Raw genomic sequence first — 56,475 nt, forward strand, 5'->3', positions numbered from 1 at the left:
CGCATCCGACAGGATCAACTCGGCCTTCGGCCGCCCAGTACGCGCCACCAGGCAACCCTACACAACTGAACAGAATTCCTGACTCAGAAGACTAGTAGCCCTGCCAGAATGACGGGGGTCGCCGGGGCTGTATTAGGGCAACAGTGGTCGACGCTGCTCCAGTCCGTCTCCAGGAGGAGTGCCCAGGGATCGATTGCCCCGCTGCCATCGTTGATTGTCACGGCCCAAGTCTGGCCTGCAGGCCTCCCTCCTTTACCCACCACTCACCCCAACGTGCCCGCGGTCGGCGACGGCGCCCCTCTCCATCCCGGTGCCGGCCGATCCCCCGCCGGAGGCATCGTCTTGTGACCGCGCCCCGTTCTACGCGGTGATCGACTCATGGCTACCGGCCCTATCGACATGTGGGCGCGCGTCGGCGCAGCGCGGGCGGAGCGGGCCGAAGGCAGGAGCGGCGCCCGGAGCGGAGTCGGAAAGCGCGCCCGGCGGAGCGGAGCGCAGCCGGGGCTTGAAAACGAGGTAGAGAAACTTGTAACAGCTCAGGCGCGAAGCGGTTCCGGGCTCGGCGTCTCGTCGGTGAAGGTCGGCTCTGCTGGCCGGGTAGGACGCTGGGCAAGCCAACCTGAGAGGCGTGGCCCTCCGTCGACGGCGTTTCCTTCGAGGACGGTCCTTACATGCTGGAAGCCCTGATCGAGGTAGTAGCGCTGCAACCGGGCGTTGGAGGTCCAGGCGTCGAGGCGCAGCCACTTGGCCGCTGCACGGTAGGCCCGGTCTCCGCCCAGTCCAGGAGGGCGCCTCCGAGGTTCTGTCCGGCGTAAATCCCGGGACACTGTCTGCTTGTTGACGAACATCGTCGGTTCGGACAGCTCCTCGTCCGACCACAACCCCTCTTCGGCCTCCGGGGGTGAGTGTGATCGTGGCGGCGGTCTGGTCCCCGTCCCTTGGCCGGTTACGGGCGACTCCACTGGCAGCTGCCGAGTGCGCTGATCCAGGACGCCGCTTCCTTCCGGAAGTCGAGCAACCGTTGGAGGTCGGCCGGGGTGGCGGTCGTGATCTTCACTGGGCTTCGTTCTCGGTCCGGGTGGAGAGATCGCCGACCTCGTAGTTCATGCGGTTCAGGTCGCCTCGGAACGTCGTGACGGTGCAGCGCACTGGGCGCTCGGCCGTGTACCCGGTGCGGGTCCAGAGCATGACCGGAACGCCGGGGCCGATCTCCGGTACGACTCGGCGCGCGAACACGGCATGCACGCCCTCCGGCACTTCTACGCCTCCGCCCTGTTGGACGCGGGCGAGAACGTCAAGGCGGTCAGCGAGTACACGGGGAATGCCGACCCGGCGCTGACACTTCGGGTGTACGCCCACCTGATGCCCGACAGCCGCCAGCGTGCCCGCCGCGCCATCGACGCGGTGTTTCAGCGCGTCTCCATGAGGATCACGGCCCGCAGACGACCCGGTGAGGCACCGACGGCCCGTGAACTGCCTTTCTGTGCAGCTCAGAGGCCGTCAACGCTGCCCTCAGAGGTCAACTCGCCCGACGCGCTCGTCCTGGCTGTCCGCCCGGACTCTTCCCGGCAGTGCCGGGCGCGACGTGGGAGCGGCCGCGGTTCGCTCGGGTCCAGGTCACGGGTTGGTGACACTGCCTTCACTCCGCCTCCGTGTCAGTGGAACATGCGCCAGTCATCCCAGACGACCTGGAGCCTCCGTGAGTCAGCCGCCCAACTGCCAGCCCCAGCACGGCCCCAGCTCGATGTCGGCTCCGCCGCGAAGAGTGAAGGCCCTTCTGACGTGGCTCGTCGTCGCGACTGCGGTTGCGGCTGGCGGAGTCGCGCTGCTTCTCACTCAAGACAGCAGTAGCGCAGGCAAGGCTGAGGCCGCGCCGACCACCAGTAGCCCAGAAGCTACGAAGGCGGAGGTGCCAGCGTGATGCCTCAGTTGGGTGCGGGCGGAGTTGGCGGACACGTCCGCCGGCATGGACTACGACTCGGTCTCGGGCTCCTGCGGATCTTGCCGGGGGAGCAATTCGGTGCCCTCGTAGAGGAGGAAGCCCGCAAGATGATGACCGATCTGGGTGTACTGCCGAGAACGAAGGCCACGGAGGCTGAACGCTTCCGGGACTGCATCGGTCAGTTCGGCACGGTCAGCGAAAAGGCGTCGGTTGAGCACGTCACCAAAGTCGAGGGAGCGATCGGGCCGCGCCGTCTTGCCGATGTCGCGAACGTCTACACCGACTACGGCAGCGATGAGGGCAGTGAAGGTCTGCGGGTCGCGTCTGCATTCACGACGTGCTACAAGTCGATCGACGGCAAGGTGTGGGTCTTCGCCAGGGACGGCAAACCGCTGGCGGACAAAGGGTACTGATGACCCTCAGCCACGGGTAATAAATGGCCTACGGTCGCGCGTCACCGGGTTCGCTGCGCTCGCGCGCCGTCCGTCAGCCCGAGCGCTTTGGGCGCTGTCCCATCGACTGGGTGCTTCAGCGTCTTTCAAGGGAAGACCACGGCCCACAGACGGCCCAACGACATCCGAACTGCCCCTGATGCGTCCTTCTGTGCAGATCAGGGGCCGTTGCCCCGTGAGAAGCCTCTGAACTTCCTCAACTCTGCTTTGGGGTGTGGCGGCGAGGGGCATCTCCCGTTCACGCCGGAGAGCTTCACGGCGTGATCCACAGGCAACCGATACGCGGCGAGGCGTCCGACGGGGGATTGCTTCGGGGGAGTCTCCGGGCTCGGGCCCGGGACGGAAGGACGGTGGAGCCATGCTCACAGGCATCATCCTGTTCGTGGTCGCAGCTTTGCTGATCAGGGGTTTCGTGATGGGCCGACGCGGCTCGGGCCCCGTCCGGACGAGGGGCGGCAGGGGGTCGCGCCGGAGCGGCGGCGGGGGCGACGGCGGCGGCGGCAACAGCTGGTGGGCCGGTGACGGGGGCGGTTCGTCCTCGGACGGACACCACTCGGGCCAGTCCTGCGGTGGCGGCTCGTCCTGCGGAGGCGGGTCGTCCTGCGGGGGAGGGGGCGGCGGATGCGGCGGAGGCAGCTGACACGGGGCAGCTGAGCTCCGGCCCGGGGGAACCGCATCCCCGCCACGGGGCCCGTTCCTGGGACCGGGTCCCACGCCCCGCCCTGAGCGCCCGCCGGGCCACACACCCGGTGGGCGCTCCCACACCCCGGCGCACGCCGTACGGGCGGGGTGTGCGCCCTGGTTGAACAGTTGAGCTGTGGAGCCCCCTGAGGGATGGAAACGCCACGAAGTTGGGTAAAAACGCTGTGGCGGCGCCATCGTTCATGATTCGCTCTCCCTCATCAACGCAGCTCCTCGGACGACCTGTTGACCCCCCTCCTGACCGGCCGACTGGGCTGAGCGGGCCGCATCCCCGGCAGTGCCACGGATGCGCATGCCCCACACCTTCCTCTTCCTTGTGTGCTTGCGGAGCCGATCCATGCTCACGACCCTGAAAACCGCCTACACCGACACCCGCGCCGCCGACCTGGCCTGGGCCCTGGGACGCGAGCCGCTGCCCGCGCTCGCCTGCCTCGACATCGAACTGAAGGGCGCGAAACTGCAATTGAGGCTGCTCGGCGCCTCCCACCAAGTCCTGCTCGAAGAGGAGCGGGGCAGCTGCTCGGAGACGGTGGCGTGCATCCCCGGCAGCAGCACCCCCCTCCCGCTGGGCGTCGCCAAGCGGGTGGGCGACTGGGAGTACGAGTTCGCCGCCCGCGTCGAGGTGCTGACCCCGGGCTCCTTCGCCGGCCGCGCCCAGGAACTGCTGGCCCTGGTCTCCGGCCACCCGCACGGCCTGGCCGGCGTCTTCCCCGGCAGCCCGCACGCCTTCACGGCGCTGCTGGCCCAGCGGCACGAGGGGCAGGTGCACTGGCGGACCTGGCACGCCTACCCGCAGGACGGCCAGTTGGTGGCGACCCGCACCCGGGTGGGCGTGCGGGTGCCGACGGCCGGGCTCAGCCCGTCCGCGGTGTGAGCGGGCGGGGGCCGGGGCGCGAGCGGGTGGGGTCCGAATAAACCTGTGGTGCCGGACAAGCCCCGAGTTTCACACGTGTGGGTGACGAAGCGCAGTGCTGGAGTGACGTAACGTCACTCCGTGATCGAACCGCACGCGCCCGCCCCGCCCGGCTCTCCGCCGTCCTGGGGCGGCCCCTGCGGCCCCGAAGCGCCCGCGCGGCTGCCCGTACGGCCCGCCGTCGGACGGTTCCTGGTGCTGGCGGGCGTCTTCGTGTGCGCGGCCTGCGGGCTCGTGTACGAACTCGAACTCGTCGCGCTCGCCTCGTATCTGATCGGCGACTCGGTCACCCAGGCGTCCGTCGTCCTGTCCGTCATGGTCTTCGCCATGGGCCTCGGCTCGCTCGCCGCCAAACGGCTGCGCGGCCTCGCGGCGGCGGGCTTCGGCGCGCTGGAGGCCGCCCTCGCCCTCGTCGGCGGCTCCAGCGCGATGCTCCTGTACGCCGTCTTCGCCTGGACCGGCGGCTGGGGCGGCCTGTGGGCCGACGGCCCCCGTGTCCTGCTGGTCGCCTTCTCCCTCGCCATCGGCGTGCTGATCGGCGCCGAGGTGCCGCTGCTCATGGAGCTGATCCAGCGGGTGCGCAGACAGGACCCGGGCGGTGCCGTCGCCGACCTGTTCGCCGCGGACTACGTCGGCGCGCTCGTCGGCGGCCTCGCCTTCCCGTTCGTCCTGCTGCCCTTCCTCGGCCAGCTCACCGGCGCGCTGCTCACCGGCACCGTCAACGCGGTCGTCGGCGCCGCCCTGGTCCTCGGCCTGTTCCGGCGCGACCTGTCCCGCCGGGCCCGCTGGCTGCTGCTGACCGCCAACGCGCTGGTCCTCGCCCTGCTCGGCACGGCGACCGTCCTCGCCGACGACTTCGAACGCGCCGCCCGGCACGCCGTGTACGGCCAGGACGTCCGGGTGGCCGTGCACACCGACGTGCAGGAGGTCGTCCTCACCGGCGACACCGACGGGCGGCCCCTCGACCTGTTCCTCGACGGGCGGCTGCGGGTGCGCGCCGGCGAGGAGCGGCGCTACCACGAGGCACTGGTGCACCCCGCGATGAACGGCCCGCACGCGCGGGTGCTGATCCTCGGCGGCGGCGACGGCCTCGCCGCCCGGGAGGTGCTGCGCCACCGGGGCGTCCGCCGCGTCGACGTCGTCGAACTCGACCCGGCGCTCGCCCGGCTGGCCCGGCACGACCCGGGCCTGTCCGCCCTCAACGAGCACGTCTACGGCGACCCGCGCGTCCGGCTCGTCACCGGGGACGCCTTCCACCGGCTGCGCTCGACGCCCTCCGCGACGTACGACGTGGTGATCTCGGACCTGCCCGACCCGGGTCTCACGGCCAGCACGAAGCTGTACTCACAGGAGTTCTACGGCCTGCTGCGGCGGGTGCTCGCGCCCGACGGGCGGCTGGCGGTCCACGCGGGCCCGGTCGCCGCGCGCCCCCGGGCCTTCTGGACGGTGGACGCCACCCTCCGCGCGGCCGGCCTGCCGGCCGTCGCCTACCGCGTCGGCGCCCGCGACCCCGGCTCCGCACCCGGCACCGACCGCGCGGCCGCCGGCCTCCGCGCCCCCCGGGACTGGGGCTTCCTCCTGGCCGCGCGCACCGCCCCCGCACCGCGCCTGGACCCGGCGGCACCCCGCCCGCGCACCCTCACACCCGGATCGCTGGCCCGGGACGCCCGCGACGCGGCCCGCACCCGGGTCCCCGGGCTGCCGCCGTCGACGCTGGTGCATCCGCGGTACTGATCCCCGAGGGTGCCGCGACCGCGACCGCTGTCGCGATCCCTCACGTCCCCGTGCGGCGGACCGCCCCTCCCCCGGGTGCGGGACGGACCGCCGCATCCCCCTGCGGATCGCTCGCACCGAGAACCTACGGCCGCGCCGCGGGTCCCGGAATCCCGCGCTGGGTGGAGAACGGGGCCAACCCGGCGTGGTAGCCGCCCGGTTCCTGCGACTTCCGCGGTACCGCGGAAGGATGACGCCGACGCCGGGCGGGCGGACCTACGCTGCGGGAATGCGCCTGCACCCCCTGGTGGCCGACGGCCTGATCGCCGCGGCGCTGACGACCGTGGCGGTCCTGCTCGGCACCGAGGCCGTTGCCCAGGGGTGGCCCGCGCTCGACCCGCTCGCCTGGACGCTCGTCGCCCTCCTGACCCTCCCCCTCGTCCTGCGCACCCGTGCCCCCGTCACCGTCTGTCTCGCCGTCCACGCCTGCTGGGCGGTCTACGTCACCCTCGGCTACTGGCCCGTCGTCGGCTCCTTCGGCCCCATGCTCGCCGTCTACACCGTCGCCTCCCTGCGCCCCGACCGCACCGCCGCAGCCTGCGCCGCCCTGCTCGCCGGGGTCTGGATCTACGCGGGGCTGCGCAGCGACGCCGGGTCGATGGCCTCGGTGGCGGGGCAGGCCGTGGGCTTCCCGCTGGTGCTGTGGCGGTTCGGATACGTGGCCCGCCGGACCGGCGAGCTGACGCTCCGGCTCCGGGCCGAACAGGCCGACCGGGCCCGGCGCGAGGTCGCCGAGGAACGCGTGCGGATCGCCCGCGAACTGCACGACGTGGTCGCCCACCACATCGCCGTCATCAACGTCCAGGCCGGACTGGCCCGCTTCGTGTTCCACTCCGACGCCCGCACCGCGCGCGACGCCCTGGACGCCATCGAGGGCGCCAGCGGCGAGGCCCTGGCCGAACTGCGCCGCATGCTCGGCCTGTTGCGCGCCGACGGCGTGCAGGGCGCGGACGGCGCCCCCGCTCCCGGCCTCGGCCAGCTCGGCGAGATGGTCACCCGGGTGCGTGCCGGCGGCGTCGGAGTGGAGCTGCGGGTCACGGGCACCCCGCGCCCGCTGCCGCCCGGCGTCCAGCTGTGCGTCTACCGGGTGGTGCAGGAGGCCCTCACCAACGTGCTCAAGCACGCGCCCGGCGCGGACGCCACCGTCGAACTGGCGTACCGCGCGGGCGAGGTGACGGTGTCGGTGACCGACGGCGGACCCGCCGAGGGGCTGGTTCCGGACACACCTGCCCAACGGGGCGGACACGGCTTGATCGGGATGCGGGAGAGGGCCAAGCTCTACGGCGGGACGATCGCCGTCGGCCCGCGCAGCGAGGGGGGTTTCGGCGTGCGCCTGACCCTGTCGACGCCGGTACAAGCCGCACGCCGGGGAGGCACCATCCGGGAATGACCGACGCAGACAGCCCGACGGACGGGCCGATACGCCTGCTCGTCGTAGATGACCAGTACCTCGTCCGCAGCGGCCTCGCCACCCTGCTGCGCGCCGCCCCCGGCATGGAGGTCGTCGGCGAGGCGGCCGACGGTGCCGAGGCGGTGCGCCTGGCCGCGCGGACCCGGCCGGACGTGGTCCTGATGGACATCCGCATGCCCGGCCTCACCGGCATCCAGGCCACCGAGCGGATCCTCGCCGAGGCGGTGGACCCCGCGCCCCGCATCCTCGTCCTGACCACCTTCGACCTCGACGAGTACGTGTACGGCGCCCTGCGGGCCGGCGCCGCCGGCTTCCTGCTCAAGGACGCGGGACCCGAGCGGCTGCTGGCCGCCGTCAGCGCGGTGCACGGCGGTGACGCGCTGTTCGCCCCCGCGGTCACCCGGCGCCTGGTGGAGGCGTTCACGCGGATGACGGACACGGGGCGTGCGGTCCCGGGGCGCGGGGAATCGCCGGACGCCGCTCCGCCACCCGCGCTGACGGCGCTGACCGGCCGCGAGGCCGAGGTCCTCGAACTGGTGGCCCGCGGTCTGAGCAACGCCGAGGCCGCCGACCGGCTGTTCATCAGCGAGGCCACCGTGAAGACCCACCTCAACCGCACCATGACCAAGCTGGGCTTGACCAGCAGGGCCCAGGCGGTGGTCGTGGCGTACGAGACGGGACTGGTGACGCCGGGGAGCGCGGGCGCCGGGTGACTTCGTGCCGACGGGGGGTGCACCGGGCGCCCGCTGGGTAAGCTGCGCTGACATGGAGCATGAGGTGTTCGTTCCGGTTCCGGCCGAGCGGCTCAGGGACGTGCTGGCCGACCCCGTCCGGGTCGCCCGGGCGGTTCCCGGGCTCCAGCAGGACGCCGGTGCCGAGCCCGTCGCGGGCCGGCTGAAGGTGCGCATCGGCAGTCACTCCATCACCTACCGCGGCTCCCTGCGCCTGTCCGCGCGCGAGGACGGCACGTACGCCGTCGAGGGCGACGCCACCGAGTCGCGCGGCACCGGCACGGTCACCCTCGCGCTGACCGTTCGCGCGGACGGTGCCGACGGCGGCGCCACCCTCATCTTCACCGGAACGGCCACCGCCGACGGGCGGGTCACGGAGCTGCCGCCGGAGTCGGTGACGTCGGCCGCCACCCGGCTGCTGACCCGGTTCGCGGAGAACCTGGGCACGGCGGCCCAGGCACCCCCCGCGGCGGAACCGGAGGCGGAGGCAGAGGCGGAGACAGAAGCGGCGCCGGGTCCGGAGCCCGAGCCCCGCCCCGCCTCCGTCTTCGACACCGAGATCCCCCCGCCCTCCCTCATGAACACGGACGAGGACGAGGACGCGCAGAGAGACAGGGACGAGCACCCGCACGACGAGCCGGCCGCCCCACCCCCCGCCGAGGCCGCGCACGCGCGCCGCACGATGATCGGCCGCAGCGCCGAGGAGGTGGACCACGCCCCGCCGCGCGGCCGGTACGCCCCCGTGCCCGCTCCCCAGGCGAGCGCGGTCGGCGCCCCCCTGCGCTGGGCCGCCCCCGCCGCGGCGCTGGCCGTGGCGGGGGCGATCGTGCTGGGCCGCGCGCTGCGCAGACGCCGCTGACCCACCCCGGACCCGCCGCGGGACCACCGCCGGGTGGGGCGGTCTTGATCGCCCCAGTAGGGTCGTGGCGTGAGTAACGAACCCATCACGCTGACCGCGGGTGACGCGGAGGCGACCGTGCTGCCGGGCAACGGCGGCCGGATCGGCGGACTCCGCGTCGGCGGCACCGAACTGCTCCGTCAGGGCGAGCGCTACGGCTGCTTCCCGATGGTCCCCTGGTGCGGACGCATCCGCGACGGCCGCTTCAGCGACGGCGCCGTGGTCCACCAGATGCCCCTCAACTCCCCGCCGCACGCCATCCACGGCACCGCCCGCGACGCCGCCTGGCACACCGCCCGCGTCACCGCGGACGAGGCCGTCATCACCTATGACCTCACCGACCCCTGGCCGTACTCCGGACGCGTCACCCAGGTGATCGCGCTGGCCGAGGACGGTCTCACGCTGTCGATGTCCGTGGAGACGTACGACTCGTCCTTTCCGGCGCAGATCGGCTGGCACCCCTGGTTCAACCGGACCCTCGACGGCACCGGTGTGGAGATCGCCTTCGACCCCGCCTGGCAGGAGGAGCGCGGCGACGACCACCTGCCCACCGGCAACCGCGTCGAGCCGAAGCCGGGCCCCTGGGACGACTGCTTCGGCATGCCCGACGGCGTCGACGTCACGCTGACCTGGCCGGGGCGGCTGGAGCTGAAGGTGACCAGCCCGGAGCAGTGGGCCGTGGTGTACGACGAGCAGGAGGCCGCCGTCTGCGTGGAGCCGCAGACCGGCCCGCCCAACGGCCTGAACACCCTCCCCCGCCTGGTCACGCCCCTGGAGCCGCTGGAGGCCACGACGACCTGGGCCTGGCGCCGCCTTTAAGCTGGCGTACATGACGGACGTACGCGGCGAGCTGCTGCAGCAGATCAAGGACAAGGCCGTGGTGCACGGCAAGGTGACCCTCTCCTCGGGCCTGGAGGCCGACTACTACGTCGACCTGCGCCGCATCACCCTGGACGGCGAGGCCGCGCCGCTGGTCGGGCAGGTGCTGCTCGACCTCACCGCCGACCTGGAGTTCGACGCGGTGGGCGGTCTGACCATGGGCGCCGACCCGGTCGCCGCGAGCATGCTGCACGCCGCCGCCGCACGCGGCCGCAGGCTCGACGCGTTCGTCGTCCGCAAGGCCGCCAAGGCGCACGGGCTTCAGCGCCGTGTCGAGGGCCCGGAGATCAGGGGCCGCCGCGTCCTGGTCGTCGAGGACACCTCCACGACCGGCGGTTCCCCGCTCACCGCCGTCGAGGCCGTGCGCGAGGCCGGGGCCGAGGTGGTGGCCGTCGCCACGATCGTGGACCGGGCGACCGGCGCCGCCGAGAAGATCCAGGACGGCGCGGGGGTGCCGTACCTGTACGCGTACGACAAGGACGAGCTGGATCTGGACTGAGACCAGGGGGCGAGACGGGATCGGGGCCCACTCGGGCATTCCCGTTTCGTCTGGAAGGATGGGGCCGACGATGACGTCGCCCCCCAGTCCTAGGTCAGGGCCATAAGCACCGACACGCCCACCCGCACATACAAGGAGCGGACAGATGCCCATCGCAACTCCCGAGGTCTACAACGAGATGCTGGACCGGGCGAAGGCAGGAAAGTTCGCCTACCCCGCCATCAACGTGACCTCTTCCCAGACGCTGCACGCCGCCCTGCGCGGTTTCGCGGAGGCGGAGAGCGACGGCATCGTCCAGATCTCCACCGGCGGCGCCGAGTTCCTGGGCGGCCAGCACAACAAGGACATGGTGACCGGCGCCGTCGCCCTCGCCGAGTTCGCGCACATCGTCGCCGAGAAGTACGACGTCACCGTCGCCCTGCACACGGACCACTGCCCCAAGGACAAGCTCGACGGGTACGTCCGCCCGCTGCTGGCGGTCTCCGAGGAGCGCGTGAAGGCCGGCCGCAACCCGCTCTTCCAGTCGCACATGTGGGACGGTTCGGCCGAGACCCTCTCCGACAACCTCGCCATCGCGCAGGAGCTGCTGGAGCGCGCCCGCGCCGCCAAGATCATCCTCGAGGTCGAGATCACCCCGACCGGCGGCGAGGAGGACGGCGTCTCGCACGAGATCAACGACTCCCTCTACACCACGGTCGACGACGCGGTCCGCACCGTCGAGGCCCTGGGCCTGGGGGAGAAGGGCCGCTACCTGCTCGCCGCGTCCTTCGGCAACGTGCACGGCGTCTACAAGCCGGGCAACGTCGTGCTCCGCCCCGAGCTGCTCAAGGAGCTGAACGAGGGCATCGCGTCGAAGTACGGCCAGCCGGCCGGCAGCAAGCCGTTCAACTTCGTCTTCCACGGCGGCTCCGGCTCCACCGCCGAGGAGATCGCGACCGCCCTGGAGAACGGCGTGGTCAAGATGAACATCGACACGGACACCCAGTACGCCTTCACGCGTCCCGTCGTCGACCACATGTTCCGCAACTACGACGGCGTCCTCAAGGTCGACGGCGAGGTCGGCAACAAGAAGACGTACGACCCGCGCACCTGGGGCAAGCTGGCCGAGGCCGGCATGGCCGCGCGCGTCGTGGAGGCCTGCGGGCACCTGCGCTCGGCGGGCCAGAAGATCAAGTAACACCCGGTCGACACGACCGTACGCACGAGTCCGGCGCCCCGCGCGCCGGGCTCGCTGTATACCTGGGGGCATGCCCGACGTCCGGCTGGCCTCACCGCAAGGCAAGTGGATCCTGCTCACCACCGTCCTCGGATCCAGCATGGCCCTGCTCGACTCGACCGTCGTCAACGTCGCGCTGCCGCACATCGGACGTGACCTCGGCGCGGACCTCGCCGCCCTCCAGTGGACCGTCAACGCCTACATGGTCACGCTGGCCGGTCTGATCCTGCTCGGCGGCGCCCTCGGCGACCGGTTCGGCCGCCGCCGGATCTTCGTCCTCGGCGTGCTGTGGTTCGCCGCCGCCTCCCTGCTGTGCGGCCTCGCGCCGAACACCGGCGTGCTGATCGCCGCCCGCGCCCTGCAAGGCGTCGGCGGGGCGCTGCTCACCCCGGGCTCCCTCGCCCTGATCCAGGCCTCCTTCCACGCCGACGACCGGGGCCGGGCGGTGGGCCTGTGGTCGGGGTTCGGGGGCGTCGGCGCGGCGGTGGGGCCGTTCGTCGGGGGCTGGCTGGTGGACGGCGCGGGCTGGCGCTGGGTGTTCCTGCTCAACGTCCCGCTGGCGCTGCTGTGCGCGCCGGTCGCGCTGCGGCACGTACCGGAGTCCTCGGACGAGCGCGCCCACACGCGGTTCGACGTGCTCGGCGCCGCCCTGTGCGCGGCGGCCCTGGCGCTGCTCACCTACGCGCTGATCGAGGCCCGTACGGCGTCCTGGGCGGTGGCGCTCAGCGCGGTGGCCGGGGCGGTGGCCGCCGTGGCCTTCGGCGTCGTCGAGCGGCGCGGCAAGGATCCGATGATGCCGCTGGACGTCTTCTCCTCCCGCCAGTTCACGGCGGTCAACGTGGTCACGCTGTGCGTGTACGCGGCCTTCGGCGGCTTCTTCTTCCTCGCCGCGCTCCAGCTCCAGGTCGTCGTCGGCTGGTCCGCGCTGGCCGCCGGTACGGCCCTGCTGCCGACCACCGTCCTGATGCTGCTGCTCTCCGCCCGCTCCGGGGAACTCGCCGAGCGGTTCGGCCCGCGGCTCCAGCTCACCGTCGGCCCGCTGCTGTGCGCGGCCGGGATGCTGCTGATGCTGCGGGTAGGTCCCGGCGCCTCGTACCTCGCGGACGTGCTGCCCGCCCTGCTGGTGCTCGGCCTCGGCATGGTCACGCTGGTCGCGCCGCTGACGGCGAGCGTGCTGGCCGCCCTGGACACCGCGCGCGCCGGTCTGGCCAGCGGCATCAACAACGCGGCGGCCCGTGCGGCGGGGCTCGTCGCGGTCGCCGCGCTGCCCCTGCTCACCGGCATGGGGGAGGAGGCGTACCGGTCGGCACCGGCGTTCGACGACGCGTTCGGACCGGCGATGCTCATCTGCGCGGGGGTCCTGGTCGCGGGCTCCGTGATCGCCTTCACCACGGTGCGCCGCCCGGCCCCGGACTGCCCCCGGCCCGAGTGCCGCACACACGCCTCGGTACTGACACCCCCACTGGAGGGCGAGCACACCACCTGACCGCCCCCGCTCCCCAAGGGCCGCGGCGAACCGCGCGCGGAACGGGTATGCGGGGTGCCCTCTGGGGCCGACGTCCCGGTCCCGCCCTCAAGGGCCGCGGGGAACCGCGCGCGGAACGGGTATGCGGGGTGCCCTCTGGGGCCGACGTCCCGGTCCCGCCCTCAAGGGGCGCGGGGAACCGCGCGCGGAACGGGTACGCGGGGTGCCCTCTGGGGCCGACGTCCCGGTCCCGCCTCCAAGGGGCGCGGGGAACCGCGCGCCCAGCCACAGCTCACCCGCACCCGACAACGCACCGCCCTCCGTCACCCCGTCGCACCCGACAACGCACCGCCCCCCCGTCACCCCGTCGCACCCGTCCGGCCGACCCCCGCGCATGCCGCAGACTTGTCCCATGGCCATTCACGAGAACCTCCTCGGGGGACCGCCCCCGACCCACCTCCCCGACGACCCCGGCCCGCGCGAACTGCTGGCGGGCGGCACCTCCCCCGCCGACGTCGCCGCGAAGTACCCGACGTCCTCGCTCGCCTGGGCCCGGCTGGCCGACGAGGCGTTCGAGCGGGGCAGCGTCGTGGAGTCGTACGCGTACGCCCGTACGGGCTACCACCGCGGCCTCGACGCCCTGCGCCGCAGCGGCTGGAAGGGGCACGGCCCGGTGCCCTGGGAGCACGAGCCGAACCGCGGCTTCCTGCGCGCCCTGCACGCCCTCGCCCGCGCCGCCCAGGCGATCGGCGAGAAGGAGGAGTACGAGCGCTGCAGCCAGTTCCTGAAGGACTCCTCGCCGAGCGCGGCCGAGGTGCTGGGCTGACCTGCCCCCGACGCGTCCGGGCCCGTCCGCCGTGCGCGGGCGGGCCTTGCGGTTTCCTGCGACGATTGCGGAGGATGCCGTTGGGGACCGGGGCCCCGTGCCGGTAACGGCAGGGCGGACCGCTACCCGTGCACATCAGGAGACAGCGATGTCCCACGACGCCCCGAATCTCGACTTCGAGGGCAGCACGCCGTACGAGGACTACGTCAAGGCGGACGTGCTCACCCACCTCCAGCACACCCTCTCCGACGATCCCGGAGAGATGGTCTTCCTGGTCACGACCCAGGTCATGGAGCTGTGGTTCACCGTCATCGTCCACGAGTGGGAGACCGCCGCCCGCGCCCTGCGCGAGGACCGGATCCCGGTGGCGACCGACGCGCTCAAGCGCTCGGTGCGGGAGCTGGAGGCGCTGAACGCCTCCTGGACCCCTCTGGGGCAGCTCACCCCGGCCCAGTTCAACTCCTACCGGTCCGCCCTCGGCGAGGGCTCCGGCTTCCAGTCGGCGATGTACCGCCGTATGGAGTTCCTGCTCGGCGACAAGTCCGCGTCCATGCTCGTCCCGCACCGCGGCGCCCCGCGCGTCCACGCGGAACTGGAGAAGGCGCTGCACGAGCCGAGCCTGTACGACGAGGTGGTCCGGCTGCTGGCCCGGTGCGGGTACGACATCCCCGACGCCGTGCTCCGGCGCGACCTCACCCAGAAGTACGAGGCCGCGCCCGAGGTGGAGGCCGCCTGGACGGCCGTCTACTCCGGCGACCAGAACGGCGAGCTGGCCCGGCTCGGCGAGGCCCTCACCGACGTCGCGGAGCTGGTCTGGCGCTGGCGCAACGACCACCTGGTCGCCACCCGGCGCGCGATGGGCTCCAAGACCGGCACGGGCGGCTCCGCCGGGGTGGCCTGGCTGGAGAAGCGGGCCCGCAACAACGTGTTCCCCGAGCTGTGGACGGCGCGGTCCTATGTCTGAGCCGACCGGCCTCGCGGGCGAGGCGGAGAAGCTGGACGCCGCCGACCGTCTGGCGGCGGTGCGTGCGCGTTTCGTCCTCGACGACGTCACGTACCTCGACGGCAACTCCCTCGGCGCGCTCCCCGCGCACGTCCCCGCGCGCGTGGAGGACGTCGTACGGCGCCAGTGGGGCGAGCTGCGCATCCGCTCCTGGGAGGAGAGCGGCTGGTGGACCGCGCCCGAGCGGATCGGCGACCGGATCGCCCCCCTGGTCGGCGCGGCCGCCGGGCAGGTCGTCGTCGGTGACTCGACGAGCGTCAACGTCTTCAAGGCGCTTGTCGCCGCGGTGCGCATGGCGCAGGCGGACGGCGGCGACGGTGGGGGCGGCCCGGTCCGGGACGAGATCCTGGTCGACGCCACCACCTTTCCCACGGACGGGTACATCGCCGAGTCGGCGGCCCGGATGACGGGGTGCGGCCTGCGGCCCGTGGCCCCGGCCGAGGTGCCGAAGGTGCTGGCCGACCGGGGGGAGCGCACCGCCGCCGTGCTGCTCAACCACGTCGACTACCGCACCGGCCGGCTGCACGACCTGCCGGCGCTCACGGCCGCGGTGCACGTGGCGGGGGCGTACGCGGTCTGGGACCTGTGCCACAGCGCGGGCGCGCTGCCGGTCGGGCTCGACGAGCACGGCGTGGACCTGGCGGTCGGCTGCACCTACAAGTACCTCAACGGCGGCCCCGGCTCGCCCGCGTACCTGTACGTCCGGCGCGACCTCCAGCCCCGTTTCGACTCCCCGCTGCCGGGCTGGAACTCGCACGCCGAGCCGTTCGGCATGCGGTCCGACTACGCGCCGGGCTCGGGCGCGGTGCGCGGGCGGGTCGGTACGCCGGACATCCTCTCCCTGCTCGCCCTGGAGGCGGCGCTGGACGTGTGGGACGAGGACGGGGTCTCGGTGGCGGCGGTGCGGGCCAAGTCGCTGGCGCTGACGGACTTCTTCCTGCGCTGCGTCGCGGCGTACGTCCCGGACGGCCGCGTGGAGTCCGTGACCCCGGCGGCGCACGCCGAGCGGGGCAGCCAGGTCGCGCTGCGCTGCGACGACGCGGGCGAGGTCATGAAACGCCTCGTCGAGCGCGGGGTGGTCGGCGACTACCGCGCCCCCGACGTGCTGCGCTTCGGCTTCACCCCGCTGTACGTCGGCTTCGCGGACGTGGAGCGGGCGGCGCGGGTGCTGGCCCGGACGCTGGCCGGCTGAGCCGCCCGCGGGGTGGGGTCCGGACGCGCCGTTTCGGTCCTCACCCAGCGTCACATCCCCGTGTCCGCGCACGTCACCGGCCTGATAACGTCCCGCCAACGGCCGAATTCCTTCCTCCGGTCCGCCAACACCGTTCCGTCGCTGAGAGGTTGACCATGCCGGACGCCGCCGCAGAACCGGGCACCGCTGCCGCGAGGGACGCCGCGGAGGAGAAATCGGCCCTCTCCCACCCGGCGGTCGAACCCGACAGCACCGCCGGCTACGGCGACCACCCCGACCAGGTGATCGACTTCTACGTGCCGCGCGGCGGGACGGGCCCGGGCGAGGCCGCTCCCGTCGTGGTGGTCCTGCACGGAGGCTCGTGGCGCGCCCCGTACGACCGGCGCCACATCAGCCCGTTCGCCGGCTTCCTGGCCCGGCGGGGCTTCGGGGTGGCCAGTGTGGAGTACCGGCGCGGGGCGGAGGGTGCCGCCGGTGAGAGTGCCGGTGACCCCGTCGCGGGGCGCTGGCCCGACACGTTCGACGACGTGGCCGCCGCGCTGGACGCACTGCCGGAGCTGGTCCGGCGGCATCTGCCGCGGGCGGACGCGCGGCGCGTGGTGCTCACCGGCCACTCCGCCGGCGGCCACCTCGCCCTGTGGGCGGCCGCCCGGCATCTGCTGCCCGCGGACGCCCCGTGGCGGACCGAGCGCCCGGCGCCCCTGCGCGGCGTGGTCGCGCTCGCGCCGATCGCCGACTTCGAGGTCGCCGACAAGCTCGACGTGTGCGGTGGCGCGACGCGGCAACTCCTGGGCGACGGTGAGCTGTTCACCGAACGCCGCCCGTATGCCGACCCCGCCCTGCTGCTGCCCACCGGGATCGCGACGACCCTCGTGCAGGGCCGCGCCGACGTGGACGTCCCGCAGGCGGTCGCCGAGGCGTACGCCGACGCGGCGGCGAAGGCCGGGGAGGTGGTGGGGGTGACGCTGCTGGAGGACGTCGGCCACTACCCGCTGATCGACCCGGCGGCCGACGCGTGCGCGGTGGTGGCGGAGGAGATCGCCCAGCTGGCCTGGTGAGCGGACGGCCGGTGCCGTCGTACCCGTAGTACCTGAGAGCTACCCCGCAGGTGAGTTCCCCGGCGGGACGCGGGTTACCCGGCCCGGTCCATAACTTCCCTTGCAGACGCGCCCGGTGGGCGGGCGTGCTGGAGGGGGGCGGCCATGAGGCCCGGAACGACGGTACGTTGGCGGCGGCGCGTGGGCGGATGGCGCCGCGCCGGTAGTGCCGCGCTCATCGCGGGTGCCGTGGCGCTTCCCCTCTCCGGGGCCGCGCGGCCCGAGATCCCCGCCCCGGTCCCCGCCGCGCTCGCGGCCCCGACGGCCGCCACGCTGGACGACGCGTACGCCGCCAACCGGGCCAACGCGGCTCAGGCGTCCCGGATGGCCGCCCGACACGGCGACGATCACCGGGCGGCGGCGGACCGGGCGATGGCCGACCGGTCCCGCCACCTCCTCGCCTTCGACGGCCGGGGCGCCGGACGGGCCACCGAGGTCTTCGGTGACCTGGCGCACGCCGACCGCGTCGCCGTCCTGGTCCCGGGCTCCGACACCGGCCTCGACACCTACGGCCGGTTCCGCGCCGCCGCCCTCGCCCTGCACCGGCAGCTCCACGCCGAGGCGCCCGCGGGGACCCGCACCGCGGTCGTGGCCTGGCTGGGCTACGAGACGCCGGGCACCGTCAGCACCACCGTCGCCACGACCGACCGCGCCGACCGGGCCGCCCCCGGGCTGCGCGGCCTGGTCACCGACCTGCGCGGGATCACCGGCCCCGGCAGCCGCCTCGCCCTCTTCTGCCACTCCTACGGCTCGGTGGTCTGCGCCCGTGCCGCCGACGGCCTGGACGTGTCCGACATCGCCCTGGTCGGCAGCCCCGGCACCGGGTCCGACACCGCCGCCGGGCTGCACTCCGACGCCCGGATATGGGCGGGGCGGGGCGCCGACGACTGGGTGGAGCACGTTCCGCACGTCAGCGCCGACCTGTTCGGCACCACCGTCGGCTTCGGCACGGACCCGGTCTCCCCGGACTTCGGCGCCCGGGTCTTCGACGCCGGCGAGGGCGGCCACAGCGACTACTTCGACCCCGGCTCCCTCTCCCTGACGAACCTGGCCCGGATCGCCCTGGGCGAGACCACGGAGGTGACCCATGGCTGACCCGACCCCGGCACACCCGCGCGGCACCCTGCGCGCGGCCGCCGACCGCGTCGACTCGGCCACACCCGAGAACCGGGACCGGGCCGTGGACGCCCTGCGCGCCTTCGCCATCCTCGGGGTGGTCCTCGGGCACTGGCTGGTGACGGCGCTGGTCGCCGACGGCAGCAGCCTGCACGCGGCCAGCCCGCTCCAGGACATGCCCTGGTTCGCCCCGGTCTCCTGGGCCTTCCAGACCCTCGCCGTGTTCTTCCTGGTCGGCGGTCATGTCGCCACGCGTGGCTACGCGTCGGCCCGGGCCCGCGGCGAGTCCTACGGCCGCTGGCTGACCGCCCGGCTGTCCCGGCTCTTCCGGCCGGTCCTGGCCGTCCTCGGGCTGTGGGCGGTGACGGCGGCGCTGCTGCTCCTGACGGGCGCGGACTTCGTGACCGTCCACACGCTGGTGAAGCTGGCGTTGTCCCCGATGTGGTTCCTGCTGGTCTTCGCCGCGCTGACCGCGGCGACGCCGTTGCTGACCCGTCTGCATCCGCTGTGGCCGCTGGTCGTCGTTCTCCACACAGACCTGCTGCGCTTCGGGTTCGGCGCCCCGGCCTGGCTCGGCTGGGTCAACCTCGCCGCCGGCTGGCTGGTTCCCTACACCCTGGGCGCCGCCTGGACCCGCGGTGAACTGGACCGGCGCCGATCCGGCTGGTTCCTGCTGATCGGCGGCACGGCGGCGACCGCGGCGCTCGTCGCCTGGGCGGTCTACCCGGCGTCGATGGTCGGTGTCCCGGGCGCGTCGGTGTCGAACCTCAACCCGCCGACCCTGGCCGCCGTCACCTTCGGCCTGGCCCAGTGCGGGCTCGCCCTGCTGCTGCGCGAGCGGCTGCGCGGTGCGATGCGGCGTCCGATGGCCTGGGCAGGGGTCGCGCTGGTCAACCTCTCCGCGATGACGATCTTCCTCTGGCACCAGACGGCGCTGATGGCGACCACGGCCACCGGTCTCCTCGCGGGCCGTCTGCCCGGCCTGCACACGGCCCCCGACGGCCTGGACTGGGTCGCGGCCCGGCTCGCCTGGCTTCCGGTGTTCGCGCTGGTCCTGGCGGGCTGCTGGGCCACGTTCCGCTCCTGCGAGCAGCGCGGCCGAGGACGGCGACGCTCCCGGGTCGTGCGGGCGCACCGCCCGCGGCGCCGCGCGACCACGGCGGGTGCACGCCATGTCTAGGGTGGAGCCCGTGAGGCGATGGGGGAAGCGGCTGCGGATCTGGTTCCGGGCCCGGGCCGAGCGCGTGCTGCGCGTGCTCCACGAGGACCTGTGGACCTGGCGGGCCGATCCGCTGCCGCCGTCGGTGTGGCTGCGCTGGTTCCCGCACGGGATCGTGTGTCTGGCCGCCTTCGGAGTCCTGCTCGGTGACGCCGCCCAGCTCGGGGACAACGGCGGGGTCGAACCGGGCTTCGCCTTCCTCATCGGTGTCGCCCAGGCCGGGGCGATGGTGCTCGCGCTGTGGCGGCCGGTCGCGGCGTGGTGGCTGTCGATGGCGGGCATGCTGGTCGGGGCCTTCGCCGTGCGGGCCCAGATGGTCCCGGGCGGTGACGAGTTCACGTGGCCCTGGACGGCCGCCGGGCTCATCGGGCACCTGTTCGTGATGCTGCTGCTCGCCCTGCGGGTGCGCACCCGGGTGTCCGTGGAAGCGTTGATCCTCACCGCGCTCCCCACCTACGCCGTCCAGGGCATGGTGGGTGCCCCGAACTACCAGCCGACCGGTCAGCTCGCCGTCATCCTGTTCACGGTCGTCGTCGTCCTCGGCATCGCCCTGCGGGGCCGCCGCGAGGCGCGCTCGGAACTGGCCCAGCAGACCTCCCTCACCGCCGAGGAGCGGGCCCGGCGCACGCTGCTGGAGGAGCGCGGCCGCATCGCGCGCGAGCTGCACGACGTGGTCGCGCACCACATGTCGGTGATCTCCATCCAGGCCCAGGTCGCGCCCCTCCTCGTCAAGGACCCGCCGGACGAGCTGAAGGAGAACCTCGCCGGCATCCGGCAGAACGCGCTGGAGGCGCTCACCGAGCTGCGCCGCGTCCTGGGCGTGCTGCGCTCCGAGCACCCGGACGCGCCGGAGGCCGTCGAGGGCGGTGACGGCACCGTCCCGCACGCCCCGCAGCCCACCCTCGACCGGCTCGACGCGCTGGTGGAGAACACCCGGGCCACCGGACTGACCGTCACCACCGAGACGGGCGGGACGCGCAGACCGCTGCCGCCCGGCGTGGAGCTGTCGGCGTACCGGATCGTGCAGGAGGCGCTCAGCAACGTGCTGCGGCACGCGCCGGGCGCGAGTGCCCGGGTCCACCTCACGCACCTTCCGATCGGGCTGCGTGTGGTGGTCTCCAACACCCGGCCGACGCGCGCGCCGGCGCCGTCGCAGGGGGCCGGGCACGGGCTGCTCGGCATGCGGGAGCGGGTGGCGATGCTCGACGGCACGCTGACGGCGCACCCGATGCCGGACGGCGGCTACCAGGTGGCGGCGTTCCTGCCGGCCGACGGCCCCGACCTGCCCACCGACCCCTCCACCGGGCCCGCTCCCGACCCTTCCCCCGAAACCACCCCCGACCCATCCACCGAGGACGACACTCCATGACGACCAGCAGCAACGGCCGCGTGATCCGCGTGCTGATCGCCGACGACCAGCAGATGGTCCGGCAGGGTTTCACCGTGCTGCTCAACACCCAGCCCGACATCGAGGTGATCGGGCAGGCGGTCGACGGCCTGGACGCGGTGGCCAAGGTCGCCGAGCTTCACCCGGAGGTCGTCCTGATGGACATCCGGATGCCCGAGCTGGGCGGTATCGAGGCCACTCGGCGCATCACCGGGGCGGCCCCGGAGATCAGGGTGCTGGTGCTGACCACCTTCGACCTCGACGAGTACGTGTACGAGGCACTGCGGGCGGGGGCCTCCGGGTTCCTGCTGAAGGACGCGTCCGCCGACCAGCTCGCCGAGGCGGTCCGGGTGGTGGCCGCCGGCGACGCCCTGCTCGCGCCGGGGATCACGCGACGGCTGATCACGGAGTTCTCCCGGCTGGACGACCGCCCGCGCGCCCCGCTCAAGGCCCGCGTCGGCGAGCTGACCGAGCGGGAGACGGAGGTGCTCGCCCTCATCGCGCAGGGCCTGTCGAACGCGGAGATCGCCGGGCGTCTGGTGGTCGCCGAGCAGACGGTGAAGACCCATGTGGGCAGGATCCTGGTCAAGTTGGGCCTCAGGGACCGCACACAGGCGGCGGTGTTCGCGTACGAGTCGGGGCTGGTGCGCCCCGCGGGCTACTGAGGAGCGACGCGCAGTACCCCCGTAGTACTTGAGACGGATGCCCGAGAACCCCTCTCCACGGGGACGACCGGTCACTCCCGGTCGGCCTACCGTGTGAGCGTGACCGAGACGACTCACCAGCAGCACGAGGGCGGGATCCGCAGCCAGGAGTACCGGCTGGCCCGGACCTCCCTGCGGGGACTGCGCCAGGACCTGTTCCACGACCCTTTCGCCTACCATCGCCTGCCGCCCCGGCAGACGGACGGTCCGTTCGTCCGCCGGCTGCCCGGCCGGCTGCGGTCGGACGCGCAGTACCTCCCGCATGCGGTGGTGGGGGCGGTCGCGTTCATCGCCTTCGTCGTCGGTGCGGTGTCGGGCGACCTGCCCGGCGGTGACGTGCCGGCCCTGCTGACCGGCATCCTGTGCGCCCTCCCGGTGCTCCTCACCCTCTTGCGGCCGATCGGCGCGTTCTGGCTGTCCTTCGCGGTGACGCCGCTGGTCGCACTGATCAACGGCGCCGGGTGGGACTGGCCCTGGATGCCTGGCGCCTTCATCTGCCACCTTGCGGTGCTGATCATCGTGGCCCTGCGCACCCGCCCCCGCACCGCTGTCTGGATGTGGGTCCTGACGTGTGTGTACGCCTTCCTCGCGGACGCCTTTTTCGGCGGGTCGTACTACTACACGAACAGCGGACCCATGATGGTGACGTCCGCGTTCGCCCTGCTCGTGGTCTGTCTCTGGCACATACGCCAGACCGCCCGCAAGGAGGTGACCGCCCAGCAGACGGTCACCGCGCACGAGCGGTCCCGGCGGACCCTGCTGGAGGAGCGCACCACCATCGCCCGCGAGCTGCACGACGTGGTCGCGCACCACATGTCGGTGGTGGCGATCCAGGCGGAGGCCGCGCCCTACCGGGTGGAGAATCCGCCGGAGGAGCTGGAGCGGGCCTTCGCCACCATCCGGGAGAACGCGGTGGCGGCCCTCACCGAGCTGCGCCGCGTCCTGGGAGTCGTCCGCGCCGAGGACTACGAGGCCCCGGACGCCCCGCAGCCGACGCTCGCCGATCTGGACGCCCTGCTCGCCAACGTGCGCGAGGCGGGCCTGGCCGTGGACAAGGCGGTGACCGGCGCGGTGCGCGAGCTGCCGCCCGGGGTGGAGCTGTCGGCGTACCGGATCGTGCAGGAGGCGCTGAGCAACAGCCTGCGCCACGCGCCCGGCGCGACGGCCCGCGTCGAGGTCTCCTACGTCCTGGGCGGCCTGGGGCTGCGCGTGGTCAACACCGCCGTCCCACCGAACACCCTGGTCAAGCCGTCGCCCGGCGCCGGACACGGCATCACCGGCATGCGCGAGCGCGTCTCGATGCTGAACGGCGAGATGACGGCGGGGCCGACGGACGACGGCGGGTACGAGGTGGCGGTGTTCCTGCCGGTCACCGTGCGGACCGAGGGTGAAGCATGACGATCCGCGTACTGATCGCCGACGACCAGATGATGGTGCGCGAGGGCTTCTCGGTCCTGCTGAACGCGATGCCGGACATCGAGGTCGCCGGCGAGGCGGTCAACGGCCGGGAGGCGGTGGCGAAGGTCCGCGAGCTGGCCCCGGACGTCGTCCTGATGGACATCCGCATGCCCGAGCTGAACGGCATCGAGGCGACCCGGGAGATCGTGGCGGCGGACGGCACCTCGAAGGTGCTGGTCCTCACCACCTTCGACCTGGACGAGTACGTCTACCAGGCGCTGCGGGCGGGCGCGTCCGGCTTCCTCCTCAAGGACGCCTCGGCCCGCCAGCTCGCGGACGGCGTCCGGGTGGTGGCGTCCGGCGAGGCCCTCCTCGCGCCCTCGGTCACCAGGCGCCTGATCACCGAGTTCTCCAAGCTCTCCGACGCCCCGCGCCTGCTGCCCTCGGCCCAGGCGGCCTACGGCGACCTGACCGAACGCGAGACGGAGGTCCTGGTCCTGATCGCGCAGGGCCTGTCCAACTCGGAGATCGCCGAGCGCCTGGTGGTCGCCGAGTCGACGATCAAGACCCATGTCAGTCGCATCCTGGTGAAGCTGGGCCTGCGCGACCGCACCCAGGCGGCGGTCTTCGCCTACGAGGCCCGCCTGGTGACCCCGGGTTAGGTCCGAGGGCAGGGCCCGGCGCCCGGAACCCGGCGTTCGGTACGCCTTCGGCGGGGCCCGGCCCCTTCCGCGGACGCCCGTCGTTTCCTATCGTCCGTCCATGACGGCTGCATCCGAAGAACCCGCCCTGGCGTTCGACCCGTGGGACCCCGCCTTCGTCGACGACCCGTACCCCGCCTTCGCCGAGCTGCGGGCCCGGGGGCGCGTGCTCTACTACGAGCCGAGCGACCAGTGGCTGGTCCCGCACCACGCGGACGTCTCGGCGCTGCTGCGCGACCGCCGGCTCGGCCGGACCTACCGGCACCGTTTCACGCACGAGGACTTCGGCCGCACTCCGCCCCCGCCGGAGCAGGAGCCCTTCCACACGCTCAACGACCACGGCATGCTCGACCTGGAGCCGCCGGACCACACCCGTATCCGGCGCCTGGTGTCGAAGGCGTTCACGCCGCGCACGGTGGAGCGGCTGAAGCCGTACGTGCACGGGCTGGCGGACGAGCTGGTGTCCCGGCTGGTCGTGGCGGGCGGCGGCGACCTGCTCACGGACGTGGCCGAGCCGCTGCCGGTCGCCGTGATCGCCGAGATGCTCGGCATCCCGGAGTCCGACCGGGCCCCGCTGCGCCCCTGGTCGGCGGACATCTGCGGGATGTACGAGCTGAACCCGTCCGAGGAGACGGCGGCGAGGGCGGTCCGCGCCTCGCTCGACTTCTCGGACTATCTGCGCGCACTGATCGCCGCCCGCCGCAAGGAGCCCGGCGACGACCTGATCTCCGGTCTGATCGCGGCCCACGACGAGGACGACGACCGCCTCACCGAGCAGGAGATGATCTCGACCTGCGTCCTGCTCCTGAACGCCGGTCACGAGGCCACGGTGAACGCGACCACCAACGGCTGGCTGGCGCTCTTCCGCCACCCGGACCAACTGGCGGCCCTGCGCGCCGACCACTCCCTGGTCCCGTCCGCCGTGGAGGAGCTGATGCGCTACGACACCCCGCTCCAGCTCTTCGAACGCTGGGTCCTCGACGAGATCGAGATCGACGGGACGACCCTCCCGCGCGGCGCGGAGGTGGCGATGCTGTTCGGCTCGGCCAACCACGACCCGGCGGTCTTCACCGACCCGGACCGCCTCGACCTCGCCCGCCGGGACAACCCGCACATCTCCTTCAGCGCCGGGATCCACTACTGCATCGGCGCACCGCTGGCCCGCATCGAGCTGGCGGCGTCCATGACGTCCCTGCTGGAGCGGGCCCCCCGCCTGCGCCTGGCGGCGGAACCGGAACGCAGGCCGAACTTCGTGATGCGCGGGCTGACGGGACTACGCGTGGAACTCTGAGGACCCCGAGGACGCCGAGCCCCTCGACGGCTCCGAGCCGCCCGACGGCTCCGGCGATCCCGTCGTCTCCGGGCGCCGTCGCCGCCCCAGCAGCCAGGCGCCGAGCCCGTAGACCACGGCGGGCACGACGGCCCCGGCGAGGAAGACCAACGGCAGCTCGGTGAGCACGGCGCCGAAGTCCTGCCCGTTGTTCTCGAACTCGTTGCCCAGGTGCCGCTGGGTCCGGGCGGTCTGCCACCAGACCACCACCGCACCCACGGCCCCGGCCAACGAGACCGCACAGCCACCACCCGTCACCGCGTCCCGACTCATACCTGCCCTGACGCAATCGCCCGCACGGCCGGTTTCACCTCAGGCCGTCAGGTCCCGCCGCCGCAGTCCCGCCAGCCCCGCCCCGGCCAGCACCGCCGCGATCAGGACCAGCACCAGAACCGGGGGCCAGCTCATCCCCCCGCCGGGCAGCTTCGGCAGGTGCCCGTACGGGGACGCGTCCAGGACGGACCGCGGCACGTCCAGCGCCGGTCCGACCCACCCGAGCAACAGCACCGCGCCCGCGACGGCCCACGCGGCCACCGCCGCCCGGGGCAGCAGCCCGTGCAGCAGCACCGCCGCCCCGCCGATCACCCACACCGCCGGCAACTGCACCAGACACGCGCCCAGGATCGGCCCGAGGTCCCGCCCGTACCCGGCCGCGAAACCGAGCCCGGCGAGCAGCATGATGAGCGCCGCACCGCCGAAGGCGATCACCAGATGGCCCGCGGCCCACCGCAGTCGGCCCACCGCGCCCGCGAGCACCGGTTCCGCCCGCCCGGAGGTCTCCTCGCCGCTGAGCCGCAGTACCGACGCCACGACGTACAGCGCGGCGATCAGCCCGAGCATCCCGATCATCGCCGAGACGAACGCGTCGGTGAGTCCGGCCTGTCCGCCCATCCGCTCGATGATCCCGCGTGCCTGCTCGTTGTCCCCGACCAGATCGGCCGCGCCCTCCGTCATCCCGCCGTAGACGACGCCGGCGAGGAAGAAGCCGATGCTCCAGCCGAGGACGCTGCCGCGCTGGAGGCGCCAGGCCAGCGCACCGGACGTCCGCAGGCGTCCGGCGGCCGGTCCCGGCCGGGTCGGCAGGAAGCTCATGCCGAGGTCCCGGCGCCCGGCCAGGGCGTAGGCCACCGCCCCCTGCGCCACCGTCGCGCCCGCGATCAGCACGAGTACCCACCAGCGTTCACCGGCGAAGGCCCGCACGTTCTCCAGCCAGCCCAGCGGCGACACCCAGGTCAGGACCGAGGAGCCGTCGTCCGTCGCCGAGTCGCCCGCCGCCCGCAGCACGAAGGCCCCGCCCAGCACCGCCGCCGTCAGCCCCCGGGCCAGCCGCGCGCTCTCGGTGAGCTGGGCGACGATCGCCGCCATGGTCGCGAAGAGCATCCCGACGGCCGCGACCCCGAGTCCGAGGGCCAGTGCGCCGGCCGCCCCCTGCCCGGCCAGTCCGACGGCGATCAGCAGGGCCAGGACGGCGTTGGCGACCGCCGCCGCCAGCAGCGCCGCCGTCAGCGGGGCCCGGCGGCCGACCATCCCGGAGGCGACGACCTCCTGCCGTCCGCTCTCCTCCTCGTCCCGGGTGTGCCGTACGACGATCAGCAGGCTCGTCACGGCGGCGAGCGCACCGGCGTACAGGCCGACGCGCCAGGCGGTGAGCGCGCCGAGACCGTCGTCGAAGACGGGGCCGACCAGCGCGCGCAGCGATGAGTTGGTCTCCATCTGCCGCATCAGGTCGGCGCGTTCGGCGGCGGTGCCGTACAGGCCCTTGATGGTGCCCGGCATCGACAGCACCATGAGCGCGTTCACGGCGACCCAGACGGGGATCAGCACGCGGTCGCGGCGCAGGGCGAAGCGCAGCAGCGTGCCGGTGCCGGCCAGCCGGCGCGCGCCGCCGGGCCTGGCCGCGAAGGCCGTGGCGGTGGCGTCGGCGGTGGTGGTCATCGTGCCGTCACCGCCGTCCCGGTCTCCGCGTCCCCGGTCTGGTAGTGCCGCAGGAACAGCTCCTCCAGCGTCGGCGGCGTCGACGTCAGCGACCGCACCCCCGTCTCGCTCAGCGACCTGAGGACGGCGTCCAGCTTGTCGGTGTCGACCTGGAGCCGGACCCGGTGGCCCTGGACGTCGAGGTCGTGGACGCCGGGCAGGTGGGCGAGGCCGTTCGGGGCGCCCGCGAGTTCGGCGGTGACGCTGGTCCGGGTCAGGTGGCGCAGGTCGGCGAGCGAGCCGCTCTCGACGGTCCGCCCCTTGCGGATGATGCTGACCCGGTCGCACAGCTCCTCGACCTCGCTGAGGATGTGGGAGGAGAGCAGCACCGTCCGGCCGCGCTCGCGCTCCTCCTCCACGCACTGCTGGAAGACCTCCTCCATCAGCGGGTCGAGGCCGGAGGTGGGTTCGTCGAGGATCAGCAGGTCGACGTCCGAGGCGAACGCGGCCACCAGGGCCACCTTCTGCCGGTTGCCCTTGGAGTACGTGCGGCCCTTCTTGGTCGGGTCGAGTTCGAACCGTTCGACCAGCTCCGCGCGCCGCCGGGTGTCCAGTCCGCCGCGCAGCCGGCCGTAGAGGTCGATGACCTCGCCGCCGGAGAGGTTGCGCCACAGCGTCACGTCTCCGGGGACGTACGCGATCCGCCGGTGCGCCTCCACCGCGTCCGCCCACGGGTCGCGGCCGAGGACCTGCGCGGCGCCGGAGTCGGCGCGCAGCAGGCCGAGCAGGACGCGGATGGTGGTGGACTTGCCGGCCCCGTTGGGGCCCAGGAACCCGTGGACCTCGCCGGTCTCGACCTCCAGGTCGAGCCCGTCCAGGGCATGCGTGCGGCCGAACGACTTGTGGAGTCCGGAGACGCTGATTGCCTTCGTCATGATGTGGAAAGTACGCTTCTTTCAGAAACTTGTGAAGTTAAGAAACCATCAGGATGATGAGCGGGGTGAGAGATGATCGACGGATGACGAAGGAACCAGCGGGAGCCGCCGGGGCGGCGGCGGAGACGGCGGGACCCGGGCGCGACCCGGAGGCGGTGTCGAAGTTCGTGGAGGGTTTCGCGGCCCAGCTGGTCGAGGCCGGGATGCAGCGGATGCCGGCCCGGGTCTTCGCCGCGCTGCTGGCCTCCGACTCGGGTTCGCTGACCTCCGCGGAACTCGGCGAGACCCTCCAGGTCAGCCCGGCCGCCGTCTCCGGCGCCGTGCGCTACCTCTCGCAGCAGCACATGGTCTCCCGCGAGCGGCAGCCCGGCTCGCGCCGGGAGCGCTACCGGGTGCACAGCAACCAGTGGTACGAGGCGCTCACCAACCGCGAGACCGTCCTCAAGCGCTGGGAGAGCGCGCTGAGCGAGGGCGTCGCCAGCCTCGGCGCCGACACCCCCGCGGGCCGCCGCATGGCCGAGACGCTGGCCTTCTTCGAGTTCGTCGACGGGGAGATCGCGGCCATGATGGAACGCTGGCGCGTGCACCGGGAGGAGCGGTTCGGCCAGGGCTGAACCACCGACGCCGACGCCTACCCCGCCGGCAGCGTCAGCCCCCACGCCCCCTCGCGCGCCACCCACGTCCGCGTCCCCACCGGCCCGCACACCACCGCGTCGGCGCGGTAGCGGAAGTGCGCCCCCGACACGGTCACCGTCCGCCCGCTCGCCGTCAGCGGCGCCGCCTGCGCGCCCACCGACAGGGGCCGCACCTCCACCAGGGCCACTCCTCCGGCGCCCGGCATCACCGTCACCGCCTCCACGGGCTGGTCCAGGTCCACCAGCGTCACTCCGTCGACCTCCAGCCGCAGCCGGACCGGACCGGCCGCTCCCGGCGCGAGGGCGGTCCGGGCCGGACGCGAGGTTGCCAGCGTCCGGACCAGCGACTGACAGGTCCGCAGCCAGGGGCGGACCGGCCCCGGCCCGCCCGGCGCCGGCTCCGGGCCCGCGCCGCCCTCCGTCCCCGTGTCCTCCCGCACCGGTACCGGCACGGGAGCGGGCGGGATCCCCACCGCCCCCAACACCACCCCGTCGCTGTCGTCGACGAGCAGGTCCAGGCGCCGTTCCACCCCGTCGAGCACGGCCCGCGCCGCCGCCACCGCCCCCGTCGGCAGCCCCAGGGACCGGGCGAGGCCGAGCGCCGACCCCACCGGCACCACGGACAGCGCACAGCCCGCCAGCTCCCGCCGCCGGTGCAGCAGGGCCACGGTCCGCAGCAGCGCGCCGTCGTCACCGATCACCACCGGGCGCCGCGAACCGCGCCGCCCGAGCGCCCGCGCGAACTCCTCCGGGCCGTCCGGCAGACACACCTTCGTATGCGCCGCGCCCGCGCTGAGCACGTCCTTCGCGATTCTGACCGACTCCCCGTCCAGCCGTCGGGCGGCCGGATCGACGACCACCAGAAGCTGATCGGACCTCGCGGAAGGGTTCGCGGAAGAGCTCGCGGAAGTCGCCACCTCGGCCATGCCTCGCTTCCTCGGGTAGCATCTTTGTGCAAGAGCCCCTTGCGCTGTTGCGCCAGGGGCTTCGTCTATTCCGGGGCACCCGGTCCGACGGTTGGCGGCCAACGACGGTCGCGGTGTACGTGGCGGAAACCCACCGCATACGCCCTCGACCATGGACATGCCCCGCCCGGAAGGGGTGTACGCGCGTGCCCGCACTTGTGCTGCTCGGTGCTCAGTGGGGTGACGAAGGCAAGGGAAAGGCGACGGACCTGCTCGGTGGCTCCGTCGACTATGTGGTGCGCTACCAGGGCGGCAACAACGCCGGCCACACGGTAGTCGTGGGCGACCAGAAGTACGCCCTCCACCTGCTCCCTTCCGGGATTCTCTCCCCCGGCTGCACGCCGGTCATCGGCAACGGCGTCGTCGTCGACCCGTCGGTCCTGTTCTCCGAGCTGAGCGGGCTGAACGAGCGCGGCGTCGACACGTCCAAGCTCCTGATCAGCGGCAACGCTCACATCATCACGCCGTACAACGTCACCGTCGACAAGGTGACGGAACGCTTCCTCGGCAAGCGCAAGATCGGCACCACCGGGCGCGGCATCGGCCCGACCTACGCCGACAAGATCAACCGCGTGGGCATCCGGGTCCAGGACCTCTACGACGAGTCGATCCTCACCCAGAAGGTCGAGGCGGCGCTCGACGTCAAGAACCAGATGCTCACCAAGCTCTACAACCGCCGCGCCATCGCCACCGGCCAGGTCGTCGAGGAGCTGCTGGGCTACGCGGACAAGCTCGCGCCGTACGTCGCCGACACCGTCCTGGTCCTCAACCAGGCCCTCGACGACGACAAGGTGGTCCTCTTCGAGGGCGGCCAGGGCACGCTCCTGGACATCGACCACGGCACGTATCCCTTCGTCACCTCGTCGAACCCGACCGCGGGCGGCGCCTGCACCGGCGCCGGCGTGGGTCCGACGAAGATCAGCCGGGTCATCGGCATCCTCAAGGCGTACACGACCCGCGTCGGCGCAGGACCCTTCCCGACCGAGCTGTTCGACGAGGACGGCGAGGCCCTGCGCCGCATCGGCGGCGAGCGCGGTGTCACCACCGGCCGCGACCGGCGCTGCGGCTGGTTCGACGCGGTGATCGCCCGCTACGCCACCCGCGTCAACGGCCTCACCGACTTCTTCCTCACCAAGCTCGACGTCCTCACCGGCTGGGAGCAGATCCCGGTCTGCGTGGCCTACGAGATCGACGGCAAGCGCGTCGAGGAGCTGCCGTACTCGCAGTCCGACTTCCACCACGCGAAGCCGGTCTACGAGACGCTGCCCGGCTGGAGCGAGGACATCACCAAGGCGAAGTCCTTCTCCGACCTGCCGAAGAACGCCCAGGCGTACGTCAAGGCCCTGGAGGAGATGTCCGGCGCCCCGATCTCCGCGATCGGCGTCGGCCCGGGCCGGGACGAGACGATCGAGATCAACTCGTTCCTGTAGGAGCCGCCCGCGCACCGCGCACGCTCTCCGACGGCCGGGACCCCGCACGGGGCCCCGGCCGTCGCCGTCCGGACGGCGGATACGCTGGCCGCAGCCGCGGAGCCGCACAGCCTTCCGGCGGACGTACAGCGACGGACAGCACGGAGCGAGCGAACATGCGGAAGCCCACCACCCGGACGTGGATCTGGCTGACCGTGGCGGTCGTCGCCGTGACCGGCGGCCTCTTCTACGTCGACGGCCACCGGGTCTCCGCCGCCCCGCACGCCGACGACCCCAAGTGCGACAAGGTCGTCTCCCGCCTCCCGGACGACATACCCGGCGCCTCGCGCGACTGGGCCCTCGGGGACGGGGTCGCCTCCTGGGGCGGCCAGAAGGCGGTGTTCCGCTGCGGCGCCGAGGAGCTGCAGCCCAACGTCAACCTCTGCGTCACCGCGGACGGCGTCGACTGGGTCCTGGACGAGGCACGGCTCAAGCGCGACGGCGTGAGCGTCCTGCGGACCTACGGCCGCTCACCGGCCGTGGAGTTCACGTACTCCGGTCCGCGCGAGGAGGTGGGCGGCATCCTCGCCACGCTGGACCCGGCCGTGAAGTGGCTCCCGCAGCAGCGCAAGTGCATCGGCCTCGACGACGCCGCCACCGCCCTGTAGCCCTTCGTTCGGCCCCCTCCGCCGGGCGGCGGCGTGCTCCGTGGTGTCGGATCGGGGGCATGACCGACCGCTACGCCGCTTCCTGCCGGGGGCCGTACGGCGGCGGGGCCGGGCCCGGTGAGTGCGGGGACCCGGCGCGCTTCGAGGTCGCCCGGCACCTGCGTCCGCCGCTGCGGGTGTGCCCCGTCCACCTGGGACCGGCGCTGCTGCTGGCCGACGGGGTGCTGTGGCCGCCGGGGATCACGCTGATCCGGTGAGAGGCCCTTGCCGGGACGCGTGGGCCGGATGGTTGACTTGGGGGCCCGCCCTCCAGGGCCGGTGGACGCGGAAGGAAGCCGTAGGGTGCCCGGACGACGCGATGACATGGCCCGGCAGTTCGAGCGGGACCGGCCCCGGCTGCGGGCGGTCGCGTACCGGATCCTCGGTTCGCTCAGTGAGGCGGACGACGCGCTCCAGGAGGCCTGGCTGCGGGCCGACCGGGCGGACACCTCCGAGGTGGACAATCCCTCGGGCTGGCTCACCACGGTCGTGGCCCGGGTCTGCCTCAACCTGCTCCGCGCCCGGGACACCCGCCGCGAGGATCCGCTGGACGACGGGGTCCGCAGGCAGCCGGCCGTGACCGGCACCGCCGCGGACCCGGCCGAGGAGGTGCAGCTCGCCGACGAGGTCGGCATCGCGCTGCTGATCGTCCTGGACACCCTCGGCCCCGCCGAGCGGCTCGCGTTCGTGCTGCACGACATGTTCGACGTGCCCTTCGACGACATCGCCGCGATGCTCGACAAGACCCCCGCCGCCACCCGCCAGCTGGCCAGCCGCGCCCGCCGCCGGGTCCGGGGCGTCCCCGCGCCCGACGCCGATCCGCCGCGCAGGCGCCGCGCGGTCGACGCCTACCTGGCGGCCACCCGCGGCGGCGACTTCGACGCGCTGGTGGCCCTGCTCCACCCGGACGTCGTGCTGCACGCCGACGCGGCGGTCGTCCCGACGCCCGAGCCCTTCGCCGTCAGCGGTGTGGAGCAGGTGGCCAGGGGCGCGATGGCCTCGATGGGCCGGGCCAGGGCCACCGCCGTCGTCCTCGTGGACGGCCGGGCGGGCCTGGCGATGGCCGAGAACGGCAGGCTGCGCGTCGTGCTCCGGTTCGACTTCGCCGCGGACGGCCGCATCACCGGCATCGACGTGATCGCGGAACCGGCTCGCCTGAACGAACTGGACATCACGGGCATAGGCTGAAGGGGTACACGGCGCGTCGACAGGAGAAGGTGAGTGCGATGCGCGTGCTGCTCAAGGCGACGCTGGACACGGACAAGGCGAACGAGGCGATCCGCAGCGGGAAGCTGCCCGAGCTGATCAGCCGCACCCTCGACCACCTCAAGCCGGAGGCCGCCTACTTCGGCCCCCTCGGCGGCCGGCGGACGGCGCTGATGGTCTTCGACATGCAGGACAGCTCCGAACTGCCGCCCACCGGTGAGCCGTTCTTCACCGAGCTGAACGCCGAGGTCGAGGTCTCCCCGATCATGAACGCGGACGATCTGCGCAAGGGCCTGTCCCAGCTCGGCTGACCGGCGCCGGTCAGCTGAAGACGATCATCGACCCCTGGGCCAGGCTCCGGGTGGCCGCCGCGTGCAGCCCCAGCCACACATGGCGCTCCCGGGCGAACGGACTGGAGTCGTACGGCGCGGGCACCGCCGGCTCCTCCAGCTCCGTCGGGGCCGACGGCGGACGCGGCGGGGCCGGGGGGTTGGCCGGGTCGATGCCGAGGGCCGGGGCGACGGCCTCCAGCTCCCGCAGCAGGGTGTGCGAGGAGCCCAAGGGGCCGCCGCCCGCCAGGAGTTCGTCACTGGAGAGCGGGTGCGGGAAGTCGACCGGGACGTAGGCGCCCGCGTGGTCGTAGTGCCAGACCAGGTGGGACTGCTGCGCCGTCGACTCGAACATCTCCAGCAACTGCTCGTAGTCACCGCCCAGTTCGTCCACCGGCGTCACCGGGAGGCCGCACACCTGGAGGAGGTGTGCCCGGCGCAGGAAGTGCAGCGCGTCGTAGTCGAAACCGGCCACCGGGGCGACCTCGCCGGACAGACCCGGCATGTACTGGTACACCGGCACCGGCGGCAGCCCCGCCTCGGCCAGCACCTTGTCGTACTGCGCGAGTTCCTCGGCGAACGGGTTGTCCGGCGTGTGGCACAAGACGTCGACGAGCGGTACCAGCCACAGGTCACAGGCCAAAAGAGGGCTCCTCACACAGCACGGTGGTCACGGCAGCGTAGTCGGTGGGCGCAGGTGCGCGCCTGCGTGCAGGTCCCATACCCATCTGGGGCCGGGCCACGACACGTCCGGCGTTGGTCATCCGGCGGCGAGCCCCTCGATGAGGGCCAGCGAGTGGGCGTTGTAGGCGTCGACGAGGGCACGCGCGCCCGGGACGTCGCGCCGGGCCAGGGCGTCGACCAGTTCGGTGTGCCCGCACCACAGCGCGCCGCGCAGTTCGCTGAGCCGGCGCAGGTGCTGCACGGTGCACACCCAGCTCTGCACGCGCAGCCGGTGCAGGAAGTCGCAGAGGTAGGGGTTGCCGAAGAGGGTGGCCAGCTCGCGCCAGTAGCGCAGGTCGTAGCCGATCAGGACGGTCAGGTCCCCGGCGGCGGCCGCGCGCTGGGCCTCCTCGCCGCGGCGGCGGACCCCGGCGAGGGCGGCGGCGATGCGCGGGTCGGCCGGGTCGGGTCCGCCCGGCAGGTCCGCGGCGAGGGAGAGGAACATCCCGTCGGTCACCAGGCTGCGCGCCTCGATCATGCCGCGGAAGTCGTCGACCGAGTACTCGTGGACGCGGAAGCCGCGGTGGTGGTCGGCGTCCAGGAGCCCCTGCGCGGACAGGTCGACCAGGGCCTCGCGCACCGGGGTCGCGGAGACGCCGTACTGCTCGGCGATCTCCTTGACCGTGAACTCCTGCCCCGGCTGGAGCCGCCCGGCCAGCACCTCGTCGCGGAGCGCGTCGGCGATCTGCTGCCGCAGGGTGCTGCGCGTGACGGCACCGGTACCGCTGGGGCCGGGCATGGGCGGGCGTCTCCTCGTCGCGTTCGGGGCGTCGCCCGGGGGCGCCGCTCGGGGGCGTGCTCGTACACATGTCTACCGCGTACGAGCACGCAACCCTACGCGCTCCGGCCCCTGCCCCGCCCCGGCCGGTCCCGGTCCTACTCCGTGTACTCGTCCGCCACGGACAGTGCCCTGTCCAGGGCCGCCAGGCCCTCCTTCAGCTCCGCCTCGGAGACGTTGCACGGCGGGACCACATGGGTGCGGTTCATGTTCACGAACGGCCACAGGCCGTGCGCCTTGGCGGAGGCGGCGAACGCGGACATGGGCGTGGCCGCCTGCCCGGTCGCGTTGTAGGGCACCAGCGGTTCCCGGGTCTCCCGGTTCCTCACCAGCTCCAGGGCCCAGAACATGCCGGTGCCGCGCACCTCGCCCACGCTCGGGTGGCGCTCGGCCAGCTCCCGCAGCGCCGGTTCGACGACCTGGGAACCGAGCCGCGCGGCGTGCTCGACGACGCCCTCCTCGGCCATGACGTTGATGGTGGCGACGGCGGCGGCGCAGGCCAGCGGGTGCCCGGAGTAGGTCAGTCCGCCGGGGTAGGGGCGCTCGGCGAAGGTCGCGGCGATCTCGGCGGAGATCGCGACGCCGCCCAGCGGCACGTAGCCCGAGTTCACGCCCTTGGCGAAGGTCATCAGGTCGGGTACGACGTCGTACAGTCCGGCGGCGAACCAGGTGCCGGTCCGGCCGAATCCGGCCATGACCTCGTCGAGCACGAACACGATGCCGTACTTGTCGCAGATCTCGCGCACCCCGGCCAGGTAACCGGCCGGCGGCATCATGATCCCCGCGGTGCCGGGGATCGTCTCCAGGACGATCGCGGCGACCGTCCCCGGGCCCTCGAAGGCGATCGTCGTCTCCAGGTGCTCCAGCGCCCGCGCGCACTCCTGCTCCTCGGTCTCGGCGTAGAAGCGCGAGCGGTAGAGGAACGGCGCCCAGAAGTGCACCACCCCGGCCGTGCCGCTGTCGGAGGCCCAGCGGCGCGGGTCGCCGGTGACGTTGACCGCCTGCTGGGTGCCGCCGTGGTACGAGCGGTAGGCGGAGAGCACCTTGGGGCGGCCGGTGTGCAGCCGGGCCATGCGCAGGGCGTGCTCGACGGCGTCGGCGCCGCCGTTGGTGAAGAAGATCTTGTCCAGGTCGCCGGGCGTGCGCTCGGCGATGAGCCGGGCGGCCTCCGAGCGCGCCTCGACGGCGAACGCGGGCGCGAACGTCGTCATCCTCGCCGCCTGCTCCTGGATCGCGGCGACGACCTTGGGGTGCTGGTAGCCGATGTTGGTGTAGACGAGTCCGCTGGAGAAGTCGAGGTAGCGCTTGCCTTCGTAGTCCCAGAAGTAGGACCCCTCGGCGCCGGCGACGGCGAGCGGGTCGATCAGCTCTTGTGCTGACCAGGAGTGGAAGACGTGCGCGCGGTCCGCGGCCTTCACGGCTGCGCCGGCCTGAGGGGAGGGCTGAGGGGTCATGCGGCCGAGGGTAGATGTCCGCGATGCGGAAACGGAATCGGCGTCTTGTCTGCGGTCGGCGGCTTTCCACGACAGGTTGTCGACGCGTTGCCGACGCGGCGCGGTCGCTCCGTTACGGAACCGTGGACAACGCCCGCCCTCCACGCGCCCGCCCCCGCACTATCCTCGCTCTGTTGCACACGTGCGGGGGGAAGGCGGCGCAGCATGCGGGAACTGGGGGACGGGGACCCACAGCACATCGGTGCCTACCGGCTGCTGGGGAGGCTGGGCGCGGGCGGCATGGGCCACGTCTATCTGGCCCGTTCGGACCGCGGGCGCACGGTCGCCGTGAAGCTGGTGCGCGAGGAACTCGCCGCGCTGGAGGAGTTCCGCGAGCGGTTCCGGCAGGAGGTCGAGTCCGCGCGCCGGGTGGGCGGGTACTGGACTGCGCCCGTACTGGACGCCGACACCGAGGCCGCCGTGCCGTGGGTGGCCACCGGATACGTCGCGGGGCCCAGCCTCCAGCAGGTCGTCGGGCACGACCACGGCGCGCTGCCGGAACGCTCGGTCCGCACGCTGGGCGCCGGTCTGGCGCACGCGCTCCAGGACATCCACGCCGCCGGGATCATCCACCGCGACCTCAAGCCGTCCAACGTCCTGGTCACCATCGACGGCCCCCGCGTCATCGACTTCGGCATCGCCCGCGCCCTTGAGACGGTGGCCGACGGCGGCCTCACCCGCACCGGCGCGCTCGTCGGCTCGCCCGGCTTCATGGCGCCCGAGCAGGTGCGGGGCGACCGGGTCACGCCCGCGTGCGACGTCTTCTGCCTCGGCTCGGTCCTCGCCTACGCCGCCACGGGCCGGCTGCCCTTCGGCGCCGCGAACAGCGGTGTGCACGCCCTGATGTTCCGCATCGCGCAGGAGGCGCCCGACCTGGAGGGCGTGCCCGAGGGCATCGCCGACCTCGTCCGCGACTGCCTGAAGAAGGACCCCGCCGCGCGGCCGGGCCTCGCCGAGGTCCTGGAGCGCACGGGCGCGCAGGACACGGTCACCGGCGGCCGCTCCCGCGACCCGTGGCTGCCCAGCGCCCTGGTGGCCCAGCTGGGCCGCCACGCGGTCCGCCTGCTGGACACGGAGAACCCGCAAACCCCCGGCCCGGCGGGGCGCCCGGCGTCGGCCGGTGGCGCGGTGTCCGGTGGTGCGGTGGTGGGGCCTGGCGGCGCGGTGTCCGGTGGTGCGGTGGTGGGGCCTGGCGGCGCGGTGTCCGGTGGTGCGGTGGTGGGGCCCGGCGGCGCGGGGCCCGGTGGTGCGGGGGCCGACGGTGCGGGGCCAGGTGATGCGCGGTCCGGTGGTGCGCGGTCCGGTGGTGCGGTGTCTGCCGCTGCGGGTGGAGTCGCCGGGGCGGAATCCGCTGGCGTGGTGCCCGGTGGTGCGGGGCCAGCCGGCGTGGGGTCGGACGGTGTGGGTCCCGGTGGTTCGGGCCCTGGCGGTGCGGGCCCTGGCGGTGCGGGCTCCCGTGGTGTGGGGTCCGCTGGTGCGGGGTCGGACGGTGCGTGGGCCGGTGGTGCGGGTTCCGGTGGTGCGGGGTCGGACGGTGCGGGGTCCGGTGGTCCGGGTTCCGGTGGTGCGGGGTCGGACGGTGCGTGGGCCGGTGGTGCGGGGTCCGGTGGTCCGGGTTCCGGTGGTGCGGGGTCGGACGGTGCGTGGGCCGGTGGTGCGGGGTCCGGTGGTCCGGGTTCCGGCGGTGCAGGGTCGGACGGTGCGTGGCCCGGTGGTGCGGGGTCCGGTGGCCCGGGTGGTGATCCGGGGTCCGATGGTCCGCCGCCGCCGCGTGAGCCCGGCAGCGGCGACGGCGCACCGCTGAATCACCTCCCCACCCTGGTCGCGGGCCAGCACCCGCCGACGCCCCCACCCACCGCCCACGGCCACCCCGGATACGCCCCGGCCCCGGCATGGCACGCCTCGCAGCCCGGATACCAGCACCCGTACGGCGGCGGTCTCGGCCCCACCCCGCCGCAAGGGCCCCCGGCCCCGTACGGACCGCCGTACGGGCCCCTGCACGAGCCGGCCCGGACCGGCCGCTCCACCGCGCTGCTGATCGTCGTCGCCCTGGTCGTCGCGCTGGGCGCGGGAGGCGCGGTCTACGCCCTGATGCGCGGCGACGGCGACGACCGGGCGGGCGGTGACCCCACGCCCGCGCAGTCCACCGGCGCACCGCAGGACCCGGGGTCGGGCTCGCCCGGACCCTCCGATCCGACGGCGGGCCGGTCGCCCTCGGCCGGTTCGACCGCTCCGGCCGCCGACGAGGGCACCGTCCCGACCGGGTACGTGGGTGACTGGACGACCGCCATCGACAACGCCTCCGGCACGCACCCGCGGAAGCTGACCATCGCGCAGGGCGAGGTCGGCGACACGGTGATGACCCTCGTGGCGGACGGCCCGACGGACACCGGCACCTACCACTGCGTGTTCGACGCCGCCCTCACCGCCGAGCCGAGCGCCGACGGGCCGCTGCGGCTCGGTCCGTCCCAGGTCAGGACCGGTCCCTCCAGCAACTGCGCCCCGGGCGGGTCCACCACGGTCACCCTGCTCCCGGACGGCAGCCTGGAACGCACCAACGACGACACCGGCGAGGCCCTGGTCTACACCCGCCAGTGAGGGGACGTGATCCCGCCGCCCGGGGTCAGCGCGGCTCCGGCGGGCGCTGGCGGGGCATGTTCGGGCGGGTGCCGTTCTGCGGAGGGACCGGGAAGCGGCCGGTGGCACCCGTGCCTCCGCCGTCCGGCCGGGGCCCGTCGGCCGCCGCCGAGTGCGGCCCCAGCGGTGCAGGCCCGGGGCGGAAGCACACCATCCAGTCCGCCGTCTCCGCCCGCACCAGCTCCGTCACGTCCTCCGAGAACCGCCGCAGCACCAGCAGGCACCGCTCCGCCGCCTCGCTCGCCGTCCCGTCCGCGGGACCCAGCACCTCCCGCACACTCTCCGACGCCCAGTCGAACTGGAGCGCCTGGAGCCGCCGCTGCACCGCCTGAGCCGTGGCCACGTTCCGCATCCACCCGGCCGTGACCCCGAAATACCGGTCACCCGCCACGCACGCCACCGCCCACAGCAGCGCCAGATACCCCCAGGGCGCGACCCCGCCCACCGCCCCGGACAGGTCCAGCAGCGGCAGCGCCGCCCCGGCCGCCGCCCCCACCGCGGCCCCGCACCGCAGCAGCACGGCACCGCGCCGCTTCCACACCCGGTCCGCGAGATACCAGGCCGCCGTGTCCAGCGCACCCCGCTCCACCCACCGGTACAGCTCGTCCAGCCGCTCTGCGGGCAGTGCCCAGTCCCCGAGGGGAAACGCCCGCCCGGTCAGGTCGCCCGGCCGCGTCCCGGCCGCCCCTTCACCACCGCCCGCTCCGTGCTGGGGCGGCCCCTCGGGCTGCATCTCCGGCTGACCCACCCGGCACTCCCTACTGCTCGCCACTGCTCGCCGTACCGCTCGCCGTCCGCGAGGACTCATACGCCGGAACCCTGCGCCGGAACCCTTCCTACCGCCCAATGGGTGGCGAAGAGCCGGGTTCCGCCGCTTTTCCGCTCGGAAGAGGGCGTTGATCAGGTATAGGGATCCCGTGGCATCACTCGAAAGAGTGCTGGAGCGAGGGCCGCCCGGACCACGTAGGCTCGTGCCGAACGGCAAAACCGTCGTGACCGGACGTGATGGGAGCTGAACGTGATCCCCGGTGGTGGCCAGCCCAACATGCAGCAGCTGCTCCAGCAGGCCCAGAAGATGCAGCAGGACCTGGCGAAGGCCCAGGAGGAACTGGCGCAGACCGAGGTCGACGGCCAGGCGGGCGGTGGCCTGGTGAAGGCCACGGTCACCGGCTCCGGCGAGCTGCGCGGCCTCGTCATCGACCCGAAGGCGGTGGACCCGGAGGACACCGAGACCCTCGCCGACCTGGTCGTCGCCGCCGTCCAGGCGGCCCACGAGAACGCGCAGAACCTCCAGCAGCAGAAGCTCGGCCCGCTCGCCCAGGGGCTGGGCGGTGGCGGCAGCGGCATCCCCGGCCTGCCGTTCTGATCCAGGAGGATCGATCCGGCCCTTTCCCGGTTCGCCTTCCTCAGACCGGCCGGAGCCCTCTACCGTACGTAGTGCACGAACCTCAGGAAGGACGGCAGTCCGTTGTACGAAGGCGTGGTCCAGGACCTCATCGACGAACTGGGGCGGCTGCCCGGCGTCGGTCCCAAGAGCGCGCAGCGGATCGCCTTCCACATCCTCCAGGCGGAGCCGACCGACGTACGGCGGCTCGCCCAGGCCCTCATGGAAGTGAAGGCCAAGGTCCGCTTCTGCGCGACCTGCGGGAACGTCGCGCAGGAAGAGCAGTGCAACATCTGCCGCGACACCCGGCGCGACCCTTCCGTCATCTGCGTGGTGGAGGAACCGAAGGACGTCGTCGCCATCGAGCGCACCCGCGAGTTCCGCGGGCGCTACCACGTGCTCGGCGGCGCGATCAGCCCGATCGACGGAGTCGGCCCCGACGACCTCCGCATCCGTGAGCTGCTGGCCCGCCTGGCGGACGGCACGGTCACGGAACTGATCCTGGCCACGGACCCGAATCTGGAGGGCGAGGCCACGGCCACGTACCTCGCCCGCATGATCAAGCCCATGGGCCTCAAGGTCACCCGCCTGGCCAGCGGCCTCCCTGTGGGCGGCGACCTGGAATACGCGGACGAGGTGACCCTCGGCCGCGCCTTCGAGGGGAGACGACTCCTAGATGTCTGACGCCACGCTGCACGCGACCGACCAGAACCCGGACGACTTCGCGGTCCAGATCGCCGACCAGATCGAGAGCTTCCTGGTGGCCGTCACCGAGGTGGCGAAGGGCGACGAGCCCGACTCGGCCGTCCCCTTCCTCCTCCTGGAGGTCTCCCAGCTGATGCTGGCCGGCGGCCGGCTGGGCGCCCATGAGGACATCGTCCCGGACGAGCGCTACGAGCCCGACCCGGGCCCGGAGCAGGACGTGGACCTGCTCCGCGAGAACCTGGCGCGCATCCTCGACCCGATCGACGTCTACTCCGAGGTCTTCGACCCCTACGAACCGCGCAAGGCCCCGGTCCCGGCCCGGATCTCCGACGACCTCACCGACGTCATCACCGACCTCCGCCACGGCATGGTCCACTACAAGGCCGGCCGCACCACGGAGGCCCTGTGGTGGTGGCAGTTCTCCTACTTCTCCAACTGGGGCTCCACCGCCTCCGCGACCCTGCGCGCCCTCCAGTCGGTCGTCGCCCACGTCCGCCTGAACCAGCCCCTGGAGGAGCTGGACGGCCTCGACACCGACCAGGACCTCGGCGACGACGCCCTGGAATCGGAGGCCGGCCGCGTCATGGTCCAGGAGATCGCGGGCCCGCTGGGGCTGCGCCCGGTGAAGTAGGTCCGACTACGCCCCCGGGACGTGGCGCGACACCTGCCTTCCAGGGGCACGGTGAGTGGTCGCCGCCCGACGGCGCACTGATGGCCGTGGAGGTCACCTCGTGGGACGCGGAAGCACGAGGAGAGGCTGCCCTTCGGTGCGACCGTGTACCTCCCCGCCCCCGTCGACCTCACCCTCGACACCGAGCCCCTCAAGGAGCTGGCGGACTGAGCCCGGCCGGGGACGGTGTCCCGGGCCGGTAAGCGCCGGCGGTCAGGAAACCGCCGTGTGTTCCGGGTACGTGTCCAGGACGGCGTCGGTCTTCCGGCTGCCGAAGGGCGCGCGCCAGTTGCCGGTGCCGGGGTAGTAGTACGTGCGGTCGGTGCCGTAGGCGTACAGGTCGGGGTGTCCGTCGCGGTCGGCGTCGCCGATGCCGACGGTGTACCGGTAGCCGTTCCAGCCGCCGCCGATCCGCGTGCGGGGCGCGAAGGTGCCGTCGCCCTTGCCGAGGTAGAGCCAGAGGACGCCCGCCTTGTCGCGGGCGACCAGGTCGCCCGTCGCGGCGCCGCCGATGTCGCCCGTGGCGGTCAGGTCGTTGTAGGCGCCCCACCCGCCGCCGACCCGGGTGCGCTGGGCGAAGGGGGCCCGCCAGTCGCCGGTGCCCTTGTACAGCCACAGGACGCCGCTCTTGTCGGTGGCCAGGAGGTCGGCCCTGCCGTCGTCGGTGAGGTCGCTGCCCGCGGCGATCTCGTCGTAGCCGTTCCAGCCGCCGCCGATCCGCGTGCGGGGCGCGAAGGTGCCGTCGCCCTTGCTCAGGTAGAGCCAGAGGACGCCGGCCTTGTCGCGGGAGACCAGGTCCCCGTGCGCGGCCCCGCCCAGGTTGCCGCCCGCCTCGATCCGGTCGTAGGTGTTCCAGCCGCCGCCGACGAGCTTCCGCTCCGACGCCCGGGTCAGTTGGTTGTCCAGCGTGCGGAGGTGGGAGTCGGTGCGCCACAGGCGGCCCGACGGGTCCCGGGCCAGGAGGTCCGGGCTGCCGTTGTCCGTGTAGTCGTGCGGCGCGGCCTCGCGGACGACCTTGAAGGTGCCGGACGCGGTCAGGGACGGGCCGATGCCGTTGCGCGGGACGGCCGAGATCTCCCACGTGTAGTCGCCGTTGGGTGCGCCGGCCGCCCCCTGGACGACGTCGCCGCGCCAGTCGAAGGTGAAGTCGGTCGGCTCGGGCCCGTAGAAGACATCCTGCGCGAACTCCCCGGTGCGCTTGTTCCGCAGTGTCACCCGCAGTTCCGCGTTGTCCCGCGACAGCGTCCAGCGCAGCTTGACCCGGCCGCCGTCGCGGTCCAGGTCGATCACGGCGGGGACATCGTGGCCGACGAGGGCGAGCCCGGTCGGTTCGCCGGTGCTCGCGACCATGGCCGCGGTCGGGGCGCCGTCGGCGTCGGAGGTGATGCGGTAGAGGCCCTCGCCCTGGGCGACGGTGCCGCCGCGCACGTGCAGGACGCCGTCGGGGGAGGTCGCGGCGGAGGTGAGGTGGTCCAGCAGCTTCGTCGTGGACCCGGTCTTCAGGTTTCGGGCGGTCAGCGGGTGCAGGGAGCCCTTGTAGGTGTCGGTGAGACCGCCGGGGTCGCCGTAGACCAGGTGGTCGCCCTGGAGGCCCACCTCGATGTCGCGGACCCTCGTTCCGCGCACGAGCGCGACGGTCTGGTCCTCGCCCGTGGCGCGCGTGCGGACCACGATGCGGGGCCCTTCGGAGCGGTACTCGACCCACGCGACGTACTCCGGGGAGACGGCGATGTCACCGTTGCCCTCGGTATCCTCCCGCAGGCCGGTCTCCGTCACGGCGCCGGTGGCCAGGTCGATCAGCCCCCAGTACTTCCTGCCGCCGCTGGTGTACGTGACCAGACCGTGTGCGGACGTGCCCGTCGAGACCATGGGGATCTTCGCGTCGGCCGGGAGACCGGTGACCGGGACCGGCCCGCCGTCCTTGGTGTGCATGACCAGGACGGTCTCCGCGGGAGTGCTCCGGTCCCTGACGAACAGGGCCCGGCCCGCCGCTCCCGCGTAGTCGAGCCCGGCGGCGGGCGGGATGGACACCTCGAAGACCTTGTGTCCGGTGGCCAGGTCCCGCAGTTCGGCCGTGTCGCGCCGGGGGAGCACGGCCGCGAGGTCGCCGTACCCGGTGCCCTGCATGGCAGGACCGTCGGCCAGATCGGTCACCGCGCCGTCCGAGGCCCGGACCCAGGCACGGTCGCTCTTCATGTTGTTCCAGGTCAGGTACCCGGACGCGGTCACCGCCACGATCTTGTGGCCGGCCGGGAAGGCGGGTGCGGCGGCCACGGCCGCCGGACGGGCCGGTGGGGCGGCCGCAGCCGGAAGCGCCGGAAGGGCGGCGCCGACGGTGGCGGCGAGGGCGACGGCGGCGGCGACGGCGAGCCGTCCGCGCACTGGGCGTGCGTGTGACAAGGCGGTGATCCTCCCCGGGGTGCGGCGCACCACGCGCCGCGGATGACCAGACTCGCCGCCGTCCCACGAGGTTGTGGCCGAAAGACCTTGTGAACGTGTGACACACCGCACTTTCCCGAGTGACCCGCCCCGCGATGGGCATGAGCCACCCGGAACAGTGGGCGGTCCGGAAGTCTCACCATGCGATACCGCAGGGGGGAAATCCGGACCCTCGGTAAAATGAGCCGACCGCAGTACATATACGTACGTGCGGAAAGAGACGGATTGAGCGAGGAGCGCACGTGGGCCTTGTCGTGCAGAAGTACGGAGGCTCCTCCGTAGCCGATGCCGAGGGCATCAAGCGCGTCGCCAAGCGGATCGTGGAAGCGAAGAAGAACGGCAACCAGGTGGTCGCCGTCGTTTCCGCGATGGGCGACACGACGGACGAGCTGATCGATCTCGCCGAGCAGGTATCCCCGATCCCTGCCGGGCGTGAACTCGACATGCTGCTGACCGCCGGAGAGCGCATCTCCATGGCGCTGCTGGCCATGGCGATCAAAAACCTGGGTCACGAGGCCCAGTCGTTCACCGGCAGCCAGGCCGGAGTCATCACCGACTCGGTCCACAACAAGGCCCGGATCATCGACGTCACGCCGGGGCGCATCCGCACCTCGGTCGACGAGGGCAACGTCGCCATCGTGGCCGGCTTCCAGGGCGTCAGCCAGGACAGCAAGGACATCACCACGCTGGGCCGCGGCGGCTCCGACACCACGGCCGTCGCCCTCGCCGCCGCGCTCGACGCGGACGTCTGCGAGATCTACACGGACGTCGACGGCGTGTTCACCGCCGACCCGCGCGTGGTGCCGAAGGCGAAGAAGATCGACTGGATCTCCTTCGAGGACATGCTGGAGCTCGCTGCCTCCGGCTCCAAGGTGCTGCTCCACCGTTGCGTGGAGTACGCCCGCCGGTACAACATCCCGATCCACGTGCGGTCCAGCTTCAGCGGACTGCAGGGCACGTGGGTCAGCAGCGAGCCGATCAAGCAAGGGGAAAAGCACGTGGAGCAGGCCCTCATCTCCGGAGTCGCACACGACACCTCCGAGGCCAAGGTCACGGTTGTCGGCGTGCCCGACAAGCCGGGCGAGGCGGCCGCGATCTTCCGCGCCATCGCCGACGCCCAGGTCAACATCGACATGGTCGTGCAGAACGTGTCCGCCGCCTCCACGGGCCTGACGGACATCTCGTTCACGCTTCCCAAGAGCGAGGGCCGCAAGGCCATCGACGCGCTGGAGAAGAACCGCCCGGGCATCGGCTTCGACTCGCTGCGCTACGACGACCAGATCGGCAAGATCTCCCTGGTCGGCGCGGGGATGAAGAGCAACCCGGGCGTCACCGCCGACTTCTTCACCGCGCTCTCCGACGCGGGGGTGAACATCGAGCTGATCTCGACCTCCGAGATCCGCATCTCGGTCGTCACCCGCAAGGACGACGTGAACGAGGCCGTGCGCGCCGTGCACACCGCCTTCGGGCTCGACTCCGATCGTGACGAGGCGGTCGTCTACGGGGGCACCGGACGCTGATGTCCGCCGCGCAGGACACCGGCCGGGACGGCCGTACCGGCAGGCCCACGCTCGCCGTCGTGGGCGCGACCGGTGCCGTCGGCTCGGTCATGCTCCAGATCCTGTCCCAGCACGCGGACGTCTGGGGCGACATCCGCCTCGTCGCCTCCCCGCGCTCGGCCGGCCGCAAGCTGACCGTGCGCGGGGAGGAGGTCGAGGTCGTCGCGCTGAGCGAGGAGGCCTTCGACGGGGTCGACGTCGCCATGTTCGACGTCCCCGACGAGGTCGCCGCCCAGTGGGCGCCGGTCGCCGCCGCCAAGGGCGTGGTGGTGGTCGACAACTCCGGCGCGTTCCGGATGGACCCGGACGTGCCGCTCGTCGTGCCCGAGGTCAATCCGCACGCGGTGCGGATGCGGCCGCGCGGGATCGTCGCCAACCCGAACTGCACGACGCTGTCCATGATCGTGGCGCTGGGCGCGCTGCACGCCGAGTTCGGGCTGCGCGAGCTGGTCGTCTCCTCGTACCAGGCGGTCAGCGGGGCCGGGCGGGACGGCGTGGACACGCTGCGCCGGCAGCTGTCGCTGGTGGCCGGCACCGAGCTGGGGACCCACCCCGGTGACGTACGGCGTGTCGTCGGCGACGACACCGGGCCGTTCCCGGAGCCGGTCGCGCTGAACGTCGTACCGTGGGCCGGATCGCTGCGCGAGGACGGCTGGTCCTCGGAGGAGATGAAGGTGCGGGACGAGTCCCGCAAGATCCTCGGACTGCCCCGGCTGCCGGTCGCCGTGACCTGTGTACGGGTCCCCGTGGTGACCACCCACTCCCTGACCGTGCACGCGCGCTTCGAGAGCGACGTCACCGTCGAGGGGGCCCGGGAGATCCTGGCCACCGCACCGGGCGTCGTCCTCTTCGACAACCCGGCGGCGGGGGAGTTCCCGACGCCCGCCGACGTGGTCGGCACCGATCCCACCTGGGTCGGCCGGGTGCGCCGGGCCCTGGACGATCCGACCGCGCTCGAACTCTTCGTGTGCGGGGACAATCTGCGCAAGGGCGCCGCTCTGAACACCGCGCAGATCGCGGAACTGGTGGCGGCCGAGTTCGCCTGAACCGGGACCAGTACGGCAAAAGCCTCCGGACGCTGTGGGTTTGGTTTGTAGAATCCATGGACCAGATGTGATCCGGAAGTTGGTCCGGACTACTTGTACCGGGCACCCGTGCCGTCAGAGGATTTCCTCCCCGCCCTCCGCAACCGCGCGAGCGGCGGGGAGCGTCTTTGCGGTCACCCATTCGGGGCGCGCGGGGCGTGGGTCGGCGCGGGGGCGCCGAGGACGGGCGTGGGGACGCCCGTTCACACGGACACAGGGGAAGAGCGGACGATGAGGGCCTATGACGCACCGTCAGCCGGGTGGCCGCCCAGACGGCTGTCCGACGGACTCGGGAACGTGACGCCCGGCACGTACAACCCTCACGGGGTCGGGCGTGTCCAACTGGCGTGGCAGAGGTTCTCGAATTCACCGCAGGCACGCGGGGCGCGGCTCTGCGTCCCCCCGCCCGGTCCGTCCGTCCCCGTGTGGCCGGTCCGGCCGGTGGCATGCCGGTGATCGCGCCGATGCCCGCAGCGCGGCCGGCCCGCATATCGAACCAGCGCGACGGCGCCGAGGACGTGGCGGCGGGCACCACCGTCGACCACCTCACCGAGACCTACCGGGCGCACTACCGCTCGCTGCTCGGCCTCGCCGCCCTCCTCCTCGACGACACGGCCTCCTGCGAGGACGTGGTCCAAGAGGCCTTCATCCGGGTGCACTCGGCCCGCAAACGCGTCCGTGACCCGGAGAAGACCCTGGCGTACCTGCGTCAGACGGTCGTCAACCTCTCGCGCTCGGCGCTGCGCCGCCGCATCCTCGGCCTCAAGCTCCTCTCCAAGCCCATGCCGGACATGGCGAGCGCGGAGGAGGGCGCCTACGACCAGCTGGAGCGCGACTCCCTGATCAAGGCGATGAAGGGGCTCCAGCGCCGTCAGCGCGAGGTGCTGGTCCTGCGCTACTTCGCCGACATGACGGAGGCCCAGGTCGCCGAGACGCTCGGCATATCCCTGGGCTCGGTCAAGGCGTACGGCTCACGCGGGATCGCGGCGCTCAGGGTGGCCATGGAGGCCCCGGCATGAGCGACGGCAACGACGCGCGCCGGGACGCCCGGGAGGGCGACGACGCACGCCGGGACGCCCGCGAGAGGCACGACCCGCGGCCGGACGCCGGGGACGGGCACGATCCGCGCCCGGACGCCGGGGACGGGCACGGCGCGCGACCGGACGCCCGCGAGGGCGACGACGCGCGCCGGGACGCCCACGAGAGGCACGGGTCCCGACCGGACGCCGGGGACGGGCACGATCCGCGACCGGACGCCCGGGAGGGCGACGACGCGCGCCGGGACGCCCACGAGAGGCACGGGTCCCGACCGGACGCCGGGGACGGGCACGATCCGCGACCGGACGCCCGGGAAGGACACGATCCGCGGCCGGACGCCCGCGATAGGCGCGGGCCGCGACCGGATGCCCGGGAAGGGGACGGCGCGCGACCGGACGTCCGTCAAGGGCAGGATGGCGCGCCCGCCGGTTCTGCCGGGCGAGAGCAGCAGAAGTACACGCACGCTGGGAACGGAACTGTGAACCACGGCCCCACCTCGCAGGGCCCCGACGCCCCGGGGCCCAACGGGCCCGCCACCGACGAACCCGCCGCCGGCGGGTCGGCCACCGGCGGGTCGGCCACGGACGGGTTGATCACCGGCGGGTCGGTCACCGGCGGATCGGCCACCGAGCCCGCCGCCGGTGGGTCGGCCACCGACGAGGTCGTCCTGCGGGCGATGCTGCACCGGGCGGTCGGCGAGCTGGAGCCGAGCGACGGCACCCTGGAGCACCTGCGGCGCGCGGTCCCCGCCCGGCGGGCCCGCAAGCGCCAGGCGGTCGTCGGCGTCGCGGCCGCCGCCCTCTTCCTCGGCACGGCGGTCCCGGCCCTCGTGCACGTCTCCAACTCCACCGGCGCGAGCGCCGACCCGTCCGTCGCGGGCAACGCCTCACAGGCCCACGGCGGCGCGTCCCAGGGCAAGGACCCGGCCGGCGGCCAGAGCGGCATCGCCGGTTCCGGGGACACCGCCGAGGGCAAGGACAAGGCCGACCCCAAGGAGACGCCCGGCGGCAAGGAGTCCGGCGCCGCGACGGGCTCGGCCCCCTCGGGCGTCCCCAGCGCCAGCAGCCCCGCCGACATCCCGGCGTGCGCCCCCGGGTCGCTCGGCCCGGCCGTCGCGAGCAGCGCGGCCCCCGACTCCACGGGCGTGGTCTACGGCTCCTTCCGGGTCACCAACGTCTCCTCGGACGGCTGTACCGTCACGGGCCCCGGCAGCGTGACCACCGCCTCGCTGGGCGCGGCGGACGCCACCCGGATCGGCACCGCGCGGCACGCCGCCGGGGACGCCGCGGCCGGACTGCCCGACCCCTCGTTGGAGGCCGCCTCGCTGACCCTGGCGCCGGGCGCCGCGTACGAGGTGCAGTTCGCCTGGGTGCCCTCCGAGACCTGCCCCACCACCGGCGGCACCACGGGGGGCAGCACCGGCGGGCCCTCGCCCGACCCCTCGCCCACCGGGGACACGACCGCCGCCGGCGGTACCTCCGCGGGCGGCGGAGGCGGTGGCGGTGGCGAGGCCGGGCCCACCACCCAGCTGATCACCGAGGACGGTCCGGCCGAGGGGAGCGTGTCGGTGACCTACACCCCGCAGAGCGGTTCCGGCTCGGCGACGGCCACGGTGTCCAACGCGTGTGTGGGGACCGTGTACTGGACGGGCCTGCTGGCGGACTCGGGCTCGGGAGCGTAGCCCCGGGGGAGCGGCCCCGCGGCGATCAGGAGACGAGCCCCGCCCTGGCCCCGTCGGCCCGGTCCCCGGACTCGCCGCCCTCCCCGTCGGCGTCGTTCGCGTCGTCCCGCGTGTCCAGGCCCAGCTCGGCGTCGCGGGCGAGTTCGACCTCGCGGCGCAGCAGACGGAACCACATGAAGATCACGAAGCCGACGAAGGCGAACCACTCCGCGGTGTAGCCGAGGTTCTGGAAGGCCTTCAGGTCGAGGCCCGAGTTCTGCGGCGCGCTCACGGGCACGGCCCGCATCCCGGAGTCGCCCTCGTTCAGCGTGACCCACGCGTCGTACACGTCGTACGGCACCAGGTTCAGCAGTGTCGCCGCGCTGATCGCGCCGGTCTGCCCGGCGGGCCAGCCGGAGCGGCCGCTGACGCCGTTGCTGCCGGGGGACTCGGCGGCCTGGAGCGCCCCGGTGACGGTGACCTCGCCGGTGGGCGGGGCCGGGGCCTTCGCCGGGTCCGGCTCGCCGGGCAGCCAGCCGCGCACGACCGGCAGGGCCTCGCCACCGTCGGTGCGCAGCAGGGTGAGGACGTAGAAGCCCTCCCGGTCGTCCAGCTTCCGCTCCGGGACCAGCAGCTGATCCTCGTACCGGCCGGTCACGGTGGTCTGCTTGCCGACCGTCGCCTTGTCCACGGGCAGCAGCTCGGTCAGCGGGCGCGCCGCTTCCCGGCGGGCCGACTCGTGCTGTGTGGAGGCGGTCTCGTGGTCCTGCACCCGGTCCTCGAACCGGCCGAGCTGCCAGGAACCCATGAAGATGCAGAACGGGATGGCCAGGACGACGAAGACGTTGATCCCCCACCATCGGGGCGTCAGCAGAAACCGGTACACGCCCTCCACGGTACGGTGCGCGCCGGACGGTCCCGCAGCGGGGCTGTGGAAAACATGGCGGCGAGGGAGCGACCCGGGGGAGGTTGTCCACAGGCTGGGGATCTCTTCTGCGCGCTGTCGCCCGGTCGGGGCAGTATGGGGCCATGACTGAGAGCAACGGGTCCGTTCCGCCGGACAGGGATGCGGCCGTGGACGGGGACATGGGTGTGGACGAGCGGGCCGAGGACGGGCGGCAGACGCGGGGCGGGCAGGTGCCCGACTGGGAGAAGCGGTTCCGGGCGCCGAGGGTGTCGCTGCCCGACTGGGCCGAGGACGCCCCGGACCGCTCCCTGTTCGTGTCGAACGCGACGGGGACGTACGAGCTGTACGCCTGGGACCGGTCGAGCGGCGAGCAGCGCCAGGTCACCGACCGGCCCAACGGCACGACGGACGGCGTGCTCGCGCCGGACGGCGACTGGATCTGGTGGTTCGACGACAAGGACGGCGACGAGTTCGGCGTCTGGCGCCGCCAGCCCTTCGCGGGCGGTGCGGACGAGGAGGCCGTGCCCGGCCTCGACCCCTCCTACCCGGCGGGCCTCGCCCTCGGCCGCGACGGCCGCACGGCGGTGATCGGCCGCTCCACCGACGAGGACGGTACGACGATCCACCTCGCGCGCGGTGACGGCGGCGCCGTGGAGATCTACCGGCACCGCGAGTCCGCGGGCGTCGGCGACCTCTCGCACGACGGGTCCCTGATCGCGATCGAGCACACCGAGCACGGCGACGCCATGCACTCGGCGCTGCGCGTCCTGCGCCCCGACGGCAGCACGGTCGCCGAGCTGGACGACACCGAGGGCGGCGAGAAGGAGCTGGGCCTGGAGGTGCTGGGCTTCGCGCCGGTCGACGGCGACACCCGCCTGCTCATCGGCCACCAGCGCCGGGGCCGCTGGGAGCCCCTGGTGTGGGACGTGGCGACGGGGGAGCAGACCGACCTCGCGCTGGAGCTGCCGGGCGACGTGAGCGCGGAGTGGTATCCGGACGGGTCCGCCCTGCTGATCGTGCACGGCTTCGAGGCCCGCAGCGAGCTGTTCCGCTACGACTTCGCCGAGCGCGGCCTGACGGAGATCGACACCCCCGCCGGCACCGTCTCCGGGGCCACGGCCCGCCCGGACGGCAGTGTGGAGTACCTGTGGTCCTCGGCCGCCGAGCCGTCGGCCGTCCGCTCCACCACCGGCCGCGTCGTCCTGGACCCGCCCGGCCCGAAGTCGCCGGGCTCGGTCCCGGTGGAGGACGTGTGGGTGGAGGGGCCGGGAGGCCGCATCCACGCCCTGGTCCAGAAGCCGGCCGGGGCGGCCGGTCCGCTCCCGACGGTCTTCGACATCCACGGCGGCCCGACCTGGCACGACAGCGACTCCTTCGCCGCGGGCCCCGCCGCCTGGGTCGACCACGGGTACGCGGTGGTCCGCGTCAACTACCGGGGCTCCACCGGGTACGGCCGCGCGTGGACCGACGCCCTCAAGCACCGGGTGGGCCTCATCGAGCTGGAGGACATCGCGGCGGTGCGGGAATGGGCGGTCACCTCGGGCCTCGCGGACCCCGAGCGCCTGATCCTCACCGGCGGTTCCTGGGGCGGCTACCTCACCCTCCTCGGCATCGGCACCCAGCCCGAGGCGTGGGCGCTGGGCATCGCGGCCGTGCCGGTCGCCGACTACGTCACCGCGTACCACGACGAGATGGAGGGCCTGAAGGCCCTGGACCGCACCCTGCTGGGTGGTACCCCCGAGGAGGTCCCCGAGCGCTTCGAGGCGTCCTCCCCGCTGACCTACGTCGACCAGGTCAAGGCCCCGGTGTACATCTCGGCGGGCGTCAACGACCCGCGCTGCCCGATCCGCCAGGTCGAGAACTACGTCAAGCGCCTGGAGGCCAGAGGCGCCGTCCACGAGGTCTACCGCTACGACGCGGGCCACGGCTCCCTGGTCGTCGACGAACGCATCAAGCAGGTGGCGCTGGAACTGGACTTCGCGAGAAGGCACCTGCCGGAGAGCTAGCTTCTCGGCCCACCGAGTCGGGTGGCGGGTGGGCACAGGCCGGGGGCCCAGAGGGCGGAGCCCCCGGCGGGGTGGTAGGGGCGGCGCCCCTACACGTCCGACCCCTGCCGCGCCCGCCGCCCGAGCAACTCCGCGAGCCCCCGCCGCGTGGCCGCCAGCACCACCCGGTCCGACCCCCGCAGGACATACGTCTCGGGCAGCTCCCACACCAACCGCGCACCGCGCCCCGACGACATCCCGTCCTCCGGATCGACGCGCCCCGCCCGCTCACCGTCGACGACCCCCTCGGAGACCTCGAGCGCCAGCACCCGCCAGGCCCCCGCCCGGAACGCCTCGCCGACCGTCTTCCCCTCCAGCTGCGGATGCCCCGCCACCTCCACCGCCGCGAACAGCAGCACCCGCCGTTCCACGGGGATCGCCCCCAGGATCTGGCGGCCCATCATCGCCCCGGCGAAGGACGGTGCCGCCAGGTGCGTCACGCTCCGGCTCCGGGTGAGCGCGTGGGGGTGCGCGGCACGCAGCGTGCGGTACACGGCGGTCGCGAAGTCGTCGTCGTACAGGCGCAGCACCACCCGCAGCCGCGACCGCACGGACCGGGCGTACAGCACCGCCTCCAGGTTCGTCGTGTCCACACTGGTCAGCGCGAGCAGCGAGTGCGCCCGGTGGATCTTGGCGGCCTCCAGGACGCCTTCCTGGGTGACGTCCCCGAGCACCACCGGCACCCGCAGCCGCCGCGCGGTCGCCATGCCGCGCGCCTCGGGGTCGGCCTCGACGCACACCACGGGGATGTCCATCTCCCGCAGCCGGGTCAGGACCCGCGTGCCGATCTTGCCGAGGCCCAGCAGGACGACGTGCCCGCCGAGCCCGCGCGGCGGCTTCCGCAGTGCGGACGCGCTGCGGAAGGTCCCGAGGGCCTCCAGGACGGCCGCCAGCAGGACGGGCAGCAGCAGCAGTCCGACGAAGCCGGACAGCAGCTGGAGGATCTGCCGCCCGACGTCGTCGTTGTGGGCGGGCTCGTTGATGGAGAACAGGTCGAGCAGCGTCACGTACGTGGCGTGCAGCGGATGATCGCCGGTGACGACCATCAGCGCCACGGCGAGGGCGACCACGCAGGCCGCCAGACCGGCCAGCGACCACCGCAGCCGCCGCGAGAACAGCTCCCCGAAGGCGGGCACCCCGGCCCGCCCGGCGGGCAGCGGCGGCCCGGAGTACGACACGTGCTCCAGGGCCACGGTCCCGCGTCCGGTGGCCGCCCGCACCGCCGCCGCGTCCGGCAGCAGTTGCGGCCCTTGTTCGCCGCTGCCCTCCGAACCGTCCGCACCGGCCGGGTCGTTGCTCGTCGCCGACAGCAGCGCGAGGGTGCACAGACCCGGGTCGGCCACCTCACCGGGCCGGGGCGGTTGGCGTTCCACGGCGCGCAGCATCAGGCCGTCCGTCTCGACGACCTTGCTGGTGCCGACGAGCGCGGTGGCCGCGAGCGCGGGCGCGGCGGTGTCGGCGTCGGACAGCACGGTCGTGGACCCGGATCCGGAGCCGGGACCGCCACCGGTCGCCAGCGCGGCGCTCTGGTCGAGGAGTTCCTCGATGTGCTGGCCCAGACGCCGGTTGTACAGGCGCAGGACCAGCCGCAGACGGGGGTTGAGCCGGCGCGCGGTCAGGGCGGCGCGGATGTTCGTCTCGTCGTCGTCGTACACCAGCGCCAGCGCGGTGGCCCGCTCGACACCGGCGTCCGCGAGCACGTCCTCGGTCGGCTCGGTGGCCTCCAGTTCGCGGCCGGTGCCTGCGGAGTCGCCGTTGCCCGCCCGGTTGACCGCCGCGTTGACCATGTCCAGCAGGGCCGCCGAGGCCGCCCGGGCCCGTCCGACCACCGGTTGACGCACCCTGCGCCCGGAGGGCGGGACGACGAGTGTGACCTGTTCGCGGTAGACACCGCGCAGTTCGGCGGCCAGCCGGTGGGCCAGCCCGTCGTCGCCGCACACCACCATGTGCGCGTACCCGTCGCCCTGCGGAACCTGGTTCGGAACGCTCCCCGTATGAGTCCCCATTTGGAGAAGGACAGTACAGGCACCGTGGTCGGTTGCAGCAGCGCCGGAACGGACCGGGGGCGGCATCAAAGGAGCGTAAAGATTGCCGGAACACGGCAATGACCTGCCGTCCCGCCCCGTGTGACCATTCCTCTCACCGAAGCTCAGCGACGGGCGAGAGGGGGACGGCACGCATGGCCTGGTTTCTCGGGCTGGGTATCACGGGGGTCGTGCTGCTCGCCCTGTCGCTGGTCTTCGACGGAGTGCTGGAAGGCGTGTTCGGGGGAGCGCTGGACGGGCTCCTGGAGGGGTGGCTGTCGCTGCCGGTCGTCGCCGGGTTCACGGCGATGACCGGCTTCGCCGGCGCCATCGCCCTCGGCACCGGCTGGACCGGTCCCGCGGGCGCCGCCGGGGTCGGCGCGGTCGCCGGAGTGGGGGCCGGCTGGCTGACGTACCGGTTCAGCCGCGCCCTGATGCGCGACCAGACGGCCGTCACGCCCCGTACCGACGACCTCCTCGGCACGTCCGGCAGGGTCGTGACCGCCATCCCGGCGGACGGCTACGGCGAGGTCATGCTCCGGCTCGCCGGCCAGCCGCAGAAGTGCGCGGCGCGCAGCGCGGTGCCGGTGGCGCGGGGTGCCGAGGTGTGGGTCGAGGCGGCGCCGACCGGGACGTCGGTCGTGGTCCGCCCGGTGGACCGCTGAACGCCCCGGGAACCCCCGGCTCCTCCTCCCTCTTGCTTCTTGCCTCTTCCTCTTCCTGTTCTTGTTCTTGTTCTTGTTCTTGTTCTTCGCACAACTCTGAATCGGGGGCGTTGCCATGAGTCCTGTCGTCATCGCGGTGCTGGGGGTCGTCGTACTCCTGGTGCTGCTCGCGCTGGTGGTGGTCAGCCGGTACAAGGTGGCCGGTCCGAGCGAGGCGTTCATCGTCACGGGGCGGCGCGGAAAGAAGTCCACCGATCCGGAGACGGGCCGCGTCTTCACCGACAACAGCGGCCAGAAGGTCGTGGTCGGCGGCGGCGTGTTCGTCGTGCCGTTCGTGCAGCAGCGGTTCACCCTCGACCTCTCCTCGCGGCACATCCCGGTCGCCGTGCGCGGCGCGGTGACGCTGCGCGGAGTGAAGGCCCACCTGGAGGGCGTCGCGATCGTCAAGGTCGGGGGCACGGAGGACGCGATCCGCGCCGCGGCCCAGCGGTTCCTGATGCAGCAGGACGGCATCGTCGGCTTCACCCAGGAGGTGCTGTCCGGCGCGCTGCGTGCGATCGTCGGCCGGATGTCCGTGGAGGACGTCATCCGGGACCGGGCCGCGTTCGCCGGTCAGGTGGCCGAGGAGGCGGAGGCCAGCCTGTCGGGGCAGGGCCTGGTGCTCGACGCCTTCCAGATCCAGGACATCACCACCGAAGGTTCCTACCTGGAGGACCTCGGCCGTCCCGAGGCGGCCCGCGCGAAGCAGGAGGCCGACATCGCGGAGGCGGTGGCCCGGCGGGCGGCCGAGCAGGCGCGGCTGAAGGCGGAGGAGGAGATCGCCGTCGCGCAGCGGACCCTCTACCTGAAGCAGGCCGAGATCAAGGCCGAGACCGACCAGGCCGCGGCCCGCGCCAACGCCTCGGGCCCCCTCGCGGAGGCGGCCCGGCAGCAGGACATCCTCGCCGAGCAGGAGAAGGTCGCCGAGCGGCAGGCCGCGCTGAAGGACCGCCAGCTGGACACCGAGGTGCGCAAGCCGGCCGACGCCAAGCGGTACGAGGCCGAGCAGGAGGCGGAGGCCCGCAGGGTGGCGCGGGTGAAGCAGGCCGAGGCCGAGCGCGCCGCCGGTATCGCCGCGGCCCAGGCCGAGGCCGAGCGGGCCCGGCTCACCGGTGAGGGCGAGAAGCAGCGGCGCAGCGCGCTGGCCGAGGCGGAGGCCATCGAGGGCCTCAAGCAGGGTGAGGCCGAGCGGTCCCGGCGTGCGGCGATCGCCGAGGCCGTACGGCTGGAGGGCGAGGCGGAGGCCGCCGCGATCGGTGCCAAGGGCGCGGCCGAGGCCGAGGCCATGGAGAAGAAGGCCGACGCCTTCGAGCGGTACGGCGACGCGGCCGTGCTCCAGATGCTGGTAGAGGCGCTGCCGCAGGTGGTCGCCAAGGCGTCCGAGCCGCTGTCGGCCGTGGACAAGATGACCGTCATCTCCACGGACGGCGCGAGCCGGCTCACCCGTACGGTCGCCGACAACGTGGCGCAGGGCATGGAACTGCTCGGCTCGACCACGGGCGTCGACCTGGCGGCCCTGCTGAAGAACATCACGGCGAAGGGCGCCGCGGAGCCGGAGAGCGGCCCGGACCAGCGCAACGGCAAGGTCGAGATCACCGGCTGACCCGAGGAGGGGAGCCCCGGCAGCCCGGCAGCCCGGCTGACGGGGTGTCCCCGCGGGGTGGCTCCTG

General features: G+C 73.3%; 49 protein-coding genes and 3 pseudogenes. 39 read left to right on the forward strand and 13 right to left on the reverse strand.

The window, feature by feature from the left end; all coding sequences use genetic code 11:
- Positions 1-536: 536 nt before the first annotated feature.
- A pseudogene (locus ACZ6IM_RS35180) lies at positions 537-1,057 on the reverse strand (GNAT family N-acetyltransferase).
- Positions 1,054-1,212, reverse strand: a pseudogene (locus ACZ6IM_RS35185) (GntR family transcriptional regulator); the annotation flags it as partial. The pseudogenes ACZ6IM_RS35185 and ACZ6IM_RS35180, both read right to left, overlap by 4 nt.
- Positions 1,213-1,215: 3 nt before the next feature.
- Here ACZ6IM_RS35185 and ACZ6IM_RS35190 point away from each other — a divergent pair.
- The 22 genes and pseudogenes from ACZ6IM_RS35190 to ACZ6IM_RS35295 all read left to right on the forward strand — a co-directional run.
- Positions 1,216-1,410, forward strand: a pseudogene (locus ACZ6IM_RS35190) (site-specific integrase); the annotation flags it as partial.
- Positions 1,411-2,049: 639 nt separating this feature from the next.
- A complete protein-coding gene (locus ACZ6IM_RS35195; RefSeq protein ID WP_469562424.1) occupies positions 2,050-2,355 on the forward strand; it encodes a hypothetical protein in 306 nt (101 codons plus the stop codon).
- 1,078 nt (positions 2,356-3,433) lie between these two features.
- Complete coding sequence (locus ACZ6IM_RS35200; RefSeq protein WP_052836512.1) at positions 3,434-3,970, forward strand: DUF2617 family protein; 537 nt, start codon at positions 3,434-3,436, stop codon at positions 3,968-3,970.
- Positions 3,971-4,090: 120 nt separating this feature from the next.
- On the forward strand, positions 4,091-5,743 hold the full coding sequence (locus ACZ6IM_RS35205; protein ID WP_469562428.1) for a polyamine aminopropyltransferase: 1,653 nt from the start codon (positions 4,091-4,093) through the stop codon (positions 5,741-5,743).
- 268 nt (positions 5,744-6,011) lie between these two features.
- Complete coding sequence (locus tag ACZ6IM_RS35210; protein WP_469562430.1) at positions 6,012-7,172, forward strand: sensor histidine kinase; 1,161 nt, start codon at positions 6,012-6,014, stop codon at positions 7,170-7,172.
- Positions 7,169-7,906 carry a response regulator gene (locus ACZ6IM_RS35215; RefSeq protein ID WP_052836506.1) on the forward strand — a complete coding sequence of 246 codons (738 nt, stop codon included), beginning with the start codon at positions 7,169-7,171 and terminating at the stop codon, positions 7,904-7,906. Before ACZ6IM_RS35210 ends, ACZ6IM_RS35215 begins: the two co-directional genes overlap by 4 nt.
- A 52-nt stretch (positions 7,907-7,958) precedes the next feature.
- Positions 7,959-8,783, forward strand: coding sequence for an SRPBCC domain-containing protein (locus ACZ6IM_RS35220; protein ID WP_052836503.1), 825 nt, complete (start codon positions 7,959-7,961; stop codon positions 8,781-8,783).
- Between the two features lie 69 nt (positions 8,784-8,852).
- Complete coding sequence (locus ACZ6IM_RS35225; RefSeq protein ID WP_052836501.1) at positions 8,853-9,641, forward strand: aldose epimerase family protein; 789 nt, start codon at positions 8,853-8,855, stop codon at positions 9,639-9,641.
- 10 nt (positions 9,642-9,651) lie between these two features.
- A complete protein-coding gene (gene pyrE, locus ACZ6IM_RS35230; protein ID WP_052836499.1) occupies positions 9,652-10,200 on the forward strand; it encodes an orotate phosphoribosyltransferase in 549 nt (182 codons plus the stop codon).
- Between the two features lie 145 nt (positions 10,201-10,345).
- Positions 10,346-11,377 (forward strand): class II fructose-bisphosphate aldolase, encoded by a 1,032-nt coding sequence (fbaA, locus tag ACZ6IM_RS35235; RefSeq protein WP_052836497.1) that lies wholly within the window; start codon positions 10,346-10,348, stop codon positions 11,375-11,377.
- Positions 11,378-11,447: 70 nt separating this feature from the next.
- Complete coding sequence (locus tag ACZ6IM_RS35240; RefSeq protein WP_052836495.1) at positions 11,448-12,902, forward strand: MFS transporter; 1,455 nt, start codon at positions 11,448-11,450, stop codon at positions 12,900-12,902.
- 391 nt (positions 12,903-13,293) lie between these two features.
- Positions 13,294-13,707 (forward strand): DUF3151 domain-containing protein, encoded by a 414-nt coding sequence (locus ACZ6IM_RS35245; protein ID WP_030183762.1) that lies wholly within the window; start codon positions 13,294-13,296, stop codon positions 13,705-13,707.
- A 148-nt stretch (positions 13,708-13,855) separates the two neighbouring features.
- Positions 13,856-14,671, forward strand: coding sequence for a tryptophan 2,3-dioxygenase (locus ACZ6IM_RS35250; RefSeq protein ID WP_469562437.1), 816 nt, complete (start codon positions 13,856-13,858; stop codon positions 14,669-14,671).
- Entirely contained in the window at positions 14,664-15,902 is a 1,239-nt protein-coding gene (gene kynU, locus ACZ6IM_RS35255; protein ID WP_469562440.1) for a kynureninase, read from the forward strand. Before ACZ6IM_RS35250 ends, kynU begins: the two co-directional genes overlap by 8 nt.
- 155 nt (positions 15,903-16,057) lie before the next feature.
- Positions 16,058-16,960, forward strand: coding sequence for an alpha/beta hydrolase (locus tag ACZ6IM_RS35260; protein ID WP_052836490.1), 903 nt, complete (start codon positions 16,058-16,060; stop codon positions 16,958-16,960).
- A gap of 144 nt (positions 16,961-17,104) precedes the next feature.
- The gene (locus ACZ6IM_RS35265) at positions 17,105-18,094 is read left to right on the forward strand and encodes an alpha/beta hydrolase (RefSeq protein ID WP_052836488.1); all 990 of its coding nucleotides are present in this window, start codon (positions 17,105-17,107) and stop codon (positions 18,092-18,094) included.
- Positions 18,087-19,295 (forward strand): acyltransferase family protein, encoded by a 1,209-nt coding sequence (locus ACZ6IM_RS35270; RefSeq protein ID WP_052836486.1) that lies wholly within the window; start codon positions 18,087-18,089, stop codon positions 19,293-19,295. The genes ACZ6IM_RS35265 and ACZ6IM_RS35270 overlap by 8 nt, the downstream gene beginning before the upstream one ends.
- Positions 19,288-20,703, forward strand: coding sequence for a sensor histidine kinase (locus ACZ6IM_RS35275; RefSeq protein ID WP_052836485.1), 1,416 nt, complete (start codon positions 19,288-19,290; stop codon positions 20,701-20,703). Before ACZ6IM_RS35270 ends, ACZ6IM_RS35275 begins: the two co-directional genes overlap by 8 nt.
- Positions 20,700-21,386: a response regulator gene (locus tag ACZ6IM_RS35280; protein WP_052836484.1), complete on the forward strand. Its 687-nt coding sequence runs from the start codon at positions 20,700-20,702 to the stop codon at positions 21,384-21,386. The genes ACZ6IM_RS35275 and ACZ6IM_RS35280 overlap by 4 nt, the downstream gene beginning before the upstream one ends.
- Positions 21,387-21,485: 99 nt before the next feature.
- Positions 21,486-22,823 (forward strand): sensor histidine kinase, encoded by a 1,338-nt coding sequence (locus ACZ6IM_RS35285; protein ID WP_052836911.1) that lies wholly within the window; start codon positions 21,486-21,488, stop codon positions 22,821-22,823.
- Positions 22,820-23,485: a response regulator gene (locus tag ACZ6IM_RS35290; RefSeq protein WP_469562446.1), complete on the forward strand. Its 666-nt coding sequence runs from the start codon at positions 22,820-22,822 to the stop codon at positions 23,483-23,485. Before ACZ6IM_RS35285 ends, ACZ6IM_RS35290 begins: the two co-directional genes overlap by 4 nt.
- A gap of 100 nt (positions 23,486-23,585) precedes the next feature.
- The gene (locus tag ACZ6IM_RS35295; protein ID WP_052836482.1) at positions 23,586-24,815 is read left to right on the forward strand and encodes a cytochrome P450; all 1,230 of its coding nucleotides are present in this window, start codon (positions 23,586-23,588) and stop codon (positions 24,813-24,815) included.
- Here ACZ6IM_RS35295 and ACZ6IM_RS35300 read toward each other — a convergent pair.
- Genes ACZ6IM_RS35300 through ACZ6IM_RS35310 form a run of 3 tightly spaced genes read right to left on the reverse strand, consistent with a single transcriptional unit; the run spans position 24,798 to position 27,703 of the window.
- Positions 24,798-25,127: a hypothetical protein gene (locus ACZ6IM_RS35300; RefSeq protein ID WP_052836480.1), complete on the reverse strand. Its 330-nt coding sequence runs from the start codon at positions 25,125-25,127 to the stop codon at positions 24,798-24,800. The genes ACZ6IM_RS35295 and ACZ6IM_RS35300 overlap by 18 nt on opposite strands.
- Before the next feature lie 39 nt (positions 25,128-25,166).
- Positions 25,167-26,789 (reverse strand): ABC transporter permease, encoded by a 1,623-nt coding sequence (locus tag ACZ6IM_RS35305; protein WP_052836478.1) that lies wholly within the window; start codon positions 26,787-26,789, stop codon positions 25,167-25,169.
- Positions 26,786-27,703: an ABC transporter ATP-binding protein gene (locus ACZ6IM_RS35310; RefSeq protein WP_052836476.1), complete on the reverse strand. Its 918-nt coding sequence runs from the start codon at positions 27,701-27,703 to the stop codon at positions 26,786-26,788. The genes ACZ6IM_RS35305 and ACZ6IM_RS35310 overlap by 4 nt, the downstream gene beginning before the upstream one ends.
- Before the next feature lie 83 nt (positions 27,704-27,786).
- On the opposite strand from ACZ6IM_RS35310, the gene ACZ6IM_RS35315 reads away from it, so the two are divergent.
- Complete coding sequence (locus ACZ6IM_RS35315; protein ID WP_469562452.1) at positions 27,787-28,317, forward strand: GbsR/MarR family transcriptional regulator; 531 nt, start codon at positions 27,787-27,789, stop codon at positions 28,315-28,317.
- Positions 28,318-28,334: 17 nt separating this feature from the next.
- Here the strand turns inward: ACZ6IM_RS35315 and ACZ6IM_RS35320 are convergent, their stop codons facing one another.
- Entirely contained in the window at positions 28,335-29,264 is a 930-nt protein-coding gene (locus ACZ6IM_RS35320; RefSeq protein WP_469562455.1) for a diacylglycerol kinase family protein, read from the reverse strand.
- Positions 29,265-29,449: 185 nt separating this feature from the next.
- Here ACZ6IM_RS35320 and ACZ6IM_RS35325 point away from each other — a divergent pair, with 185 nt between their 5' ends.
- From ACZ6IM_RS35325 to ACZ6IM_RS35345, 5 genes are all read left to right on the forward strand, one after another.
- A complete protein-coding gene (locus ACZ6IM_RS35325; RefSeq protein ID WP_003975310.1) occupies positions 29,450-30,733 on the forward strand; it encodes an adenylosuccinate synthase in 1,284 nt (427 codons plus the stop codon).
- Positions 30,734-30,888: 155 nt separating this feature from the next.
- Positions 30,889-31,380, forward strand: a complete 492-nt coding sequence (locus ACZ6IM_RS35330; RefSeq protein WP_052836474.1) for a DUF3515 family protein — start codon at positions 30,889-30,891, stop codon at positions 31,378-31,380.
- Between the two features lie 59 nt (positions 31,381-31,439).
- Positions 31,440-31,637: a hypothetical protein gene (locus ACZ6IM_RS35335; RefSeq protein WP_052836473.1), complete on the forward strand. Its 198-nt coding sequence runs from the start codon at positions 31,440-31,442 to the stop codon at positions 31,635-31,637.
- 85 nt (positions 31,638-31,722) lie between these two features.
- Positions 31,723-32,607 (forward strand): sigma-70 family RNA polymerase sigma factor, encoded by an 885-nt coding sequence (locus tag ACZ6IM_RS35340; RefSeq protein ID WP_469562460.1) that lies wholly within the window; start codon positions 31,723-31,725, stop codon positions 32,605-32,607.
- Between the two features lie 38 nt (positions 32,608-32,645).
- Positions 32,646-32,936: a hypothetical protein gene (locus ACZ6IM_RS35345; protein WP_052836471.1), complete on the forward strand. Its 291-nt coding sequence runs from the start codon at positions 32,646-32,648 to the stop codon at positions 32,934-32,936.
- Positions 32,937-32,946: 10 nt separating this feature from the next.
- On the opposite strand, the gene ACZ6IM_RS35350 is transcribed toward ACZ6IM_RS35345, so the two are convergent.
- The 3 genes from ACZ6IM_RS35350 to ACZ6IM_RS35360 all read right to left on the reverse strand — a co-directional run bounded on the left by ACZ6IM_RS35350 (position 32,947) and on the right by ACZ6IM_RS35360 (position 35,909).
- A complete protein-coding gene (locus ACZ6IM_RS35350; protein WP_052836469.1) occupies positions 32,947-33,597 on the reverse strand; it encodes a hypothetical protein in 651 nt (216 codons plus the stop codon).
- Positions 33,598-33,714: 117 nt separating this feature from the next.
- Positions 33,715-34,416, reverse strand: coding sequence for a GntR family transcriptional regulator (locus ACZ6IM_RS35355; protein WP_052836467.1), 702 nt, complete (start codon positions 34,414-34,416; stop codon positions 33,715-33,717).
- 137 nt (positions 34,417-34,553) lie between these two features.
- Entirely contained in the window at positions 34,554-35,909 is a 1,356-nt protein-coding gene (locus tag ACZ6IM_RS35360; protein WP_052836465.1) for an aspartate aminotransferase family protein, read from the reverse strand.
- Between the two features lie 204 nt (positions 35,910-36,113).
- Here ACZ6IM_RS35360 and ACZ6IM_RS35365 point away from each other — a divergent pair, with 204 nt between their 5' ends.
- Entirely contained in the window at positions 36,114-38,546 is a 2,433-nt protein-coding gene (locus ACZ6IM_RS35365) for a serine/threonine-protein kinase (protein ID WP_469562464.1), read from the forward strand.
- 25 nt (positions 38,547-38,571) lie between these two features.
- Here the strand turns inward: ACZ6IM_RS35365 and ACZ6IM_RS35370 are convergent, their stop codons facing one another.
- On the reverse strand, positions 38,572-39,333 hold the full coding sequence (locus ACZ6IM_RS35370; protein WP_469562467.1) for an SLATT domain-containing protein: 762 nt from the start codon (positions 39,331-39,333) through the stop codon (positions 38,572-38,574).
- Between the two features lie 270 nt (positions 39,334-39,603).
- On the opposite strand from ACZ6IM_RS35370, the gene ACZ6IM_RS35375 reads away from it, so the two are divergent.
- From ACZ6IM_RS35375 to ACZ6IM_RS35385, 3 genes are all read left to right on the forward strand, one after another.
- On the forward strand, positions 39,604-39,951 hold the full coding sequence (locus ACZ6IM_RS35375) for a YbaB/EbfC family nucleoid-associated protein (protein WP_469562470.1): 348 nt from the start codon (positions 39,604-39,606) through the stop codon (positions 39,949-39,951).
- Positions 39,952-40,053: 102 nt separating this feature from the next.
- Positions 40,054-40,653: a recombination mediator RecR gene (gene recR, locus ACZ6IM_RS35380; RefSeq protein ID WP_007451877.1), complete on the forward strand. Its 600-nt coding sequence runs from the start codon at positions 40,054-40,056 to the stop codon at positions 40,651-40,653.
- The gene (locus ACZ6IM_RS35385) at positions 40,646-41,305 is read left to right on the forward strand and encodes a DUF5063 domain-containing protein (RefSeq protein ID WP_007451878.1); all 660 of its coding nucleotides are present in this window, start codon (positions 40,646-40,648) and stop codon (positions 41,303-41,305) included. The genes recR and ACZ6IM_RS35385 overlap by 8 nt, the downstream gene beginning before the upstream one ends.
- Before the next feature lie 252 nt (positions 41,306-41,557).
- Here ACZ6IM_RS35385 and ACZ6IM_RS35390 read toward each other — a convergent pair whose 3' ends face one another.
- A complete protein-coding gene (locus tag ACZ6IM_RS35390) occupies positions 41,558-43,744 on the reverse strand; it encodes an FG-GAP repeat domain-containing protein (protein WP_469562473.1) in 2,187 nt (728 codons plus the stop codon).
- Positions 43,745-44,025: 281 nt separating this feature from the next.
- Between ACZ6IM_RS35390 and ACZ6IM_RS35395 the strand changes: the two genes are divergently transcribed.
- The 4 genes from ACZ6IM_RS35395 (at position 44,026) to ACZ6IM_RS35410 (ending at position 49,146) form a co-directional block, all read left to right on the forward strand.
- On the forward strand, positions 44,026-45,303 hold the full coding sequence (locus tag ACZ6IM_RS35395) for an aspartate kinase (RefSeq protein ID WP_031042983.1): 1,278 nt from the start codon (positions 44,026-44,028) through the stop codon (positions 45,301-45,303).
- Entirely contained in the window at positions 45,303-46,388 is a 1,086-nt protein-coding gene (locus ACZ6IM_RS35400) for an aspartate-semialdehyde dehydrogenase (protein WP_052836454.1), read from the forward strand. The genes ACZ6IM_RS35395 and ACZ6IM_RS35400 overlap by 1 nt, the downstream gene beginning before the upstream one ends.
- A gap of 485 nt (positions 46,389-46,873) precedes the next feature.
- Positions 46,874-47,446 (forward strand): SigE family RNA polymerase sigma factor, encoded by a 573-nt coding sequence (locus ACZ6IM_RS35405; protein ID WP_030183825.1) that lies wholly within the window; start codon positions 46,874-46,876, stop codon positions 47,444-47,446.
- Positions 47,443-49,146: a hypothetical protein gene (locus tag ACZ6IM_RS35410; RefSeq protein ID WP_469562478.1), complete on the forward strand. Its 1,704-nt coding sequence runs from the start codon at positions 47,443-47,445 to the stop codon at positions 49,144-49,146. Before ACZ6IM_RS35405 ends, ACZ6IM_RS35410 begins: the two co-directional genes overlap by 4 nt.
- Positions 49,147-49,171: 25 nt before the next feature.
- Here the strand turns inward: ACZ6IM_RS35410 and ACZ6IM_RS35415 are convergent, their stop codons facing one another.
- A complete protein-coding gene (locus tag ACZ6IM_RS35415; protein WP_469562480.1) occupies positions 49,172-50,011 on the reverse strand; it encodes an SURF1 family protein in 840 nt (279 codons plus the stop codon).
- A gap of 200 nt (positions 50,012-50,211) precedes the next feature.
- Here ACZ6IM_RS35415 and ACZ6IM_RS35420 point away from each other — a divergent pair, with 200 nt between their 5' ends.
- On the forward strand, positions 50,212-52,038 hold the full coding sequence (locus tag ACZ6IM_RS35420; protein ID WP_469562540.1) for a S9 family peptidase: 1,827 nt from the start codon (positions 50,212-50,214) through the stop codon (positions 52,036-52,038).
- 89 nt (positions 52,039-52,127) lie between these two features.
- On the opposite strand, the gene ACZ6IM_RS35425 is transcribed toward ACZ6IM_RS35420, so the two are convergent.
- Positions 52,128-54,023 carry an NAD-binding protein gene (locus ACZ6IM_RS35425; protein ID WP_052836448.1) on the reverse strand — a complete coding sequence of 632 codons (1,896 nt, stop codon included), beginning with the start codon at positions 54,021-54,023 and terminating at the stop codon, positions 52,128-52,130.
- Positions 54,024-54,256: 233 nt separating this feature from the next.
- Here ACZ6IM_RS35425 and ACZ6IM_RS35430 point away from each other — a divergent pair, with 233 nt between their 5' ends.
- Together ACZ6IM_RS35430 and ACZ6IM_RS35435 are read left to right on the forward strand one after the other, a co-directional pair.
- Positions 54,257-54,766 (forward strand): hypothetical protein, encoded by a 510-nt coding sequence (locus ACZ6IM_RS35430; protein WP_469562482.1) that lies wholly within the window; start codon positions 54,257-54,259, stop codon positions 54,764-54,766.
- Between the two features lie 115 nt (positions 54,767-54,881).
- Positions 54,882-56,408, forward strand: coding sequence for a flotillin family protein (locus ACZ6IM_RS35435; protein WP_469562485.1), 1,527 nt, complete (start codon positions 54,882-54,884; stop codon positions 56,406-56,408).
- Positions 56,409-56,475 lie beyond the last annotated feature (67 nt).

The organism is Streptomyces sp. NPDC042336 (assembly GCF_055581985.1).

Bases quoted from the DNA above. Each gene is read 5' to 3' on its own strand.
- ACZ6IM_RS35195 (WP_469562424.1), top strand. From the start codon at position 2,050: ATGATGACCGATCTGGGTGTACTGCCGAGAACGAAGGCCACGGAGGCT.
- ACZ6IM_RS35200 (WP_052836512.1), top strand. From the start codon at position 3,434: ATGCTCACGACCCTGAAAACCGCCTACACCGACACCCGCGCCGCCGAC.
- ACZ6IM_RS35210 (WP_469562430.1), top strand. From the start codon at position 6,012: ATGCGCCTGCACCCCCTGGTGGCCGACGGCCTGATCGCCGCGGCGCTG.
- ACZ6IM_RS35215 (WP_052836506.1), top strand. From the start codon at position 7,169: ATGACCGACGCAGACAGCCCGACGGACGGGCCGATACGCCTGCTCGTC.
- ACZ6IM_RS35220 (WP_052836503.1), top strand. From the start codon at position 7,959: ATGGAGCATGAGGTGTTCGTTCCGGTTCCGGCCGAGCGGCTCAGGGAC.
- pyrE (WP_052836499.1), top strand. From the start codon at position 9,652: ATGACGGACGTACGCGGCGAGCTGCTGCAGCAGATCAAGGACAAGGCC.
- fbaA (WP_052836497.1), top strand. From the start codon at position 10,346: ATGCCCATCGCAACTCCCGAGGTCTACAACGAGATGCTGGACCGGGCG.
- ACZ6IM_RS35240 (WP_052836495.1), top strand. From the start codon at position 11,448: ATGCCCGACGTCCGGCTGGCCTCACCGCAAGGCAAGTGGATCCTGCTC.
- ACZ6IM_RS35245 (WP_030183762.1), top strand. From the start codon at position 13,294: ATGGCCATTCACGAGAACCTCCTCGGGGGACCGCCCCCGACCCACCTC.
- ACZ6IM_RS35250 (WP_469562437.1), top strand. From the start codon at position 13,856: ATGTCCCACGACGCCCCGAATCTCGACTTCGAGGGCAGCACGCCGTAC.
- kynU (WP_469562440.1), top strand. From the start codon at position 14,664: ATGTCTGAGCCGACCGGCCTCGCGGGCGAGGCGGAGAAGCTGGACGCC.
- ACZ6IM_RS35260 (WP_052836490.1), top strand. From the start codon at position 16,058: ATGCCGGACGCCGCCGCAGAACCGGGCACCGCTGCCGCGAGGGACGCC.
- ACZ6IM_RS35265 (WP_052836488.1), top strand. From the start codon at position 17,105: ATGAGGCCCGGAACGACGGTACGTTGGCGGCGGCGCGTGGGCGGATGG.
- ACZ6IM_RS35270 (WP_052836486.1), top strand. From the start codon at position 18,087: ATGGCTGACCCGACCCCGGCACACCCGCGCGGCACCCTGCGCGCGGCC.
- ACZ6IM_RS35275 (WP_052836485.1), top strand. From the start codon at position 19,288: ATGTCTAGGGTGGAGCCCGTGAGGCGATGGGGGAAGCGGCTGCGGATC.
- ACZ6IM_RS35280 (WP_052836484.1), top strand. From the start codon at position 20,700: ATGACGACCAGCAGCAACGGCCGCGTGATCCGCGTGCTGATCGCCGAC.
- ACZ6IM_RS35290 (WP_469562446.1), top strand. From the start codon at position 22,820: ATGACGATCCGCGTACTGATCGCCGACGACCAGATGATGGTGCGCGAG.
- ACZ6IM_RS35295 (WP_052836482.1), top strand. From the start codon at position 23,586: ATGACGGCTGCATCCGAAGAACCCGCCCTGGCGTTCGACCCGTGGGAC.
- ACZ6IM_RS35300 (WP_052836480.1), bottom strand. From the start codon at position 25,127: ATGAGTCGGGACGCGGTGACGGGTGGTGGCTGTGCGGTCTCGTTGGCC.
- ACZ6IM_RS35305 (WP_052836478.1), bottom strand. From the start codon at position 26,789: ATGACCACCACCGCCGACGCCACCGCCACGGCCTTCGCGGCCAGGCCC.
- ACZ6IM_RS35310 (WP_052836476.1), bottom strand. From the start codon at position 27,703: ATGACGAAGGCAATCAGCGTCTCCGGACTCCACAAGTCGTTCGGCCGC.
- ACZ6IM_RS35315 (WP_469562452.1), top strand. From the start codon at position 27,787: ATGACGAAGGAACCAGCGGGAGCCGCCGGGGCGGCGGCGGAGACGGCG.
- ACZ6IM_RS35320 (WP_469562455.1), bottom strand. From the start codon at position 29,264: ATGGCCGAGGTGGCGACTTCCGCGAGCTCTTCCGCGAACCCTTCCGCG.
- ACZ6IM_RS35330 (WP_052836474.1), top strand. From the start codon at position 30,889: ATGCGGAAGCCCACCACCCGGACGTGGATCTGGCTGACCGTGGCGGTC.
- ACZ6IM_RS35335 (WP_052836473.1), top strand. From the start codon at position 31,440: ATGACCGACCGCTACGCCGCTTCCTGCCGGGGGCCGTACGGCGGCGGG.
- ACZ6IM_RS35345 (WP_052836471.1), top strand. From the start codon at position 32,646: ATGCGCGTGCTGCTCAAGGCGACGCTGGACACGGACAAGGCGAACGAG.
- ACZ6IM_RS35355 (WP_052836467.1), bottom strand. From the start codon at position 34,416: ATGCCCGGCCCCAGCGGTACCGGTGCCGTCACGCGCAGCACCCTGCGG.
- ACZ6IM_RS35360 (WP_052836465.1), bottom strand. From the start codon at position 35,909: ATGACCCCTCAGCCCTCCCCTCAGGCCGGCGCAGCCGTGAAGGCCGCG.
- ACZ6IM_RS35365 (WP_469562464.1), top strand. From the start codon at position 36,114: ATGCGGGAACTGGGGGACGGGGACCCACAGCACATCGGTGCCTACCGG.
- ACZ6IM_RS35385 (WP_007451878.1), top strand. From the start codon at position 40,646: ATGTCTGACGCCACGCTGCACGCGACCGACCAGAACCCGGACGACTTC.
- ACZ6IM_RS35400 (WP_052836454.1), top strand. From the start codon at position 45,303: ATGTCCGCCGCGCAGGACACCGGCCGGGACGGCCGTACCGGCAGGCCC.
- ACZ6IM_RS35405 (WP_030183825.1), top strand. From the start codon at position 46,874: ATGCCGGTGATCGCGCCGATGCCCGCAGCGCGGCCGGCCCGCATATCG.
- ACZ6IM_RS35410 (WP_469562478.1), top strand. From the start codon at position 47,443: ATGAGCGACGGCAACGACGCGCGCCGGGACGCCCGGGAGGGCGACGAC.
- ACZ6IM_RS35420 (WP_469562540.1), top strand. From the start codon at position 50,212: ATGGGTGTGGACGAGCGGGCCGAGGACGGGCGGCAGACGCGGGGCGGG.
- ACZ6IM_RS35425 (WP_052836448.1), bottom strand. From the start codon at position 54,023: ATGGTGGTGTGCGGCGACGACGGGCTGGCCCACCGGCTGGCCGCCGAA.
- ACZ6IM_RS35430 (WP_469562482.1), top strand. From the start codon at position 54,257: ATGGCCTGGTTTCTCGGGCTGGGTATCACGGGGGTCGTGCTGCTCGCC.
- ACZ6IM_RS35435 (WP_469562485.1), top strand. From the start codon at position 54,882: ATGAGTCCTGTCGTCATCGCGGTGCTGGGGGTCGTCGTACTCCTGGTG.